This is a genomic window from Vibrio splendidus 12E03 (assembly GCF_000272105.2).
Taxonomy (GTDB): Bacteria; Pseudomonadota; Gammaproteobacteria; order Enterobacterales; family Vibrionaceae; genus Vibrio; species Vibrio splendidus_I.
On sequence record NZ_AJZD02000183.1, the window covers coordinates 1 to 57,671 of the forward strand.

Below are 57,671 nucleotides of genomic sequence, written 5' to 3' on the forward strand. Positions count from 1 at the left end.
ATGCGAGAGATGCGAGAGATGCGAGAGATGTTGGAGTGGTAAAAAATTTAGGCGATAAAAAACGGAGCATTAAGCTCCGCTTCTTATCGTAGTCGATAATTAAAAATTAACGAGCACGGAAGACGATGCGGCCTTTAGAAAGGTCGTATGGAGTCATCTCAACAGTTACTTTATCACCAGTAAGAATACGGATGTAGTTCTTACGCATTTTACCAGAGATGTGTGCTGTCACTACGTGACCGTTTTCAAGCTCAACACGGAACATTGTGTTTGGTAGAGTATCAAGGACAGTGCCTTGCATCTCGATTACGTCTTCTTTAGCCATCTAATCCTCTTTCGAAATTTGGCGGTTTTCAACGGCTTGATTGTGCCGTTAAAATCAAAATATGTAAAGTTGTCGCGTATTCTACCCTTGCCACCGCTGATTTACTAGCCTTTGATGACGTTGAAATCGTACTTTATAGTTCATCGCAGGGCATTCATCGATTTGATAACCCAAATATAACCATTGTTTTTGTTCTTTCTGGGCATGTTGGATCTGAAATAGAACGCCAAGTGTTCCCATCGAAATGTCGATATCAGGATCGAAGAAGGTATAAAATGCGCTTGTACAGTGAGTCATGATGTCGGTTACGGCGATAGCAACCAACTTGTTCTCATCATAGATATGCATGAACTTTGTAGTAAGCCACTCATTTTTAGAGAACTGTAGAAACTCTTCTTTCTTTGGTGGATACATGGTTCCCGAACGGTGACGAGCGGTGATATACCGACTGTATAAATCAAACCAGTTGTCATCCATCTCATCTTTCAGTTCCCAACGCAGTGATTTTCCCTTGTTAAGGATTCGTCGTTGGCTTTTGGAAAGCTTTACCTCAGGAATAGAAAGCCGAATCGCTTGGCATGCTGAGCAATTATCGCAATGTGGCTTATAAATGGTTGCTCCACTGCGGCGAAATCCATTCGCAAGCAGAACTTCATAGTTATCTGAGGTGTGCATGTGTTCATCAAGCGTGACCGCCACTCTCTCTTCGAGGTGAGATAAGTAGCTGCAAGCGTGATTGTCTGTTAATCCAATTCTGATTTGTTGTAAATCTGGATTCATTAAGGCATTTCCTTTAGCCATTGGGTTTTAAAGCATGCATCGTTAACGGAGAATTCTTTGAGTAATTGCAGGGAACCTAGGAATTCATCCCTATCAACCTCGATAGCGCCTAAGGATTCCAAGTGAGGGTTCATGACTTGGCAATCAATCATTTGTCCGCCGAATTGTGTAAAGTGTTCACAAAAGTACCACAGCGCAATTTTAGAGGCATTGCTCTTTAGGCTGAACATCGATTCACCGCAAAAGACTTGGCCTCTTTGTAAGCCATAAAGTCCGCCGATTAGCTCATCATCTTGCCAAACCTCAACCGAGTGGCAGAAACCTAATGAAGCGAGTTTGCGGTAGGCTGACTGCATGTCACTGTTTAGCCAGGTTTCTTCTTCGGGTCTTAGTGAAGAGCAATACCCAATTACTCTGTCCGTCGCTTGGTTGATGCTGACACGGTAATTGTGCTTTCTTTGAAACTTTTTAAGACTTTTTGACGGTTCGAATGTCTTAGGATTAAATACCGCTCGCGGTGCAGGGCTCCACCAAAGTATAGGCTCACCTGGGCCATACCATGGAAATATCCCTTGGCTATAAGCGTTTAAAATTCGCATTGGTGATAAATCACCACCGAAGGCGAGCAGACCGTTGGGTTCATCAAGCGCGTCGAAGGGCGAAGGAAACTCTATACTAGTAGTATCAAGTTCGGTTAGGTATATAGTCATAAGTACCGCATTACAGATTAATCACTGACCAAGAGGTCTTTAGGAGTTTTACCATGAAGAAGTTGCTTTGGATTTTACTTGTTTTGCCTATGTTGGCAAATGCAGCTTACAGCAGAAACGAAGTAGTTTATGGTGAGATCGATACGGTTAGATACATCACTCAACAGGAAATCGTTGAATCGAAAGCGAATGGTTGGGAAACCTTATTAGGTGCGGCGATTGGTGGCTTGATTGGTAATCAGTTTGGCGGCGGCACCGGTAAAGAAGTGGCGACAGCTGTCGGTGCAGTAGCAGGTGCGGGTATTGCTCGTAACCGAGGTAACACACAGTATAAAGTTGAGTACAAACTGGTCGAGTTACTGGTCAAAACCAAAGACGACAAGTTGGTCAACATCATCCAAGATGTCGATAACTCGATGTTGTTCAACCGAGGCGATGATGTACGAATTCTCTATTTTTCAGATGGTGTTCGAGTTGACATCGCGTACTAGTATGTAAATGCAATTGATTGGCTAATTAATCATCGGTTTGAGCGGGATTAGCTCTGGAGTTCGTTGGAAAAGTTCGTTAGTCTGCAAGTACGAAGAATTATTCATCACCCGAAAATAAATACGCGCCAGTGACTTCGGGTGGTACAAGGACTATAAGATTTAATGGAAAGCCTTACGTTACAACCAATTCAAAAAGTGAACGGGGAAGTTAACCTACCTGGTTCAAAAAGCGTTTCCAACCGTGCACTTCTTTTGGCTGCACTTTCTACGGGAACCACTCGCCTAACAAACTTGCTAGACAGCGATGATATTCGTCATATGTTGAATGCATTGACGCAGTTAGGTGTTGATTACCAGTTGTCTGCAGATAAAACCGTTTGTGAAGTGACAGGTGTTGGTGGTGCATTCTCAAGTGACAAAGCCCTAGAGCTTTTCTTAGGTAACGCGGGTACGGCGATGCGTCCACTGGCGGCTGCGCTATGTTTAGGTCGCGGTGAATTCGTTCTTACAGGTGAGCCGCGCATGAAAGAGCGCCCAATTGGCCACCTAGTCACTGCATTACGAGAAGCCGGTGCCAACGTTGAATACTTAGAAAACGAAAACTACCCACCATTGAAGATCACAGGTACTGGCCTTAAAAGCGGGACAGTTTCTATCGATGGTTCTATCTCTAGCCAATTCTTGACGGCATTTTTGATGGCTGCACCGTTAGCTGAAGGTGAAGTAACCATCAAAATTGACGGTGAATTGGTTTCAAAACCTTACATCGATATCACCCTACACATCATGAAACAATTTGGTGTGGACGTGATCAATAATGATTACCAAGAGTTTGTGATCCCGACGGGGCAATCTTACTCAGCACCGGGTGATTTCTTGGTTGAAGGTGATGCATCATCTGCGTCATATTTCCTTGCGGCAGCTGCGATTAAAGGTGGTGAGATTAAGGTCACAGGTATTGGTAAAAACAGTATCCAGGGTGATATCCAATTCGCTGATGCACTTGAGAAAATGGGTGCTGAAATCGAATGGGGTGACGACTATGTTATCTCTCGTTGTGGTGAGCTGAAAGGCATTGATATGGACTATAACCATATTCCAGATGCAGCGATGACTATCGCGACAACTGCATTGTTTGCTAAAGGCACAACGGCAATCCGTAACGTCTACAACTGGCGTGTGAAGGAGACAGACCGTTTGGCTGCGATGGCAACCGAACTACGTAAAGTCGGTGCAGAGGTTGAAGAGGGTGAAGATTACATCATTGTTAACCCTGTTGCTGAATTGACTCACGCGGCGATTGATACTTACGATGACCACCGTATGGCGATGTGTTTCTCGCTGGTTGCTTTGAGTGATACGCCTGTGACGATTAATGACCCAGGCTGTACGTCAAAGACATTCCCGGATTACTTCGACAAGCTGAAAATGCTAAGTTTATAAAGATTCAGGAACAAAAAAAGCTTGCCTAAATGGCAAGCTTTTTAATTACTGCTGAATTGTAAATTCTTTCGAAAGGTGGTGCGCTAGGTATTTAAACATGTTAAATACCGCAGTTGTATTCTCAGTCGGCATTCCATTGCTATCTAAGAAGTATTCACCTTTGAAGACGAGTACATCGTCTTTTTCTACTACGCTGTTTGCGCGCATGCCTTCAATGTAGTCATCATGTGATTGGATAATTTGGTTTGCGATAAGCAGTAAATCAAATTCTGCTATTACTTTCTTTGTCATGAGTTTATCTCTGATAACTGAATATAACGTTGAGTTTATGGTGTCGAACTAGAAATTCAATGATTTCACAACCGATTAAGAGAGTCTTTTCAAACATCCACAATTTATTTTGTGATTTACGGCAAAAATAATTGAATGGGGCTCGCGTTAGATTCGCGGACAAGCTTAGTATGAGCCCGTTTAGACGTAATGCCTGATGAATAGGCTCTTGCAAGTATTCTTAGCGAGTACTTTATAGCTTCTTTATATTGTGACCCTTTTATCTATGAGTCGTCGAATTGTCGAGCGATCAGATCCAATTTTGAAAAAAGCGGTTGATCTTCTAGTAATCTCGCACAATAGTAAAAAAAGAAGCAATGAATTTAGAATATCATGCGTAAAAGCCCACAAGCTAAATTGTTGGTGCTGAAGCATCGTGATTAAGGACGTTAGAGTCAATATGGGTAAATCGCTCGTTATAGTGGAGTCGCCAGCCAAGGCTAAAACTATCAATAAATATCTTGGCAAAGACTTTGTCGTTAAGTCGAGTGTAGGTCACGTACGTGATTTACCGACGGCAGGTCAAAGTACTGGTCAAAAGGCTGCTGCAGTTTCAACCAAAGGTATGAGCCCTGAAGAGAAAGCTCGTATCAAGAAAGAAAAAGATCGCAAAGCTCTTATCAAAAAAATGGGTATCAACCCATATAAAGAGTGGGAAGCGAACTACCAAATCCTACCAGGCAAAGAGAAAGTCGTTGCTGAATTGCAAAAACTGGCTGAGAACGCAGACCATGTTTATCTCGCAACCGATTTGGACCGCGAAGGAGAAGCTATCGCATGGCACCTTCGTGAGATCATCGGTGGCGATGAAACGCGATACAAGCGAGTGGTTTTTAACGAAATCACCAAAAATGCAATTCAACAAGCTTTCGAAACTCCTGGTGAGCTAAACATTGATGGCGTAAACGCACAACAAGCACGACGTTTTATGGACCGTGTTGTTGGCTTTATGGTGTCACCTCTACTTTGGAAAAAAGTAGCACGAGGCCTGTCCGCTGGCCGTGTTCAATCAGTAGCTGTAAAACTATTGGTAGAGCGTGAGCGCGAGATCAATGCCTTTATCCCTGAAGAATTCTGGGATGTGCACGCTGATACCAAAACAGCAGAGAAAACAGACTTTAGATTGCAAGTAGCACAGAAAGACGGTGTTGCGTTTAAACCTGAAAATGAAGCGCAAACACAAGCTGCTGTTAGCGTTTTAGAAAAAGCACAATACGAAGTATGTAAACGTGAAGACCGCCCAACTAAGAGTAAGCCTTCTGCACCTTACATCACGTCGACGCTGCAACAAGCGGCGAGTACGCGTCTTGGTTATGGCGTAAAGAAAACCATGATGCTGGCTCAACGCCTGTATGAAGCGGGTTACATCACTTATATGCGTACTGACTCAACCAACTTGAGTTCAGAAGCGGTAGAAGCGGCTCGTGAATACATTGGTTCTGAATACGGCGCTCAATATCTTCCACCTAAAGCACTTGTATACGGCAGTAAAGAGGGCGCTCAAGAGGCCCACGAAGCGATTCGTCCTTCAAGTGTAGATGTTAAGTCGGAAGACCTAAACGGCGTAGACGCAGACGCACACAAGCTTTATTCACTGATTTGGAATCAATTCGTTGCGTGTCAAATGACACCGGCACAATACGATTCAACGACAGTAAGTGTTAAAGCTGACGAGTACACGTTAAAAGCGAAAGGTCGTATTCTTAAGTTTGATGGTTGGACTCGTGTTCAGCGTCCAATGGGCAAAAACGAAGATACCATTCTTCCTGCAGTGCAGATTGGCGATAAGCTCGATCTAGTTGCGCTAGATCCTAAGCAGCATTTCACCAAGCCACCGGCTCGTTTCACTGAAGCGGCGCTAGTTAAAGAGCTCGAGAAGCGTGGTATTGGTCGTCCTTCAACATACGCATCAATCATCTCGACGATTCAAGATCGTGGTTATGTGAAAGTTGAACAGCGCCGTTTCTATGCTGAGAAGATGGGCGAAATTGTAACTGACCGTTTAGATGGCAGTTTCAATGACCTGATGAACTACGACTTCACCGCTCGTATGGAGCAGAAGTTAGACCAAATCGCAGAAGGCGAAGCAAGCTGGAAAGGCGTGCTAGATAACTTCTTCGAAGACTTTACTGGCGATTTGGAAAAAGCAGATTTAGACGAAGACGCAGGTGGCATGAAGCCAAATCATATCGTTGAAACCGATATTGAGTGTCCGACGTGTGGCCGTAAAATGGGTATTCGTACTGCTTCGACAGGCGTATTCCTAGGTTGTTCTGGTTATGCGCTTCCACCAAAAGAGCGTTGTAAGACAACAATCAACCTTGGTGATGAAGAAGGCATTATCAACGTGCTTGAAGAAGACGTTGAAACTGCAGCACTTCGAGCTAAGAAGCGTTGTCCGATTTGTGAAACGGCGATGGATGCTTATCTAATCGATGATAAGCGTAAGATGCACGTATGTGGTAACAACCCGAACTGTGAAGGTTATGTGGTTGAGTTCGGCGAATTTAAAGTGAAAGGCTACGATGGTCCACTTGTTGAGTGTGACAAGTGTGGTTCTGACATGGTTCTGAAGAACGGTCGTTTTGGTAAATACATGGACTGTACGAGTGAAGATTGTAAGAACACTCGTAAGATTCTGAAAAATGGCGAAGTAGCGCCACCGAAAGAAGACCCGGTGCATTTCCCTGAACTTCCATGTGAAAATTCAGACGCGTACTTTGTTCTTCGTGATGGTGCTTCTGGTCTGTTTATGGCGGCGAGCAATTTCCCTAAATCACGTGAAACACGTGCACCATTAGTGGAAGAGCTGGTTCGTTTTAAAGACCGTATCTCACCTAAGTTCCAATACCTAGCATCAGCGCCAGTTGCTGACCCTGATGGTAAGCCGACAGTGGTTCGTTTTAGTCGTAAGACCAAAGAAAACTACGTGCGTACTGAAGTAGATGGAAAACCGTCCGGTTGGACTGCGTTGTACATCGACGGTAAGTGGGAAGTTACGGATAAGCGTAAAAAGCCTAAAGAGAAGTAACTGAACGTTATTGATGAAAAAGCAGCCTAATGGCTGCTTTTTTTTGATCTCAATATGACTAAATATGCAACTTGTTGATTTGGTGTTTCGTCTGCGAGAATTTATTAAATTCACATCGTAAAATAAATAATGGCAATTAATTAGATCTTCTTATGCAACTTTAACGAGTATGTAACTTAATTAAAATATTGTAACTCACAGATCAGCGTTTAGTTGTATACCTGATGTGTGTTGGGTGTTAATGTAATGTTTCGTCTGGACGGTGTAATGTGAGCTGCTTTAAGTCTTAGGAAAGCAATCAGCTTACGTACCACAGAATGGCGTATTAAAAATTGAATTCGGCCGAAAAGTCGATAACGTATATAAAACCAAGTGCAAAGAATAGTGCACACATAACAACGTTTGGCTTAGGATATTGTCACTGTATGTGAATGGATATTCGCTAAATACCGAAATAAGTGTTGGTGCTCATCCCCCAGAGGAAGATACCTCTACGAGTACTAACATCGACAAGCTATAGATATATGGAGAATAAAATGGCTGGTGTATTGGGAATGATTCTTGCTGGTGGTGAAGGCTCTCGCTTAAGACCTTTAACTGAATCTCGCAGCAAACCCTCGGTTCCTTTCGGTGGTAGTTACCGCTTAATTGATTTCGCTTTGAACAACTTCGTTAATGCTGATCTAATGAAGATCTATGTATTAACACAATTTAAGTCACAGTCACTGTTCCACCATATGAAAAAAGGCTGGAATATCAGTGGTATAACCGACCGTTTTATCGACCCAATTCCTGCGCAAATGCGTAAAGGAAAGCGTTGGTATGAAGGCACAGCAGATGCTATCTACCAAAACATGGGCTTTATGGAGTTGGAAGAACCTGATCAAGTATGTATTTTTGGTTCAGACCATATCTATAAGATGGACATCAAACAGATGCTTGATTTCCATAAAGAGAAGAAAGCGGCTCTAACAGTATCAGCATTGCGCATGCCGCTTGCTGAAGCATCAGAATTCGGTGTTATTGAGGTTGATGCTGACGGCCGTATGATTGGCTTTGAAGAGAAACCTGCAAATCCGAAGTCGATTCCGGGCGATCCAGAATCAGCGCTTGTTTCAATGGGCAACTACGTGTTCGAAGCGAAAGAGCTTTTTGCTGAACTAACGGAAGATGCTGATAGAGAAGGTTCGACACACGATTTCGGCAAAGACATTATTCCAAACATGTTCCCACGTGGTGATGTGTTTGTTTATGATTTCAGCACCAACCGTATTACTGGTGAGAAAGAAGAAGTTTACTGGCGCGATGTAGGTACGATTGACGCGTACTGGCAAGCGCACATGGACCTTCTTAAGAAAGATGCGCCATTCTCGCTATACAACCGTAAATGGCCTCTACATACTTATTACCCGCCACTACCACCAGCTACGTTTACTGATTCGGCAAATGGTCGAATTCAGATCATTGATAGCCTTGTGTGTAGCGGTAGTTATGTACGTGGTTCGCGTATTGAAAAGAGTGTACTGGGCTTCCGCAGCAATATCGCATCAGCGTGTGATATCAGCGAAAGTATCTTACTCGGTGATGTAAAAGTGGGTGAGGGTTGTATCTTGCGCCGCGTTATCATTGATAAAGATGCAGATATCGCACCGGGTACACAGATTGGTGTGAATCTGACAGAAGACAAAAAGCATTACCATGTATCTGACGATGGTGTTGTAGTGATTTCTAAAGGAGCACGAGTTGGTTACTAAGACTCTCTCGGTACTTTTTGTAGCGTCTGAAGTTGAAGGCTTGATTAAAAGTGGTGGCTTGGCTGATGTAGCCAAGGCACTACCGAAAGCGTTGCAAACACTCGAACAGGACGTTCGAGTGACTATCCCCGCATATAGAAATATTCCAAACATTGATTCAGCAGAAGTTATTTTATCGACTGAACTCGATCATTGGCCTCATACGGCTTACCAAGTTAAAAAACTGAGCGTAGAAGGCGTTCCAGTTTTTGGTATTGAATGTGCCAAATATTTCGACCGTCAAGAAATGTACGCAGAAAACAATCAAGCTTATGCTGATAACGGAGAGCGCTTCTCGTTCTTCAGTGCAGCCTGTCTTGATATGCTTCCTAAGCTTGGTTTTCAACCGGATATCATTCATGCAAACGACTGGCATACTGGTTTTGTACCTTTCTTGCTTAAATCGCGTTATCAACAACACGATTTCTTTGAAAATACGCGCAGTGTTATCTCGATTCACAATGCGGTTTTCAAAGGTGTGTTTGCATACGACGAACTGCAATTCCTACCTGAGATGCACAGCTACAATGTGCCGGAAGCTTCAGTGAGTGACACTCATGTCACTATGTTAAGAGCTGGCGTGATGTGTGCGGATAAAGTGAACGCAGTAAGTCCTACCTATGCAGAAGAGTTGAAAACGGAATTAGGTAGCCACGGTATGGCTGCAGAATTCCAACACAGATCGGCTGATCTGTTCGGCATTTTGAATGGGTGTGATTACGGGGCTTGGAACCCGGAAACAGACGCTTTCCTTCCTCGTAAATACAAAGCGACCAAGCATAGTATGGCTCGCGGAAAATCAGCTTGTAAGCAAAAGCTGCAACAAGACGTGGGTTTACCCGTTGCCGATTGCGCGGTTTATGGCATGGTTTGTCGCCTGACGAATCAGAAAGGTGTTCATTACTTACTGCCTATCATCGAACAGTTTTTGAAAAATGACCTTCAGATCGTGATTGTCGGTACTGGCGATCCGGTTTTGGCGAGTCAATTGAAAGAGCTATCAGCACTTCACTCAGATAAGTTCTCGTTCGTAGAAGCGTACAATAATGAACTTGCGCATTTGGTTGAAGCGGGCTCTGATTTCTTCTTGATGCCTTCGGAATTTGAACCGTGTGGTTTAAACCAAATCTACAGCATGGCTTACGGTACTTTGCCGATTGTTCGTTCTGTGGGAGGTTTAAAAGACAGCGTGAATGATTACGATGAGGATCCTGAAGTCGCGACTGGGTTTGCTTTTGAAGAGCCAAAACCGCAAGCGCTATTAGCTGTGTTACATCGTTCATTATTGCTTTATGCACAAAACCCATCTGAAATTAAGCGTGTCCAGCTTTATGCGATGCAGCAAGATTTTAGTTGGGAAGATGCGGCTAAAGAATACCTCACTATGTACCATTCAGCACTTTAACTTGTTGACTTAGCATTAAAATTAGCTAGCGGACAACAACAGCTCGCAATAAATGAAGGCGCTCTAATCGTAGAGTGCCTTTTTTATTTCCTGGTCAGAGCACATCACGTTTACGAAGACAAAGCTTGCAAACTCATTTTAGTCAGGTAGAAAAGGTGGGGTAGGTATTCACATGACTAATGATAGGTTTGACACTATTATCACTTAAAGTTCTTAATAGCGTGATATCCTTAGTCATCGCCTCGTGATGAGGCACAGCTCCATTCCAATAATTAAAGCGATAGGTATGTCTGAGAGTTTACTATTTCATAAAACATTTACTCACCCTACGAGCGATGAGTGGGTTGTATTTGTGCATGGCGCAGGAGGCAGTTCCTCCATCTGGTTCAAGCAGATCAAAGCGTATAAACAGCACTTCAACTTACTTCTCATTGATCTGAGAGGGCATGGTAAATCAGACAATATACTTAAAGGGCTGATTTCGAATCGTTATACGTTTAAATCGGTGACGCTTGATATTCTTAAAGTGTTAGACCATCTTAAAATCCGTTCTGCACATTTCGTCGGCATGTCTTTGGGTACGATTATTGTGCGTAACGTTGCCGAATTAGCGGCCGGTCGTGTACGCTCAATGGTGCTGGGTGGTGCCGTGACTAAACTCAACACTCGTTCTCAAGTCTTAATCAAGCTGGGTAACCTCAGCAAGCACATCATTCCTTATATGTGGTTATACAGCCTTTTTGCTTACGTTGTTATGCCACAAAAAAGCCAGAAAGAGTCTCGTCACCTGTTTATCCGTGAAGCGAAAAAACTGTGTCAAAAAGAGTTTAAACGATGGTTTATATTAACTGCTGATGTAAACCCATTGATGAAATATTTCAAAGACAGAGAGTTGCCGATTCCGACTTTGTATTTGATGGGTGAGCGAGATTACATGTTCATCAAACCAGTTAAAGAAATGGTCGCAGCGCATGAGTCGAGCGAGCTAGTAGAGATTCCGAATTGTGGGCACGTATGTAACGTGGAAAACCCTGAAGAGTTTAATCAGCGTTCGATTGCGTTTATTCAAAAACAAATCCAGTGATTTTCTAAACGCGAAATCAAAGATAATGATTGAATCGAATTGAAATAAAAACGGGAAGCTAATTTTAGCTTCCCGTTTTTATTTGGAGGAGGTATCGGCCTAATTGTCTTATAAGGTCACTGAAACTCTGCTATTCGGGTGAAGCAGCACCGCACTGCCAACAAGAGCCGAATTGCGCTTCGTTGACTTCATGACACTCACCACAACGCCACTCTTCATAGATGATAGAATCTTGCTGTTTTTGGTAGTCATTGACGATTGTGCGAGCTTTACTGGCCAATTCTGGCTCATATAACCACACGTAAGGGTCAGTTTCTTCCGTAAATGGGATTTCCCCTTTCAATCCGAATAACCCTTCACCACGGACTTCACAGGCAATATTCTCGCTTTCTAACAATCCACAGATGATATGAGCTTCTGTCGGATTCGATGCACTGAAGATTTTCATTGAAATAGAACCTTATTCGGCTATCTGTGTTGTTTGGCTATTATAAATTATTCAGCTACGGGTGCTGAGCGAAACTTACCCATCAACCATTTAGCAACTATTGGGAATATCCCCAATAACGCAAATGACAATAGTACTGAAGGGGAGACGATGCCCGAAAGTGAATCAATTTCTGCGAGCTGAGTACCAGCATTCAAGAAAACCGCCGTCCCCGGTAACATCCCGATTTGACTCGTAATGTAGTAACGACTCACTGACATCGGTGTTAGACCCATCAATAGGTTAATAAGGAAAAATGGGAATACAGGGATCAGACGCAGAGAAAATAGGTAAAACGCGCCGTCTTTTTCAACCCCCTTGTTAATCGTCGCCAATTTGTCACCAAACTTGGTTTGAATCCAGTCACGCAATAGGTAACGGCTACTTAAGAAGGCTAAAGTCGCACCGATCGCACTCGCGAAAGATACCAGCAGCAAGCTATTCCAGAAGCCAAATAGCGCGGCGCCTAATAGGGTCACAACAGCGGCACCAGGAATGGAGAAAGCTGTAATCATTACATACGCGACAAAATAGATAGCGGCGGCAGCAATAAAGTTGCTGTCAATATAGTCATTTAACACAGCTTGTTGGGCCTTAGCATTTTCAAGCGTTAAGTATTGGCCGAAATTAATGCCTAACAACACGATGGTTACGACCAACACAATACCTAATATTATTTTCTTACTCATTGATACTTCCTCTAAATTTTCAATGCATACCGATAGTATAGATAGACAGGCAAAGCATAGATTAACTTTCACCAGATATAAAAAAAGCCGCAGTAAATGCGGCTTAGTTATGTATATAGATTGCACTGACAAAGTTAATTGACGCGATTGATAAGCTCTTCGCGACGCTGCTGCGGTATAACAGACCAATGTGTACCATTGATCGCGCCTTCTAGCGCCCAAAGTAATTCAATACTGACAGAAGACGCATGCGATTCTTTGATGGCGTTAAATGCGTTTACAGAGCCAGATTCATATAAACGTTCTACAGAATCGATGCCTGCCTTTTTCAACATACGCTCGGTAGCGAGTCGAAGATTAGGCAGATCTTTGAGTCGGGTCGGCTTAGCAGAAGACTGCTCAGCTTTTTCTTCTTTAGCAAAACCTAGAGACGTGGTTGCAAGCTGCAAGATTTTCTCTTGGTCTTGCCAGAGGCCTTCAGGTAAAGCGAAATATTTAGTAACGACAGGGAAACCACGTTTTTTGTAGACGTACGGTTGAAACCCTTGTTGTTCGAATTGTTTCGTTGTGCCTTTGTCTGCGCGTATGTGCAACTGGTCATTTACAACCAGAGCAAACATAGTGTCATCAGCAAAAAGACCGAAGCCACCAAACATTGAGCGTGATTTTATTTTTCCTAGGGACTCAAATAACTTCATCGAGTCCTTTAGTATCGGTTTATCCATGTTATTTATCTCGGTGTATTTGAACTACGCCACCAAATAAGCAGGTCCGAGAGATTAGCAAAATGTTGCAATTAAATTGTCAATAAGCCGTAAATTACCAAATTATTAGTAGTTACTGCATTTTGCCATCGGTAACCCCGCTACCATACCAACGAGTGGTTTAGGCCGGAAGCTTTGCGTCTCACTCTTTCGAGTGGTTTGCCCTGTGCGTGACTGATTGAATAGAATAAAGTTTTTGTTGAATGAAGCTCACAGTTGATATTTCAAAATGTGATATTGCTTCAATTAATGATCTTTCTGTTGTGCATCTGGGTTCATTATAGTTGCTGATAAAAAAAGCGCACCTAAAGGTGCGCTTGATGAAATTAAACTCGAATTATCAATTAATTTAACGTTTTAACTGTACTTCGTTCAACAATTTCAGGGTGCATTTCGAAGACGCGTTTTTCGTGGTCTTTGTCTTTGATGCGCTCTAATAGAATTTCGAATGCATTCTTACCAACACGACGTTTTGGTTGGTGAACGGTCGTTAGCGGCGGAGAGAAGTATTCAGCCAGTTCGATATTGTCGTAACCGATCACTGAGATATCTTCTGGAATGCGAATGCCTTTTTCTTGCAGGCGGCTCATTAAGCCGAGTGCCATTGTGTCGTTAAAGCAGAATACCGCTGTTGGACGATCTTCCATCTCAACGATTTGTTCTGCAGCAAGAACAGCCGTATCACACTCGAAGTTACCTTCGATGATCATATTTTCATCAGCAGAAATCTTTGCTTCATTCAGTGCGCGCTTGTAACCGGCAATACGTTCAACACATGCTGCTTTGTCTAAGTGGCCACTTAAACATGCAATCTTAGAGTGACCGCGTTCAATAAGGTATTTGGTCGCTAGGTAGCCACCTTCTTCAGAGTTATCGATGATCTTATCAGCCTGAGAGCTCTCTGGGCCCCAGTCCATGATAACTTTAGGGATGTCAGCGTGACGGTCTAACATCTCTCTTAGTTCTTCAGTTAGGTCAGAACACATAACTAAGATGCCATCTACACGTTTCTCTGCAAGCATTCGAATATAGTCACGTTGCTTCTCATAGATACCGCCCGTATTACACAGGATCAAAGTGTAACCTTGACGGTAGCAGTAGCTCTCAACACCATCGATAACTTCAGAGAAGAATAGGTTAGTTGATTGAGTCACTAGCATGCCGATGGTGCGTGTTGTATTACACTTCAAACTACGAGCGACAGCACTTGGTGCATAGTTCAGTTCATCTACGGCTTTGTTTACTTTTTCTTGAGTTGCTTCTGCAACAAAGCGAGTTTTGTTGATTACGTGAGAAACGGTTGTTGTTGATACGCCGGCTAAGCGAGCGACATCTTTTATAGTGGCCATGGTTTTATCCTATTAGAAGCTACTTTCCCAAAGTACGGAATAAAGTAGCCGTTAAGCTACCTAACTAAGAGCTTAAATTTGTAGGGCTCTTTGGGTACTAAAGTGCTAAAAAACAAAAAACCGCTATTGAGCGGCTTGTCTTAACACCGAAATGCTCTGAACTTTAATAAGCATAGCATTTCGTGAATGTTTCATATTTTATCGTTTGCGGTCACAATTTTAGACTGACTAGAAATTACTCGCAATAAAATTCACCCAGAAATCCGGGTGAATTGTCACATTCTACTGAATTTATTTACCTAGTCATCCAATAAGCTATTCACCAGCTAAATATTGAGTGTCTAATTGACAGAATGCGAGTAGCAAAGATGAGACGGAGGCGTAGAAACCGAATTCATCAACGTCATGACATTTCACGTTGAACTTTGGTACCCAAGTCAGCAGTTGTTGTTCGATAAACTGCTGTTGAACGGCAAATGAATTCTCTAGCTCTTCTTCAATATCCGTTTCGTTTGAACGAATGATCAAGTTACCAAGGAAATCGAGTTCGATAGCAATGTGGTCTGCTGGCTCTTTTAGATCTTGGTTCACCACTAAATTGTGCTTAGCCATGATCTCTTCCATATCTTTTGCAGGCTTATCATTCAAAAGGCCAGTTTCACCGATATACATAGAAGCGTAAGGAAGAGCACCGTGTTTATCTGTTTTTAAGAAAAGATCGCAAAAGTCTGCAGACAATTCTAGTTGAGCATCTTCACGTGTTTGTAGGCGGTTAAGCGCATCCACTAGCTTATCAATCGCTGGCTTTAGTGTTTCATTTTCGCCTAGACCAGTTAGGAAAGAACGAATTTCAACAGAGTGGTAGTGATCGAGTTCTTCTTGAGTCAGTTCTTTGGCGAACAAGCTTGATAGCCACCAGTATATTTCTGCTCTTTGCTCGTTGAACGCTTTCGTATCTTTCATTTAAATAATCCTAATATCATCTTTCGTCATACTTAGGGTATGAAGGCTAACTAAACAGTGATACTTATCGAACACAAAGTCACTCGTTAGTAGTAATACCTATATTGAATTGCGATGGACGATAAATAGCAAGGTTTAAGATTGTCTTGTATCAAAAAAAATCCATGTTTCTGGCTTTTATCTTCTGTACCACTAGAATTGTTACTAGTTATGAATAGAATAGTCACTGAAACTATTAAATAAGAAAAGTGGTGTAGATGAGCTATCACGTATTAGTCGTAGAAGATGATGTGGTAACCCGCAGTAAACTGGTTGGATACTTCCAGAACGAGGGTTATACAGTGAGCGAAGCAGAAAGCGGCGCTCAAATGAGAAACGTGTTAGAAGAAAACAACGTTGACCTCATTATGCTGGACATCAACTTACCAGGCGAAGATGGATTGATGCTAACTCGCGAATTACGCAGTCAATCAGACATTGGAATTATTTTAGTTACTGGACGCACGGATAGCATCGACAAGATCGTTGGCCTTGAAATGGGCGCTGACGATTACGTTACTAAACCCTTCGAACTTCGCGAGTTATTAGTTCGAGTTAAAAACCTACTTTGGCGTATCTCTGCTGCTCGTAAAACAGCAGCGGGCGCTGTAGAAGAAACATCAGATGAGTCTGTGGTTCGTTTTGGTGAGTGGACATTTGATATCCCTCGTCGTGCGTTAAGCAAAAACGGCGAACCGGTGAAACTGACCAAAGCAGAATACGAACTGCTAGTGGCGTTGTCTTCTTACCCTAACCAAGTATTAAGCCGCGAACGTATTCTGAATATGATCAGTCACCGAGTGGACGCGCCTAATGACCGTACTATCGACGTGCTGATTCGTCGTATGCGTGCAAAAATGGAGTTCGATCCTAAGAACCCACAAATTTTTGTGACGGTTCACGGTGAAGGTTACATGTTCGCTGGTGATTGATTTCCTTCGGGAGTGATTAATTAACAACGACATTTAAACGTAAAAAGCCGAGACATCATTGATGTCTCGGCTTTTTTATTACTCAGCTTTTACTGTTAACGACCAGAGAATCTACAAATACTTGGCGACTCTGTCTGCTCAGATGAGTTTAAAGATTCAATGGGCTTATTGAGGCTGAGCCGCAGAAACGTCACCGTCATCTTCAATTAAGCTGGAAGCTTCTGGAATAACAGGCTCTTCAACAATGTCATTGCTTGTATCTAGCCAATCACGCAGGCTTTGCCAAACCAATCCCATGGTTTCGTGCCAGTAACGCTCAGTCTGCTCAAGGTAAAGAGCTTTTGGCATGTACTTGTTCCAAGGCTCAACAATACCTTCTTGTGCAAGGTAGTTAGTTGGTGCCGGCAGTGGTTTCATTCCAGCAGCATTGAATTCGTTCAGTGCGCGAGTCATATGGCTCGCTGAAGTCACCAACACCATTCTTTTATTCTTAACGAACGCAGCGGCTTGGCGTGCTTCTTCCCAGGTGTCTTTTGCTGTTTCAAGCAGAATGATGTTTGGCTTTGCTACGCCAAGTGCTAATGCAACTTTAGCCATCATTCTTGCGTTACTGACTTCAGTGCCTGCGCCATAGCCAGACAAAATGAGTTTTGCACCAGGATAAAGACGTAGAATACGAATCCCTTCACTTAAACGCATCAGGCCGGTGCGGCTAAGTTCTGATGTCGGTGGAATTTGGTCGTCTACGACGTGACCACTTCCGAGAACCATCACGTAATCGACGGTTTCATCGACAGGTAAAAATGCGGTGTGTTGCCTTTCCATTGGCATTAAAAGTTGACTAGAAACTGGTTGGAAAGCGATTAGGAAAATACCACATAGGGCTGAAAGGGTGATTAGACAACCCGTCTTCCTTTTGGTAGTAAACATCACTAGGGCTAAACCCAGAAAAGCGAGAATTAACATTGCTGGCAGTGGCATCAATAGCGAAGACACTACTTTTTTCAGCTCAAACATATCCGAATAGTCCGAAAAAACATCACTTAGTAGTAAAAAGAGACATCGCCTCTTTATTCCTGAAATTCCTGTGACAGAATAGCAGGCACGATAGGACATAATAACTCAAGTAGCCGTGACTGAAGACCGTAATTTCGACGATATTGCCCACAAATTTGCAAAAAATATTTACGGCTCTGACAAAGGAGAGATCCGTCAGATCATCGTATGGGAAGATTTAGAACAAGCTTTGAGCAAATTTGAGCAATCAGCTTCGCCATTGCATGTGCTTGATGCAGGAGGTGGTCTTGCACAGATGTCGCAGAAAATCGCCGCACTTGGACATAAGGTTTCTCTGTGCGACCTCTCTTCTGAAATGCTTAAGCTTGCAGAAGAAAGTATCAACGAAGCGGGTTTGTTAGAGCAGTATCGATTTATCCATTCTCCGGTACAAAAAGTTGCAGAACATCTCGACGATAAAGTCGATTTTGTGATGTTTCATGCCGTAATGGAATGGCTAGCAAATCCTAAAGAGGCGCTTGATTTATTATTGGGGCAAGTAAACCCCGGTGGCGTTGCCTCGATAATGTTTTACAACCACCACGGATTAGTCCTGAAAAATGTGATTTGTGGCAACATTCCTCATGTATTGAATGGGATGCCACATCGAAAACGGTTTAAGCTGCAACCACAAAAAGGCTTGAAGCCGGAAGAGGTTTATCAATGGATAGAAGACGCTGGTCTAGAAATCTGTGGTAAATCAGGCATTCGTTCCTTCAGTGACTACATAGGTAATATGGAGTACATGGGCGATTACCAATTTGAAGATGTATTGGAACTGGAAAAACAGCTATGTCGCCAAGAGCCATATCTGTCACTAGGCCGTTATATTCACGTTTGGGCTCAAAAACCTGCGCAATAACAGCGCTGAATGTGGTAAAAGAAGCCACAACATGCGCTCTGCAATCGTAAGAAGCCCGCGTCATAAAGAAATAGGCGTCATATCTAATACATTCGATATGACGAAGAACAGTAACAGGAACCACAATGAGTGAAATGACTCAAACTGCCGAAGAGCAGCCAATTGATGAGTTGGTGGGCTGGGTCAAGCAGCATGATTTTTCATTAAACTTGCCACCAGAGCGCTTAGCATTTTTGATTGCTATCGCAGTACTAAGCAATGAAAGGTTCGATGAAGAGTTGGGCGAGGGGGAACTGCACGATGCATTTACCATCGTCACTCGACTGTTTGAAGATACTGGCGAAGCGTCTGCGTTTCGTGCCAACAATGCCATCAACGAGTTAGTTAAACAGAAGTTGATTAGCCGCTTTACCAGCGAAATCACCGATGGTGCGAGTATTTATCGCTTATCACCATTGGCGATTGGTATTTCAGATTATTATTTACGCCACCGTCAGTTCTCTAAGTTGAAACTGTCTATCCAGCTTTCTATGGTTGCGGACGAGATGGCAAAAGCCATTGAAGCTGCACAAAAAGGCGGAACTCCAGGGCATTGGAGAAAGAATGTTTACGGCGTGCTCAAGTATTCTGTTGGTGAAATTTTCGATCAGATTGATCTTAACCAACGTGTTATGGATGAGCAGCAGCAAACCGTTAAACAGCAAATTGCCGACCTTTTAAACAAGGATTGGCGAGAGGCGATTAACAACTGTGAAACCTTGCTTTCAGAAACCTCTTCCACGCTGAAAGAATTGCAAGACACCTTGCAAGCGGCGGGTGATGAACTGCAAACACAGATCCTCGATATTCAAGAAATTGTTTACGGTGATGATGAACTCGAGTTCGTTGGCGAAACCCTGTTCGGCTTGCAGATGAAGCTAGACCGAATCACCAGTTGGGGCCAACAAGCCATCGATTTATGGATCGGCTACGACCGCCATGTTCACAAGTTTATTCGTACCGCGATTGATATGGATAAAAACCGTGCCTTTAGCCAACGCTTGCGTCAGTCGGTTACCGACTACTTTGATGCGCCTTGGCTTTTGACCTACGCCGATGCTGAGAAGCTGACGGATCTTCGTGATGAAGCCTTAGTGCTTCGTGATGACGAAGTGATGGGACAAGCACCAATCGACGTAGAGTACGAAGAATTTGAGCAAGTGAATGACCTGCTTTCAGATCGAATTGCAGAGATGTTAAAAGCTCACAAACAGCAAGGCGCGCCAATTGATCTTGGCCTTGTGTTACGCGATTACCTCGCTGCACACCCTCGCACACACCATTTTGATTTAGCCAGAATTGTTGTCGACCAAGCCGTACGCTTAGGTTACTCAGAGTCTGACTATCAGGCTATTCAGCCAGATTGGCAGGCAATCAACGATTTCGGTGCAAAGGTACAAGCAAATGTCATTAACAAGTACTGATGATTACATGCCAGAGAAACTGGTAAAAGCGATAGCGAACCCACTGTTCCCTGCGCTAGATAGCATGCTGCGTTCAGGTAAGCATGTTTCAACAGAAGATCTAGATAACCACGCGTTGCTGTCTGATTTCGAAGTGGAACTTCAGCATTTCTATCAACGCTACAATACGGAATTGGTAAAAGCGCCGGAAGGTTTCTTTTACTTGCGTCCGCGTTCTACGTCTCTGATTGGTCGTAGTGTGTTGTCTGAGCTCGACATGTTGGTTGGTAAGGTGTTGTGTTTCTTATACCTAAGCCCAGAACGTCTGGCTCATGAAGGTATCTTCACCAACCAAGAACTGTTTGATGAATTGATGTCTTTAGCGGATGAGAAAAAACTTATGAAGCTAGCAACCAACCGTGCGTCTGGTTCTGACTTAGACAAAGAAAAGCTGTTTGAAAAAGTACGTACTTCTCTGCGTCGTTTACGCCGTATCGGCATGTTGATTGCGATTGGTGAAACTGGCAAGTTCCGTATCAGCGAAGCAGTATTCCGTTTCGGCGCTGACGTTCGTGTTGGTGACGACATGAAAGAAGCGCAATTACGTCTTATCCGTGATGGTGAAGCTGTGGTGCATACCCAAGAGCCTAACCAAGGTAGTTTGTTGAATGAAGAACAAGCGGAAGCCACATCAGAAGTAGATGCAGACGTAGACGAAAACGGTCAACAAGACATTTTTAACGATCAAGCTGACTTTGACCTTGAGTCAAACGCTGGCGAACAAACAAAAGTAGAAGGTGAAGCATGATTGAAAGAGGTAAGTATCAATCATTAACCATGGTCAACTGGAACGGCTTCTTTGCGCGTACTTTTGATATTGATGGATTGGTTACAACGCTTTCTGGCGGTAACGGTGCGGGTAAGTCGACCACAATGGCGGCATTCATCACAGCACTGATCCCTGACCAAAGCCTTCTGCATTTCCGTAACACAACGGAAGCGGGTAGCTCGCAGTCATCTCGTGATAAAGGCCTTTACGGTAAGCTTCAGCCAGGCGCATGTTATGCCGCGCTAGATGTTGTGAACTCTCGTAACCAACGCCTATTGTTTGCAGTAAAACTGCAGCAAGTCGCGGGTCGTGATAAGAAAGTCGACATCAAACCGTTCGTTATCCAAGGCCTTCCAAGCCATGTGAAACCAACGGATGTATTGATTCAGAATGTTTCAGACAGCCACGCACGTGTATGTCAGTTGAATGACGTGAAAGCGGCGGTAGCGCAATACGAAGGCGCACATTTTAAAGCGTTCTCTTCGATTGTGGATTACCACTCACAGATGTTCGAATACGGTGTGGTACCCAAGAAACTGCGTAACAGCAGCGACCGCTCTAAGTTCTACCGTCTCATTGAGGCATCACTTTACGGTGGTATCTCAAGTGCGATTACACGTTCTCTGCGTGATTACCTTCTGCCGCAAAATGGTGGTGTGAAGAAAGCATTCCAAGATATGGAATCGGCACTGCGTGAGAACCGCATGACGCTAGAAGCGATCAAGACAACTCAGTCGGATCGTGATTTGTTCAAGCATTTGATCACTGAATCGACTAACTACGTGGCAGCAGACTACATGCGCCATGCGAACGATCGTCGCAATAAGTTAGATCAAACCATGAAGTTCCGTGGTGAACTGTTTGGTTCGCGTGAAACTTTACTTGAGCAAAACAACCTGTTGAATCGAGTTCAAGAAGAACTTGAGTTGCTGGTGGATCAAGAATCGTCTCTAGAACAAGACTACCAAGCGGCTTCGGATCACCTTCAATTGGTTCAAACTGCCCTTCGTCAGCAAGAGAAAATTGCTCGCTACAGCGAAGATCTAGAAGAGCTTAATGAGCGTCTAGAAGAGCAGATGATGGTGGTTGAAGAAGCTCAAGAGCGAGTACTTCTTGCAGAAGAGCAGGCAACCATTACTGAAGAAGAAGTGGATAGCCTGAAAACTCAGCTTGCTGATTACCAACAAGCGTTAGATGTTCAGCAGACTCGCGCACTTCAATACCAGCAAGCGGTTCAAGCATTAGAGAAAACCAAGCAGTTGCTAGGTGATGAATCTATTACGGCAGAAAGCGCGTTAACCTTGGTTTCTGAGTTAAAAGCACAAGAAGAGTCAAGCACACAAAAGTTACTGTCTACTAAGCACAAGCTAGACATGTCTTCAGCAGCTTCTGCACAGTTCGATAAAGCGCTGTTTTTGGTTAAGAGCATTGTTGGTGACGTTGAGCGTAAAGAAGCGTCTCATAGCGCTAAGCAAGCTCTAGAAAAAGGCCGCAACGCTAAACATGTTGTTGAAAACGAACAGCAATGGCGTGCTCAACACCGTGACATGGCTCGTGACGTAGCGCAGCAACGTCAAGCGAAAGAGCTAGCAACTGAATACCAAAAGCAACACAACATTTCACTGATTGACGAAGCGGTTTTCGAAGAAGAACGCGAACGTCATGCCATGCAGATCGAAACGCTTGAGTATGCTCAAGAAGAGCTGCGTGAAGCCAAGAGTGAGCAACGTCGTGTTCAGCAAAATCACGACCAAGAGATTCAAAAGCTTGAATCCATTGCTCCTGCTTGGATCACAGCAAACGATGCGCTTGAATCGTTAAGAGATCAAACCGAAGCTGAGCTAGAAGATAGCCAAGCGGTGATGACGCAAATGCAACAAGTGCTTGAAGATGAAAAGTCTCAAGCGGTGGCTAAAGATCAACTGGCAACTCGCCGAGCTGAACTTGAGCAAGAGATTGAGCGTTTAGCTTCTCCAGGTGGCTCTAACGATCCTCGTTTGAAAGGTCTGGCGGATACGCTTGGTGGCGTGTTGCTTTCTGAGATCTACGATGACATCACGATTGGTGATGCGCCGTACTTCAGTGCGATGTACGGCCCAGCTCGTCACGCAATTGTGGTTTCTGATCTTGATGGTATTAAAGAGAAGCTGGTGGATCTTGATGATTGTCCAGAAGACCTTTACATCCTAGAAGGCGATGTCGACGCGTTTGATGACAGTTCATTCAATGCCGATGAGCTTGAAGGCGCAGTATGTGTTCAGCTGAACGATCGCCAAATGCGTTACTCACGTTTCCCTGAGATCCCACTGTTTGGCCGTGCGGCTCGTGAACAACGTCTAGAGAAATTGCGCGAAGAGCGTGACGTTGTTGTTGAGAACCACGCGAAAGCAGCGTTTGACTCTCAAAAGCTGAATCGCCTATATCAAGCATTCAACAGCTTTGTTGCGAAGCACCTGCACGTTGCGTTTAACGCAGACCCAGAACAAGCACTTGCTGCGATTCGTGATAAGCGTAATCAAATTGTTCGTTCTCTGGCTGAGCTTAACTCTAAAGAGCAGCAGCAACGCAGTCAGCTTCTACAAAGCAAGCAGGCACTAGGTGCGCTAGATAAATTAGCTCCAATGGTTCGTATTTTAGAAGACGAAACATTGGCTGAGCGCTTAGCTGAATTAGAAGCACAACTAGAGCGTTTAAGTGAAGCTAAGTCTTACTTGAATACGCACGGCAAAGCGCTTACTTCTCTAGAGCAAATCGTATCTGCACTAGACGCTGACCCAGAGCAGTTCGAAGCTTTGGAAGCCGAATATCGTCAAGCCGATAACGCGCTACAAACGCTAAAAGGCAAAGTGTTCGCGTTGTCTGATTTGATTGAGCGTCGTCACTACTTTGCTTACGCGGACTCTGTTGATTTGCTTAACAAGAGCAGTGAACTGAGCGAGCAATTAAAAGCGAAACTGGTTCAAGCTGAACAAGCAAGAACCAAAGGCCGCGATGGTTTGAAGCAAGCTCGCGAACAGATGAACCAATACAACCAAGTATTGGCGGCACTGAAGAGCTCACATCAAGCGAAGCAAGAGACGGTTCAAGAGTTCAAACAAGAGCTACAAGAGTTTGGCGTAAACGCTGACGAAGGCGCTGAAGAGCGTGCTGTACGTCGTCGTGACGAACTTCAAGAACGTCTGCACACATCTCGCAGCCGTAAGAGCGAATACGAGCGTACGATTACGTCAACAGAACTTGAGATGAAAGCCCTAGCTAAGCGTCTTAAGAAAGTTCAGAAAGAGTACACAGAGCTTCGTACCTTCGTTGTTGCAGCAAAAGCAGGTTGGTGTTCAGTACTTCGCTTAGCTCGTGAAAATGATGTTGAACGTCGTCTTCATAAGCGTGAGCTGGCTTACCTAACAGCGGGCGAGCTTCGCTCGATGTCGGATAAATCACTGGGTGCGCTACGTCTGGCTGTAGCTGACAATGACGACTTACGTGATTCGCTGCGTCTATCGGAAGACAACGCACATCCAGAGCGTAAAGTTCTGTTCTATATTGCAGTTTATCAACATCTTCGCGAACGTATTCGCCAAGACATCATTCATACGGATGATCCGGTTGAAGCAATCGAAGAGATGGAAGTTGAGCTCGCTCGATTAACAGAAGAACTGACGCAGCGTGAAAATCGCTTAGCGATCAGCTCTGAGTCGGTAGCAAGCATCATTAAGAAGACGATTCAGCGTGAGCAGAACCGTATTCGAATGCTAAACCAAGGTCTGTCTAACATCTACTTTGGTCAGGTTAAGGGCGTGCGTCTAAACGTTAAGATCCGTGAAAGCCACGAAATCTTGCTGTCAGGGCTAGCGACTCAGCAAGAGCAGCACAAAGACTTGTTTGAATCAACGCGCTTCACCTTCTCAGAAGCAATGGCGAAATTGTTCCAACGTGTGAACCCACATATCGATATGGGTCAACGTTCTCCGCAAGTTCTGGGTGAAGAGTTGCTGGATTACCGTAACTACTTAGAACTCAGTGTTGAAGTTAACCGTGGTTCAGATGGCTGGCTACAAGCGGAATCAGGAGCACTTTCTACGGGTGAGGCGATCGGTACCGGTCAATCTATCCTACTGATGGTGGTTCAGAGCTGGGAAGAAGAGTCACGTCGACTTCGTAGTAAAGACATCGTTCCATGTCGCTTGTTGTTCCTCGATGAAGCAGCACGTCTGGATGCGAAATCTATCTCTACGTTGTTTGAACTGTGTGACCGTCTAGGTATGCAGCTTCTGATTGCAGCCCCTGAGAACATCAGCCCAGAGAAAGGTACAACCTACAAACTGGTACGTAAGGTCTTCAAAGATCACGAACATGTACACGTTGTTGGTTTGCGAGGTTTTGCTCAAAACAAACCTGCATCTCCAGTGCAAGAGCTTATCGAAGAAACTGAGCAATAAGCTCGATAGCGATTCAACGATACTAATTCATAGCCCCTAATCATTAGGGGCTTTTTAGTACCTAAGTCTAGCGTTCTGCAATTGTTCTAACTCCCTTTGTGCAATCCACTTAATATACTTCGTGTCTAGCCCTCTTTGACTTACTGATAAGACCACTCATACATTAGGGTTAATCTCAATAGAACTTGTTTGAAGTCACACGCATAAAACCACAATTAATGTATGGTAATGATATGACAGTAGTGTCTGCACACTGCTGAACGACTTATTAGTATTTTTGAGCGTGACTATTACGCAAACTGGAAGGTAGGACTCAATATGATTCAAATCGTTATTGATGGGAAATTTCGAATCGTCGAACAAGGACAAACCGTACTTGAGGCGGCAAAAACATGTGGTTTAGAGATCCCATCTCTATGTGGTTTGAACAAAACAACTGATAAGATTCCATGCGATTTATGTGTCGTCGAGATTGATGGCGTGGGTATGAAGCGCTCGTGCGAGCTTGAAGTGTCCAATGGGTTGAATATTACGACTCAGTCAAAGCAGTTGACCAACCATCGACAAGAAGCGTTGAACCGCATCATGACAGACCACTATGCAGATTGTGAGGCACCATGCCAAACTGCGTGCCCTGCAGGAGTCGATATTCAATCTTACCTGTATCATATTGCTCAAAATGATCATACCAAAGCCATCGAAGTGATTAAGAAAACACTGCCGATGCCGCTATCGATTGGCCGTGTTTGTCCTGCCTTTTGTGAAACAGAGTGTCGAAGAAACTTAGTCGATGAATCCATCGCGATTCGCCAACTCAAACGACACGCTGCCGATGCGGATTTAGCGGCTCAAGAGAGCTACATGCCGGCTAAGAAACCGAATAAAGGCAAGAGTATTGCAATTGTCGGTAGTGGCCCTGGTGGGCTTACGGCGGGTTATTACTTATCTAACGAAGGCTATGATGTCAGTGTCTATGAGTCGATGCCGCAAGCGGGTGGTTGGTTGCGTTACGGTATCCCGGAATATCGCTTGCCTAAGTCGATTCTAGATAAAGAAATCGAGTTGATGTGTCGTAACGGGATGTCGGTAGAGTGCGACAAGAAGCTCGGTGTTGATTTTACTTTATCGGATTTAAGCAACGATTTTGATGCGGTTTGTTTAGCCGTTGGTGCATCACAAGCTGTCGAGATGAATTATCCCGGTAGCGAGCTTGGCGGCTGTTATCTAGGCGTCGATTACCTTAAAGATTACGTGACTGATCAGCAGTATGTCACAGGTAAAAAAGTTGCAGTGATCGGTGGTGGTAACACCGCGATTGATTGCGCTCGAACCGCAGTGCGTGATGGTGCGGATACCACGTTGATTTATCGTCGTACTCGAGATGAAATGCCTGCAGAAGATTACGAAATTGAAGAAGCTGAGCATGAGGGTGTGAAGTTCCACTTCTTGACTAACCCGGCCGAAAATATAGCTGATGACAATGGTCATGTATCTGAGATTCGATTAGAACGTATGGCGCTTGGTCCTGCTGACGCTTCTGGTCGTCGTAGCCCTAAACCAACGGGTGAGTTCTTTGTTGAAGCGTTCGATACGGTTATCGCTGCGGTGTCACAAAAGCCCGACCTAAGCTTCATGGATAACGAAGAGATTGATATCCCTCTAACTCGTTGGAATACCGCAGATGCTGATCCGCAAACCATGTATACCGGAACCGGAAATATTTTCAGTATTGGTGATTTCCGACGTGGTCCAGCAACAGCTGTCGAAGCCGTCGGCGATGGACGCATTGCAGCGCAGGCTATCGATCGTTTTTTCCACGGCGACATGGATAACATTCCGGCTAAACCGTTTAACTCTAGAAAGCACAAGCAGCTCAAAGGGATCGATCCTGAGCAGTACAAATCTATTCAGCGCATAGCGCGTAAGATCATGCCAGAGCTAACTCCTGAGCAGCGCGAGCAAAGTTTTGAGGAAGTAGAAACAGGCTTTGATAATGCAGATGCAATCGCTGAAGCTGCAAGATGTCTAGAGTGTGGCTGCCAAGCCAATACCGATTGCGACCTGCGAGACTACTCGACTGAATACAAGGCAACGCAAACACACCCAGAATACAAAATCGATGTGACTTCGAATGAGAGTTGGCAGGCAATTCGTGTAGAAGAAGCGAAGATCGGTTTAATTAGACAAAAATTCGCGGTTGATGATAGCTCTGAATTCATTATCTTTGATGCCAACCGCTGTATCAGTTGTGGCCAGTGTATCCAAGCCTGTCGAGAACAGAATGTTCATGGCGTTCTAAGCTTCATGAATCAATCGGATGGCAAACCTGCATCAAGACCGGAATGTCGTCCTAACTGTGGCGCAGACAAGACCTTAATGGGCGACTCAAACTGCGTTCAATGCGGATCGTGTATTCAGGCGTGTCCAACTGGTGCAATGGTTGATGCACGTGATAGAAAGCAGGGAGATACAGACGTACTCAAGAAAGTCGATACCATCTGCACCTACTGTGGTGTGGGCTGTAAACTGACCATGCATGTAGACGAAGCGAAGAACAAAATCCGTTATATCGAGGGCGGTGATTCTCCGGTCAACGAGGGCATGCTGTGTGTTAAGGGACGTTTCGGTTTCGACTTCGTCGGCAGTGATGCCCGCCTTACAACGCCGTTAATTCGTAAAGATGGCTGGTTACAACCAGCGAGTTGGGAAGAAGCCATTACGCTGATTGCCGATAAGTTCACGGCTATTAAACAAGGTTTTGGTAGCAATGCTCTAGCGGGTTTTTCATCGGCTAAAACCACCAACGAAGATAACTATGCCTTCCCAAAATTCATACGTCGCGAACTAGGCACCAATAACGTCGACCATTGTGCTCGCCTTTGTCATGCCTCGACGGTGACTGGACTTGAAGCATCGTTAGGCAGTGGAGCGATGACCAATGATATTCCAAGTATCAAGCATTCTGATGTGATCTTTATTATTGGTTCGGATACCACGTCAGCGCACCCAATTATTGGTTCGCACATTAAGCAGGCGGTGAGACATGGTGGAGCGCGATTGATCGTTGCCGATCCAAAACGAATAGATATTGCTGACCATGCTGAGCTTTACTTAGCGCACCGACCGGGTACCGATGTAATGCTGATCAATGGTGTGATGCAGCAGATCATCAAACATGGTTGGTATGACCAAGAGTATATCGAAGATCGTGTGGACGGCTTTGATACCTTGCTTCAAGAGGTGATGTCACCAAGCTATTCGCTAGAAAAAGTGGAATTGGTGACTGGCGTTAAAGCGGAAGACATCTTCGCAATGGCACGATTGATTGGTACTGCAGAACGAACAGCGGTGTATTACTCGATGGGTATTACGCAACACACTACTGGGCATGACAACGTACGTTCAATCGCTAACCTGCAACTCTTGTGTGGCAACATCGGTATTGAAGGTGGTGGTATCAACCCGCTGCGTGGCCAATCGAATGTGCAGGGTGCATGCGATATGGGCGCGTTGCCAAATAATCTTCCCGGTTATCAGAAAGTGTATAACCCAATGGTTCGTCAAAAGTTTGCGATGGAGTGGGGCGTTACTGATCTACCCGCTGAAACGGGGTTAACGCTGACCGAGATTATTGATGGCGCGTGTCATCGAGATGTTCGTGGTCTGTACGTAATGGGCGAGAATCCAGTGCTGAGTGACCCGAACCAAGCGCATGTGATTGAAGGTCTTGAAGCGTTAGATTTCTTAGTAGTTCAAGATATTTTCTTAACCGAAACTGCTCAATATGCCGATGTGGTTCTTCCGTCTTACTCGTTTGCTGAAAAGTCTGGTCACTTTACCAATACCGAGCGTCGTGTTCAGCGCATTAACCCGGCAGTATTGCCTCCAGGTGAAGCGAAAGAAGATTGGGTGATTATCCAAATGCTAGCCAACGCAATGGGCGGTGGTTGGGACTATAACACCGTTGCCGATGTCACCAATGAGATAGCACGTGTAACACCACAGTATGGTGGTTTACGTTGGGAGAACATTACGGTCAATGGCGTGCAATGGCCGAGTAATAAGAATAACCCTGATGGCACTCGTATCATGCACCAGACCCAATTTACCCGTGGGCGTGGTCAAATGGAGGCGATTCCGTTTAGATACGCTGCTGAACTACCGGATGAAGAGTATCCGTTAGTTCTAACGACAGGGCGTATCTTAGAGCAATTCCATACAGGCACTATGACGCGTAAAACCAAAGGCCTGGATAACTTAGCGGGGCCACGTGCAATGGTCAGTGTTCACGATGCTGAAGCGTTAGGAATCTCGAATGGTCAGATGCTCAAGGTGTCGACACGTCGTGGTGAAATAGAAATCGCGGCGTTTGTGACTAAGCGAATGCAAAAGGGTGTGGTGTTCATTCCATTCCATTTTGTTGAATCGCCGGTTAACCGTTTGACGACCACAGCGACCGATCCACACGCTAAGATCCCTGAGTTTAAGGTGGCGGCGGTGCGGATTGATCCAATTCGAGAGCCTGTAATTGAATCTACAGAGACTTAACCTAATCCGCTAATTTAACCGCAGATACTAAAAAGCCGCGTAACTCTCAGAGTTATGCGGCCTTTTTTATAAGCTCTATTAGGTATCAAGTGACCTAGTCAGCAAATCGCTTAGTTTGGAACAATCTCGTTACCGTGAACACCGAATTGCTTGGCAGCGTATGCAACGCGCTCTGCTGGTTTCGGGTATTCAGCCGGTGTACCAAGGTTCTCAATATGGTGCAATCGAGGCAATAAACCTGCTCCGTTCGCGATTTGGATAGCCAAACCTGGACGTGCGTTAAGCTCAAGTACCATTGGGCCTTCTTCTTGGTCTAGAACCATGTCAGTACCCATGTAACCAAGACCTGTCATTTCCCAAGCGCTTGAAGCTAGTGTTAGCAGTTTTTCCCAGTGTGGTACCTGAAGTAGCGCCAACTCTTTACCCGTATCTGGGTGGTGAGTTACTGGGTGGTCAAATTGAACCGCACGAACGGCTTTACCCGTCGCAATACAAATACCTACACCTACAGCGCCTTGGTGTAAGTTAGCCTTACCGTCGGAAGCCGAAGTAGATAAACGCATCATCGCCATCACAGGGTAGCCCTTGAATACGATGATTCGTACATCTGGCACACCTTCGTAACTGAAGCCATCAAAACACTCATCAAACTTGATGAGGTTTTCAACTACCGCAACATCGTTCTTACCACCAAGTGAGAAAAGACCGGCAAGAGCGTTACTTATGTGACGCTCTACGTCTTCTTCATTGATAGTAGAACCCGATGGCTTAGTGTAAACGCCGTCCTTGTGAGAAGTCACAACAAGGATTCCTTTACCGCCGCTGCCTTGAGCTGGCTTGATTACGAAACCCGGCCACTCTTTTACCATCTTGTGGATTGTTTTTACTTCAGCTTGATGACCAATAACGCCAATCAGTTTTGGCACAGTAGCGCCAGCCTGTTCAGCAATGATTTTAGTCTTAAGCTTGTCATCAACGAGTGGATACTTGGAACGATCATTGTAGCGACCAATATAACTATGGTTACGCTTGTTCATTCCCATTATGCCTTTGTATTTCAACCTAAACGGTGAAGTAAACTGATCAAACATAACTTAGTCCTCCGCTAGCGGTTTAAAGCGACGAAGCTCGGTTAGACGGTATCCTGTGTAGTTACCTAGTAGCAAGATGGTCGCTAGAATAACAAGTTGTAAACCAATAAAGTTAAACGTTAAGTGCTGAATGAACGGGTTAGTCATGCCTAAGTAAACAAGAACCGCAGTAAATAGAGAACCACCACCTTGCAGCATTACTTCTTTCGCGCCTTCTTCTTCCCATAGGATAGACATACGTTCGATAGTCCAAGATAGGATAATCATTGGGAAGAACGTAATGGATAGACCTTCAGTCAGACCCACTTTAAACGCGACCACAGTGAATACAGAAATAATCATGATTACCGTGATGATTACGGCGGATATCCTGGCGACCAGTAGCAAGTTGAGTTTGGACAAGTAACTTCGAATAATCAGACCCGTACCTACGATAAGTAGGAAGCCGACAATACCCGTTACCAATTGTGTTTGCACAAAGGCTACGGCAATCAGTACTGGCATGAAGGTACCAGATGTTTTCAGACCGATGATGACACGGAGGAACACAACAATCAGAGCACCGATAGGAATCAGCATGATGGTTTTAAACATCGCTTGTTCTTCTAGCGGTAGGCTGTGAATCGATAGGTTCAATAGCTGGTCTGCAGATACCTTACTGTTGGTTGCTTCCGTTGGTGAAACCTCTTGAGCAATCATAGAGAAGTGAACTTTACTGTTCTGACCGCCAACAACATCCAGTAGAGAAACGTTTGATTCGTCCCAGATGAGTAGGTTTGGTTGAACTTGTTGTTCGCTTGATTCAGGAGAGAACAGAATCCACTGGTCGTTATCCCAGATCTGAATCATGTTTTGAATCGACTGACGGCGACGGCCGTCTTCTAGTTCGATAACACCAACGACTTTGTTGTGTATTTTCGCTGCTGAAAGTAGCTTGTGTGTCGCTTCCACTTTGGTCATGTTATTCAGAATAAGCGCTGAGTTTTGGCTGTCTGGATCGTTAAGTGTTTTGATGAGCTCACGGGTAAAAGTGAGGTTGTCTGCAGAACGCTTTGTCGCTCTGTCAATCAATGCCAACGCTGCCGCTTCTTCAGGACCATCAAAGCTTGGTTGATTGATTTCACCTTCTGGTGGTATAGCATCAACTTTTGCTTGGTTATCGACTAGGAATTGAGTCTTATAGTAGATAGTTTGCGGGCCATCAGCATGGCGAATAGACCACTCTGCACGGCGGCCTGACTCGGTATTTAAGTAAGAGATGCCGTAACCTGGTGATGAAGCAGACTCACCAATAAGAGTGTAATTAGACTGAGTGTGAGGAGCCGCTAGTGAAACTTTTGCTTCCTTACCGACCGCATTGAACTCAATGCGAGCTTCAACGTCCCAAACCTGTCTGGTTTCCCCTGGAGTCCAAGGTACACCGTAGGTCGTATGTCTGAACATACTCAGTGTTATACCTGCCACGATAAGCAGGAATATAGAGATATAAAATGGAATTCTTGACGTCATAGCTTACCCTACTATTGTTATTTAACTTCCGTTTGTACGTACTTTTTACTTACATCTACTAGCGCTATGTCTTTGATAAATTCGCGCCCTAGTAGTACAGGGTGACTCATTTGAGAGCGATCCGCCAATGTAAATTGCGCTTTTTCATGGATTTTTCCAACTTTCACCCATAATTCGATCACAGCTCGACGTTCTGCCTGATCATTGGTTGATTGACGGATTTTTACATAACGTACAACAGGCGCTTCAATCCATTTCTGGTCTTCTTCCGCTTGGGCTTTATCGTCTAGGTGGAATTTAACCCAGTTCTTGCCGTTACGTTCGAATTCTTTGATATCGACAGCGTTTAAAGAAGAGGTGGTTGCGCCTGTATCCACTCGTGCATCAAAGCTTTGCTTAATAGAGTCGATAGACACTTTTTCAATGCCGCCAAGGATAGTCGGTTGTGATGTAGGAGCGATAGGGGCCGCTGCAACTGCTACGGGTTCTTCTTCCTCTAGCTGTTCAATAACCTTGTGTTCCATGCTCGTTAGATGGACATCTAATTGGCTAGAAAGGGTAGTAATTTCGTCTTCTAAGCTTTCAATATAATCACTTTGATTGCTTAGTTGCAGTTCAAGATTTTGAACCTTATTTGCGATGTTTGTCTCTGAGCGGGCAATAGCATCGAGAGTTTCTTGGTGGTAGGCGGCACCGTTAGTCAGGGTACAACCAGAGAGCAAACCAACCGCCACAATCGGCGATAATCGCTTAAACATAAAAAACCTTTGAGAATTAGAGAATAGTTCAGACTATTTAGAAGTTTAGCCCACAAAAAAGGATGCGTGAAGCATCCTATTGTAAGAGTCTGGTCATATTGAATCGCAATGTGAGCGCTACGCCAATTATTGCTATTTGAAATAGCTCACTTATTAAACATAAGTCAATTTTTGTTCAATTTGTGAGCTCAGGAAGAAAAGTTCATCGCGAAATCAACGGTGACTTTTTGACCATGGCAAGCCATTGTTTTGCTGTCTTATATAGGCTTGTGTTTTATTTACTCAATATGCCACTGCTTTGTGGGCAGAGATTCTATGGCTTTGTTGCTACCAAAATCGCACGTCTTGGCGCTGGGTGGCCTTCAACCGTTTTACTTGGATCGTTCGGATCTAGATAATCTGGAAGAGAGTTGTGCGTCATCCATTCTGTGGTGCGTTGTTCACCAATTGTCGTGACATTTTCATCAACGATACGTACGTCTTCAAAGCCAACTTGTTCCAGCCAGCGTTTCAGTGCGCGAGCTGAAGGGAAGAAGTACACGTTTCTCATCTGTGCGTAACGGTCAACAGGGACCAGTACCGCATTTTCATCGCCTTCAATTACTAAGGTTTCAAGAACCAGTTCACCGCCAGACACCAATTGGTCTTTTAGCTGAATCAAGTGGTCAAGTGGCGAACGACGGTGGTAAAGCACACCCATGCTGAATACTGTGTCGTAGGCTTCTAGCTTTGGCAGCTGCTCGATACCTAGAGGTAATAGGTGAGCACGTTGGTCATCGCCCATTAACTTACGAATTGCTTCAAACTGAACCAAGAATAGATGAGAAGGGTCGATACCAACCGTTAAGCGAGCACCTTCACCGAGCATGCGCCACATGTGGTAACCATTACCACAACCTACATCGAGAACCGAACGGTTTTTCAATGGGGAGATATGTGGAAGCACACGATCCCATTTCCAGTCACTACGCCACTCAGTATCGATATGAATATCGTGAACCGTATAAGGGCCTTTTCTCCATGGGTGGAACGTCTTTAATAGGCTTTCTAGCTTTTTAAGCTCACCTGTGTGAAATGGTGTTGAGCTGCCAATCGTCACTGAGTTCTTCAGGTCAACTTGGTCTGGTACACCTTGTGGAATCTTGTTTAGTGCACGTAACCAACGGTCGAAGTCACCGTGCTCTGCATTTTGCCAATCTGTCAGTTGCTGTGGCAGAACATTGAGCCAGGGCTGAAGGCGAGTGTCTTGGGCAATAAGTTGATAAAAATTGGCAAAATTAAACATAGTTTTTCACTGAGTTAATAGGGGCAATAAACCCTAAAATAAAAATTAAATTTGTCATTTCCTACAGTGAGGATGACGTTCTAATACGAGCTGACCAGGTTTGTAGGCTATTTAATCGCGAACATTGAACCAAAGTTGAAACATTGGAACCAAACTTCGCTGCTTGAGAAGCCAATCTTATGAAATCGTTCTCTGTGAACAGGGATCGAGTCTGGGCGCATTACGTTTTCAATTGCGCTGCGTTTCTGGCTGACTTCTAGTTCGCTGTATCCGTTAGCACGCTTGAAATCGTGGTGCAGGTCGATAAGCAGTTCGTTTGAGCTTTCGTCTTCGAATACGTATTTTTCTGACAGGATTAAGATCCCGCCAGGGCGCAGGCCTGCATGAATTTTTTCAAGTAGAGCGTATCGATCGTCTGGCGACAGGAATTGCAGCGTGAAGTTAAGTACCACAACCGAAGCGTCTTTGATCTCCACTTCACGAATGTCGGCTTCAATCACCTCTACTGGTGTGTCACTGCGGTAAGCATTAACGTGCAATTTACAGCGCTCAACCATGGCTTCTGAGTTATCGATAGCGAAAATCGTGCAGCCTTCTTGCTGAATGTGACGACGCATAGAAAGTGTTGCCGCACCAAGCGAGCAGCCAAGGTCGTAAATGTTTGAATGTGGCTTTACGAAGCGCTCAGCCAGCATGCCGATTGCAGAGATGATATTGCTATAGCCAGGCACCGAGCGTTGAATCATATCCGGAAATACTTCAGCAACCCTTGCATCAAAGGTGAAGTCTCCAATTTTATCAATAGGAGCGGAAAAGATATTGTCTGTGTTGCTCATGGCATTTTCTCTCGACAGTCAGCGTAATTGGCACAAAATTCATACCAAATAAAAGGGGACGTATTTTACGTAAAAAAAGCGCCACTGTCACGAAAACTGAGATTTAGCTCAAGGTTCGAAGTTGCTGATAGGTGATGGGTTAAAACATCGAGATTTGATTATTGCCTTGCTGAGCCGGAAACTGAGCCAGATCGGGTAATAATAATGATGTACTTTCAGACACTTGCTTTTGTAGTTGTTTATAAATTGCGATTGCAAGTTCGGGTGCGTGATTATTGTCTGGTGTGTGGATCATTAAATAGGGCTGCTTGCCTTCATTAAGCCAGTTTGGGATTTTGGCAAACCAAGGCTTAAAAAACTCAATATTAGGTTCTTGGTCTGGGTGACCAATAAATCGAATCATTGGGTTATTGGCGGTCGCAATGGCATGAACAGGAACACGGGGTTTTTTCTGGTGTGCATCGATCACCGCTTCTGTGGTTGGTGGCGCAGAAAAAACGGGGCGGCTGTCCATAATGATGCGATTGATGCCTTCCTCTACCAGCCATTGATTGAAGCGCTTTTCCGCATCGCCTTTATCAAAGAACCCCAAGTGGCGAACTTCGACGCCAAGCTGCATATCTTTTGGAAACAAGGTACAAAACTTTTGTAGGGCAGGCAGCATGCTGGGTTCAAAACTGTGTGGTAGCTGAATCGTCCATTGACCAATGCGACCATGCAGTGGCGACATAGTCATTAAGAACTCTTTGAGTTCTGCTTGGCAGTGCCTGAGTTGTTGCTGGTGGGTGATGAATTTAGGTAGCTTGAAAGTGAACTTGAAATCATCATGACTGGCGGCTTTCCAGTTATGAACTGTCGACATACTTGGCGTCGCGTAAAAGGTCGTGTTGCCCTCAACGGTATGAAAAACTTGCGCGTACTTCTCTAAGCGTTCAGCAGGCTTTGTTCCTTTTCCGTAGAACTGACTTTGCCACTCAGAATGAGACCACATAGTTAATCCAAGTCTTAGAGGTAAAGTGTCCATCGTTTTTGCACCATTGGTCATCACATTACTGCTTTTAATCGAAATGAAAATCTACTGTACGAGAGTTTTGCTGATTAAGGTACTTTCGAGATATAATTATCGCAATTTTTTCGGTTTTGATGAATCTTTGCGCACTTGATGGGCTAAAAAGCAGCAAAGCCAGATAAAACACAATAAATCCGAATGTGGAAGGTCGATTTTAAGCGAGTTTCCGCGTATAAATGTTCCTTTGCTCTGTTGTGTGGAATGACCACTGACAGCCTGGAAATTAGTAAATTATTAAGAGATTGGGAAATTCATTATGCGTACCCATTACTGTGGTAACCTGAACAAGTCCCTGGCGGGACAAACTGTAGAGTTGTGCGGCTGGGTAAACCGTCGCCGTGATTTAGGCGGTCTTATCTTTATTGATATGCGTGATCGTGAAGGCATCGTTCAGGTTGTTGTCGATCCAGATATGAAAGATATCTTCCCGATCGCTAACCAACTGCGTAATGAATTCTGTATCAAGTTTACTGGTGAAGTACGTGTTCGTCCGGACAGCCAAGTAAATAAAGACATGGCTACTGGTGAAGTAGAACTTTACGCGACGGGTCTAGAGATCATCAACCGTTCAGAAGCACTTCCACTAGACTTCAATCAAACGAACTCTGAAGAGCAGCGTCTTAAGTACCGTTATATCGACCTTCGTCGTCCAGAAATGAGTGACCGTATCAAGCTTCGTGCACGTGCTTCTAGCTTCGTTCGTCGTTTCCTTGATGAGAACCTATTCTTAGACATCGAGACTCCAGTACTAACGAAAGCGACACCAGAAGGTGCTCGTGACTACCTAGTACCAAGCCGTGTTCACAAAGGTAGCTTCTACGCACTTCCTCAATCTCCTCAGCTGTTCAAGCAACTGCTGATGATGTCTGGTTTCGACCGTTACTACCAAATCGTTAAATGTTTCCGTGATGAAGATTTACGTGCTGACCGTCAGCCTGAATTTACTCAAATCGATATCGAAACATCGTTCATGACTTCTCAAGAAGTACGTAACGTGACTGAGAAGCTTGTTCACGATATGTGGAAAGAACTTCTAGATGTTGAACTAGGTCAATTCCCAGTAATGCCTTTCTCTGAAGCAATTCGTCGTTTCGGTTCTGATAAGCCAGATCTACGTAACCCACTAGAGCTAGTTGACGTTGCTGACTTGGTTAAAGACGTTGAGTTCAAAGTATTCTCTGGCCCAGCTAACGACGAAAAAGGTCGCGTAGCGGTTATTCGTGTTCCAGGTGGTGCTAAGCTAACTCGTAAGCAAATCGACGGTTACGCTGAACATGTAAACATCTACGGCGCGAAAGGCCTAGCTTGGATGAAGGTTAACGACCGTGCTGCAGGCATGGAAGGTATTCAATCTCCAGTTGCTAAGTTCCTAAGCGAAGACGTAATTAACGGTATTCTAGATCGCACTCAGGCTGAATCTGGCGATATCATTCTGTTCGGCGCAGACAAAGCGGGCATCGTTGCTGAAGCAATGGGCGCACTTCGTCTTAAACTAGGTACTGATCTAGAGCTAACAGACACATCTGCTTGGGCTCCACTGTGGGTTGTTGACTTCCCAATGTTCGAAGAAGACGGCGAAGGTAACCTACACGCAATGCACCACCCATTCACATCACCACTAGGTGTGAACGCGGAAGAGCTTAAAGCAAACCCAGCAGCAGCAAACTCTGATGCATACGACATGGTAATCAACGGCTACGAAGTAGGCGGCGGTTCTGTACGTATTCATAACGCAGAAATGCAAACAGCGGTATTCGGTATCCTAGGTATCGAAGAACAAGAGCAACAAGAGAAGTTCGGCTTCCTACTTGAAGCGCTTAAGTACGGTACGCCACCACACGCTGGTCTAGCATTCGGTCTTGACCGTCTAGCAATGCTGCTTTGTGGTACTGAGAACATCCGTGACGTTATTGCATTCCCGAAAACAACAGCTGCAGCATGTCTACTAACAGACGCGCCAAGCCTAGCGAACCCGGCATCACTGGAAGAGCTAGCAATCGCAGTTAAATTGGCAGAGAAAAAAGAGCAAGCGTAAGCCTGTTATCTTTTCTTGTTGATGAAGAGATCCTAGTTGATAGAGAGCTCTTAATTCATTAGCCAGACCTGTCAGTAATTAGAAAGTGCCCGTTAATTTGACGGGCATTTTTTTTTGCGTTCGATATACTAAGCTCTTAAAGCATGTATAAATAATCAGTATTTGAAATTATGTCTATTATCTTAGGGATTGACCCTGGCTCTCGTATTACCGGCTATGGCGTGATTCGTCAAAATGGTCGTCATCTATATTACTTAGGTAGCGGTTGTATTCGCACCTCTGAAAAAGAACTGCCGGGTCGACTTAAACAAATCTACGCCGGTGTGAGCGAAATCATCACTCAGTTTCAGCCGGATGTGTTTGCGATAGAGCAGGTCTTCATGGCGAAGAATGCCGATTCGGCACTTAAGCTGGGACAAGCGCGTGGCAGTGCGATAGTGGCTGCGGTAAATGCTGATCTCCCCGTTCATGAATATGCGGCTCGTTTAATCAAGCAAGCGGTGACAGGTAATGGTGGTGCTGATAAGTCGATGGTTCAAAACATGGTGATGAGCATGCTTAAGTTACCTGCCAAACCACAGGCCGATGCTGCTGACGCTCTAGGCGTAGCGATCACTCACGCAAACACTAATAAAACCTTGATAGCACTGGCAGGCAAGGCGACAGGCGCGCGAAAAGGACGCTACCGTTAAGCACCATCCTCTTATCAGTTCTTAACGTATTACTTTCTCCGTTTATTCCATCGATGAGCTTTACGCCTCGTTTGGCTCATATCAAAACAATACGCTGCTAAATCATTGATGAAATGAGATCTTTCGAACAGAACCCAGATAATAACATTGCGTATCATTTAACATGTCATTAACATTGGTCGGAGGTCTTACAAGTTAATCAAGGATGATCACTGATGAACCCAATCAAGTTGTGGCGCGCGCTGTTTCTACCCAAAAGTAATGGATGGAATAGCAACGAAGTCAGACAAGCCGATATCTTATTACTTTTCACTTTTATCGCCTTCTTCGTGGGTGTCTATAGCTTAATCAAGTGGACCAAGCATGAAGAGCAACTGCTGGTGGCCACTTCCGTATTTCTTATCGCCTTTGAATTAGTCTCTGCGCTTTTATTACGCGTTACCCGCAAGCCTAGCTTGGCATTGAACTTTGGCTTTGTCGGCATGGCAGTACACGCGTTGAACATCATCTACCAAAGCGGTGGCGTGGTTGAGTCTACCCAGGCTTATTGGGTGCCGTTGTTAGTGGTTGCTTTTTTCCTGTCAGGAACTCGAATTGTCGCCCTTGTATGGAGTGGGTTAGTGATTGGCGTTTCATTGGTGATGACGTCGGCTCACCTTAACGGATTTGAATTTCCGCAGTTAGTACTTACTCCTGAAGCCGTGGTGGTTGAAACTTGGTCTGGTGTGATCATGCCTTTGGTGGTGATTTGCATCGCTCAAGCGTTTACGGCCAAACAAAAAGAGGTCGCGATTGAGATGGCGGAAGAAGCTATTTTGGAAAGTCAGCAGGTTGCCAACCAAGCGACTCAAAGTGAAGGGCGACTCTCGGTGGTACTCGACCAAGCGAATTCCAACTCTGAAAGCTTACAGGGTGTGTCTGTGCATCTAGACCAACAGTCGCGAGACTTACATTCTCAAGTTGAAGTACTGAACATCAACTGTGAATCCCAAGCGAGTGCGGCAGAACAGATGAGCCAACAATTGCATCAAATGACTCAAGGCATCGAAGAGTCCAACTCGTTTGTCGGAGAACTCAAAGAGCGCAGCGAAGCGGTCGGCGAGAAAGCTCAAAAGAGCTCTGAGTCATTAGAAGCTTCAACCAGTGCAATCACTCAGATCATTCAAAGTAATCAAGAGATCATGAAAGTCGCCGATTTGATTACTTCAGTAGCGGAACAAACCAACTTGTTAGCGTTAAATGCGGCCATAGAAGCGGCTCGCGCAGGAGAACAGGGAAGAGGATTTGCGGTCGTCGCCGACCAAGTGAGAGAGTTATCGGCGAAAAGCAGTCATTCCGCAATAGAAATTCGAACCTTGTTGGACCGCAGTAAAGACGAAGTGGAACATGGCCGAGCGATTATTGAAACCACGGCGAATGAGATGAACGGCATCATCTCGGAGGTGCAAACCATCTCGACTGACGTTAATCAGCTCACCAACATCATGGCGATGCAGATGAATTCTTTGAAAGAGCTCGATCTTGCGAGTTCAGAAGTGGCGCAAAGTGTCGCGGAAACTAAATCTGTCTCAGGCTTAGTGGCCAATTATGGTTCTGAACTCACAGGACATGTTACCTCTGTCAAAGAGCTGGTCGAAAGCTTAAATAACGTGGTTTCACAAGCCAAACAAGCGTAAATAAATCACCCGAATAAACACAAAGAACTGGATAAGCATCCAGTTCTTTTATATTCTGTCCCCCAAATTATATTCCATCAAGAGAGTGAATTGTGATCGGACGTCTACGCGGTACATTAATAGAAAAACAGCCACCAGAGTTATTAATTGAAGTGAGTGGTGTTGGCTATGAAGTTCAAATGCCAATGAGCTGTTTTTATGAATTACCAAACGTTGGCGAAGAGGCAATTATCTACACTCACTTTGTTGTTCGTGAAGATGCACAACTGCTTTACGGCTTCAATACAGTTAAAGAACGTGCGCTTTTCCGTGAAGTCATTAAGGCGAATGGTGTTGGCCCTAAGCTTGGCCTTGGTATCCTTTCTGGTATGACGGCGAGCCAGTTTGTTCAGAGTGTTGAACGTGAAGACATTTCTACGTTAGTGAAATTACCGGGTGTTGGTAAGAAAACGGCTGAGCGTCTTGTTGTTGAAATGAAAGACCGCCTGAAAGGTTGGGGCGCGGGTGACCTATTTACTCCAGCGACGGATGCAGCACCAATTGATTCTATGCCAACCGTTCACGACGCTGAAGAAGAAGCGGTAAGTGCGCTACTTGCATTAGGTTACAAGCCGACTCAAGCTTCTAAGGTGGTTTCTCAAGTGGCTAAAGATGGCATGACCAGCGAGCAGTTAATTCGCGAAGCACTGAAATCGATGGTTTAATACCTCATATACTTGTTCTATAAAACAGGCTCATTCACTTTGCCTTTACACAGAGTCAAGAAGCGCAGAGTCAACAAGCGCATAGTTAGGAATAGCAGAATTTATGATTGAAGCCGATCGCCTTATTGCACCGGACAACCCAGTATTCAAAGATGAAGATGTCATTGATCGTGCAATACGCCCTAAAGCACTTGCTGACTATCAAGGTCAGGATCATGTTCGTGGCCAAATGGAAATTTTCATCAAAGCGGCGCAATTGCGTAATGAGGCCCTCGATCATTTGTTGATATTTGGTCCTCCCGGTTTAGGGAAAACCACGTTGGCGAACATTGTTGCTAATGAAATGGATGTAAACATTCGCACCACTTCAGGCCCTGTACTGGAAAAAGCCGGCGACCTAGCGGCGCTGCTGACTAACCTTGAAGAAAATGATGTCCTATTCATTGATGAGATCCACCGCCTTAGCCCTGTGGTTGAAGAGGTGTTGTATCCAGCAATGGAAGATTACCAATTAGATATCATGATTGGCGAAGGCCCTGCGGCACGCTCTATCAAGATCGATCTTCCACCTTTCACGTTGATAGGCGCAACGACTCGTGCTGGCTCGCTTACGTCTCCGTTACGTGACCGTTTTGGTATCACTCAGCGTCTTGAGTATTACAAAGTTGAAGACTTGCAAAACATCGTGCAACGAAGCGCTGATTGCCTTGGTCTTTCTATGGAATCAGAAGGGGCGTTAGAAGTTGCTCGTCGTGCTCGCGGTACACCACGTATTGCCAACCGTTTACTGCGCCGTGTACGCGACTATGCGGAAGTGAAAGGAGATGGTCATATCTGCCCAGAGGTTGCCGATAAAGCGCTTAACATGTTGGATGTCGATGCTAAAGGTTTTGACTACATGGATAGAAAGCTTCTGCTTGCGATCATGGAAAAGTTTGGTGGTGGTCCAGTGGGTATCGACAATATGGCTGCAGCGATCGGTGAAGAAAGAGACACCATTGAAGATGTGTTAGAGCCTTACTTGATTCAGCAAGGTTACCTACAAAGAACGCCAAGAGGTCGAATCGCGACCGACAGAGCGTATTTACACTTTGGAATAGATAAACCCTCCAATCGTTAAATTATTCATTTTTAAAGATCCCAGTTGCATAAGCGCTGGGATTTTTTGCTTTTTACTGAATAACAACTCTTTGAGCGAGTCGATAAAAAGGTCGAAAAGGGCGCTTCAAAAATGGAAACTTTGATTTCAGGTTTGATTTAGATAACAGAAAATGAAATAAGTTGTCATATTTTTTGTTAATACTTTATAGGTAGTTGTAATTCGGATGTTGAGGCGGTGATGAGCATTTGTCACAGATATCATGCGCTGTTATTAAGACAAGCATAATTGGTGTGATTTTAATCATAATTGTACAAAAATAACTCTAATTTGCTCGAATAAATTTGATACAAATCAACGCAGGGTTCTCCCATAAACCTTTTGAAACATACTGATTTTACCAGTAATATTAGCGCCAGCTATATTAGCTCATGCTTAACAATAATCTAACTATAACGGTACGTTTTTGCTACAAATTTCAATTTGTAATAACAATTACATAAATTGTTTTAACATGGATTTTTGAGGTGAATAATCACACAAGTGTCATTCAGCCGACACAAAGGAGTTACCATGATTGATGTTGTTGATCTGTCGCGATTGCAGTTTGCATTTACAGCGATGTATCACTTCCTATTTGTTCCACTGACTTTAGGTATGGCATTTCTACTTGCCATTATGGAGTCAGTTTATGTAATGACTGGCAAGCAAATTTACAAGGACATGACCAAGTTCTGGGGTAAATTGTTTGGTATTAACTTTGCTCTTGGTGTAGCGACAGGCTTAACCATGGAGTTCCAGTTTGGTACTAACTGGTCTTACTATTCTCACTATGTTGGCGACATCTTTGGTGCTCCGCTAGCTATCGAAGCGCTTGTTGCATTCTTCCTAGAGTCTACTTTTGTTGGCCTATTCTTCTTCGGTTGGGACAGACTGTCAAAGCGTCAACACTTAGCGGTAACTTGGTTAGTAGCACTTGGCTCTAACTTCTCTGCGCTTTGGATCTTGGTAGCAAACGGCTGGATGCAAAACCCAGTGGGTGCGGAATTTAACTTTGAAACCATGCGTATGGAAATGGTGAGCTTCGCTGAAGTTGTACTAAACCCAGTAGCACAAGTTAAATTCGTACACACAGTAGCGTCTGGTTACACAACGGGTGCAATGTTCATCCTTGGTATCAGCTCATACTACATTCTTAAAGGTCGTGACCTTGCCTTTGCTCGTCGCTCTTTCGCGATTGCAGCATCTTTCGGTATGGCGGCGATCTTGTCAGTAATCGTACTAGGTGATGAATCTGGTTACGAGCTTGGTGAAGTTCAAAAAGTGAAGCTCGCTGCTGTAGAAGCAGAGTGGCACACTGAAGAAGCACCAGCAGCATTTACTGTTTTTGGTATTCCAAACCAAGAGACAATGAATACTGACTACGCAATTAAAATTCCTTACGTAATGGGTATCATCGCAACACGTTCTTTCGATAAAGAAGTAACGGGCCTGCGTGACCTACGTGATGACCACGTTGATCGTATCCGCACGGGTATGTACGCGTACGAATTGCTTGAAAAGCTACGTGCAGGCGACAAATCTGAAGAAAACATGGCTGCTTTCGACGAAGTGAAAGGTGACCTAGGTTACGGTCTACTTCTTAAGCGCTACACAGACGAAGTTGTTGATGCAACAGAAGACCAAATCCAAATGGCTGCGGATGATTCTATCCCAACAGTTTGGCCTCTATTCTGGTCATTCCGTCTGATGGTTGCTTGTGGCTTCATCATGTTGTTCGTATTCGGTGCTGCGTTTGTTCAAACGTGTCGTCAGAAGATCGAACAGAAACCATGGGTACTTAAAGCTGCGCTATTCTCAATCCCACTGCCTTGGATTGCGATTGAAGCAGGTTGGTTCGTTGCTGAGTTTGGTCGTCAACCATGGGCGGTTGGTGAAATCCTACCGGTTAACGTTGCTGCATCTGCACTAACTATCGAACAGCTTTGGACTTCTCTATTCGCTATCCTGGCACTGTACACAGTGTTCTTGATTGCTGAAGTTTACCTAATGCTGAAATTCGCACGTAAAGGTCCAAGTAGCTTGAAGACAGGCCGTTACCACTTCGAACAAAACGATAACTCTGTTGAAGACAAAGTTAGCCGTTCAGTTGAAGTATAAGTGAGGGAATATTATGTTTGATTACGAAAGCTTACGACTTATTTGGTGGGTATTGATCGGTGTTCTACTGGTTGGTTTCGCCGTAACTGATGGCTTTGATATGGGTGTTGCCGCTCTGTCACCTGTTATCGGTAAGAGCGACACTGAACGTCGTATTATGCTAAACACGATTGCCCCTCACTGGGATGGTAACCAAGTTTGGCTTATCACTGCGGGTGGTGCATTGTTTGCTGCATGGCCACTGGTTTACGCGACGTCTTTCTCTGGTTTCTACTTTGCAATGTACGTGACGCTAGCAGCACTTTGGCTACGTCCACTTGCTCTTGACTACCGCTCTAAGATCGAAGATCCAAAATGGCGCAAAACTTGGGACTATGCACTTTGCTTTAGTGGCGCAGTACCACCAATCATTTTCGGTGTGGCATTTGGTAACCTACTACAAGGTGTTCCATTTGAACTGAACGAATTTATGATGTCTAAGTACCATGGTACGTTCTTCGCTCTGCTTAACCCATTTGCATTGCTTTGTGGTGTGTTGGCTCTGATGTTGTTCGTGATGCAAGGTGCAACATGGCTTCAAATGAAGACAACAGAAGAGCTGCACGCTCGTGCTCGTAACGTTGCTCAGATCACTGGCCTAATTGCTATTGCTCTATTCGTTATTGGTGGTTTCTGGGTTCAATCTATCGAAGGCTATGTAATTACGAGCACTATCGATACGTTTGCTGACTCAAACCCATTAAACAAAGAAGTATCACTTCAAGTGGGTGCTTGGATGACAAACTTCGAAACATATCCAGCAATGTGGGCTGCGCCGATCCTTGGTGTAGCGATGCCACTGCTTGCTGTGATTGCATCTCGCTTTGAGCGTGGTGGTTTCGCATTCTTGTTCTCAAGCCTATCGAACGCTGGTGTTATTTTAACGGCTGGTTTTGCAATGTTCCCATTCGTAATGCCATCAAGCCTGAACCCTAACCAAAGCTTGACTATGTGGGATTCAACAGCGAGTGAGCTAACGCTTGGTCTTATGACTGTCGTTGCGGCGGTAATGGTTCCTGTGATTCTTGGCTACACAACTTGGACATACTACAAAATGTTCGGTCGTCTAGATAAGAAACACATCGAAGATAACGACGTTTCAGCTTACTAAGCTAGAAGTTAAATAACTTAGGAGAAATTTTATGTGGTATTTCGCATGGATTTTGGGTGTACTTCTAGCATGTGCATTCGGCATCATCAATGCTCTATGGCTAGAGCATTCAGAAATGATGGACAAGGACAGTGAGTAATCTCGCAGAGCAAATCGCTAAGCTGCATCAACCAATGGATAAGACTCTGCTTAGAGCCTTATCCCTAGTATTGGGTTTCATGCATGTGGGTTTAGTGATGTGGGATCCTGAAGCGTATGCGACAAGCATCGGTGGCTTTAACGCGATCATCGGGCCAATGTTCATTTGGGCAGTATGCTCAAGCATGGTTTACGGTATCGGATTTAAGCCAAGAGCTTGGATGTGGCAGCTACTGTTTAGCCCATATGTTTCACTCACAATTTTGCTCTACCTAACGACGCTGCGCCTTCTATAAAAGGCAAAGGATTTAGGTTCATAACAACGTGAGCCTTTATACTTGTTGGGTTTTTAGCCAAAAAGAGGTCATCTTATACAGATGGCCTTTTTTTTCGTCTCTCAAATCAAAAAATTCACAGCGATATACTATTAATGATAAGGAGTTAGGTTATAGTGAGATCTTTATCGTTTTGGATTGTGGTATCAAATTGCAGGGATTATCTAAGCCATATACGTGGCCAGTGACAGTGTATTACGAAGACATCGATGCGGGTGGCGTTGTATACCATTCAAACTATCTTAAGTTTTTCGAACGCGCTCGAACTGAGATGCTGCGCTCAATTGGCGTTTCTCAGCAAGTATTGTTAGAACAAAACATCGGTTTTGTAGTCCGACATATGGACATTGATTTTATTCAAGGCGCGCGTCTTGATGATTCTTTACAAGTCATTACAAATATTTACGAGTTGAAGCGAGCTACCTTGGTCTTCTGTCAAGAGATCGTAAATCCTGATGGCAAGGCATTGTGTAAAGCAATGGTTAAGGTAGCATGTATCGATAATCAAAAAATGAAACCCAAAGCAATGCCAACATTTATTCTCACGGAGCTAACGAATAGTGACTGCTGAAATCTCAATCTTAGGCCTAATTTTAGAAGCTAGTTTACTAGTTAAGATGGTCATGCTGACTCTTATGGGCATGTCTGTTGTTTCTTGGGCGATGATCATAAAAAGAAGTAAAGTGTTATCTCAAGCTTCTAAACAAACAGAAGTGTTTGAAGACAAATTTTGGTCAGGCGTTGATCTTGCAAAACTGTACCAAGAGAGCAACAAACGCAAAGACGAGCTTTCTGGTACTGAAGAAATTTTCTACGCAGGCTTTACTGAGTTCGCTCGCCTTCGTAAATCGAATGCAACATCACCTGACTTCATTATGGAAGGCACTGGCCGTGCGATGCGCGTTGCCGTTGCTCGTGAAGTTGATGAACTAGAAACTAACTTACCTTTCTTGGCGACTGTTGGCTCTATCAGCCCATACATCGGCCTATTTGGTACGGTTTGGGGCATCATGCACTCATTCATCGCATTAGGTGAAGTGAAGCAAGCGACGCTCGCAATGGTTGCTCCTGGTATTGCAGAAGCACTGATCGCAACAGCAATGGGTCTATTCGCTGCGATTCCAGCGGTAATGGCGTACAACCGCTTCAGCAGCCGAGTAGGCAAGTTAGAGCACAACTACGCGACTTTCTCTGAAGAGTTCCACAGTATTCTTCACCGTCAAGCGATGGCTGGCAGGGAATAATAGATGGCTGGATACCAACCTAAAAAACGCAAAATGACAGCAGAGATTAACGTTGTACCTTACATCGACGTTATGCTTGTTTTGCTGATCATTTTTATGGTGACTTCGCCGTTTGTTACTCAAGGCGTTGACGTTGAACTGCCTCAGGCTTCAACGGCTAAATCGGCACAAGACCTACTGGGTGACGACAACGCAAGTTTCATCATCGTTGAAGTGAACAAAGACGGTGAACTTGGTTTGAGCGTTAATGACGAAGAAGTACAGCGTGGCTTATCTATGGAAGATATTATCGTCCGTGTGAAAGCCGAGTTGTCTCTGAAGCCAAACTCTCCAGTGGCGGTTGGTGGTGATGCCGCAACGCCATACGCTGAAGTGGTTTTATTACTTGATGAATTAAGCCGTGCAGGTGTGCCAAAGGTTGGCCTTTTAACGGATATAAGGGAATAGCTCCGTAGCATTCATGAAAGCGAATAATAAAAAATCCAATAATTTCAGATCACCGCTTCTTATTTCTCTTGGGCTGCACGTCATTTTATTCGTTGCGCTCATTTGGGGAGCGGATTTCACGATGTCAGAGCCAAAACCTACAGGGCAGATGGTTCAAGCAGTGGTGATTGATCCTCAGTTGGTTCGTCAGCAAGCTCAACAGATTCGTCAACAAAGAGAAGCGGCAAGCAAGAAAGAGCAAGAGCGTCTAGACAAACTGAGACGTGAAAGCGAACGACTTGAAAAGAATCGTAAAGCTGAAGAAGAAAATATTCGCAAGCTAAAAGAACAGCAAGCGAAAGAGGCTAAAGCGACTCGTGAAGCTGAAAAGCGCCGAGTTGAGAAAGAGAAACAGCGCAAAGCTGAAGAAGCGCGTTTACAGCAAGAGCAAAAGAAAGCCGCTAAAGCCGAAGCTGACCGCAAGTTGAAAGAAGCGGCGTTAGTGAAAGCCGAGAACGAGCGTAAAGCCAAAGAAGCGGCAATCGCAAAAGCTGAACAAGAACGCGTGGCAAAAGAAAAAGCCGCGAAAGAGGCAGCAGACAAAGCTCGTAAAGAAAAAGAAGCCGCTGAACGTGCTGAAAAGCAGCGTATAGCGAAAGAGAAAGAAGCGGCAGCAGCAGCGGAGAAAGCCCGTAAGGCTAAAGAAGCTGCAGCAAAAGCAGAAAAAGAGCGTAAACAACAAGAAGCAGCATTGAACGATATCTTTGCTGGCCTTGAAACGGAAGCGACTCAAAACTCTTCAGCAAGACAGCAATTTATTACTGATGAAGCACAGCGTTACGGCGCTATTTATACCCAACTGATTCAGCAGAACCTGTTGTTAGAAGACAGCTATAGAGGACGCTCATGTCGAGTGAACCTTAAGCTGATTCCAACGGGCTCTAACGCGATATTGGGTAGCTTAAGTATCTTAGATGGCGATAGCCGTTTATGCGCAGCAACCAAGCGTGCTGTGGCACAAGTGCAATCTTACCCGTTGCCGAAAGACCCAGACATTGTGAAATCACTGAAAGACATTAACTTACTTGTATCACCAGAGTAAAAGGACGAACTTGTGTTAAAAAAACTATTACTGAGTTTTGTTTTTGTAATAGCGACAAGCAGCCAGTTTGCACACGCGGCACTGGAGCTGGTTATTACAGACGGTATTAACTCCGCAAGACCTATCGCTATTGTCCCTTTCCGTTGGGAAGGCGCAGAGCCGCTACCACACGATGTATCAGCAGTTATCGCTTCTGACTTACAACGTAGTGGTAAATTCAGCCCAGTTGCGACAAGCAAAATGCCTCAAACGCCTTACAGTGAAACTGAGGTGAACTTTGATGCTTGGACCAACCTAGGTGTTGACTCACTGCTTACAGGTAGCATCACTAAAAATGCTGAAGGGCAATATGTAGTCAACTACCAGTTGATTGACATTGTTCGTGGTCAACTGACCAAAGGACAAAGCCGTGCGTTAAGCGACGAAGGCCAATTAGTACTTTCTAAAGATCACGTTTTGTTCAACAAGAAAGCGACGGTTCCGGGCAAACGCTTGAGAGAGTACGCGCACCGTATTTCTGATTTAGTGTATGAAGAACTGACTGGTGAGAAAGGCGCGTTTTTAACTCGTATTTCTTACGTGGTAGTGAACGACAAAGACAAATACCCATACCAACTTCGTGTTGCTGATTACGATGGTTTCAATGAGCGTTTAGTACTTCGTTCTAAGCAGCCTCTCATGTCTCCCGCATGGTCACTAGACGGTAAAAAGCTAGCTTATGTGAGCTTCCAGAATGGTCAAGCTGAAATATTCATCATGAATATTTACACGGGTGAACGTGAGAAAGTGACGTCATACCCTCGTCACAATGGTGCGCCAAGATTCTCGCCAGATGGTAAAACATTGGCATTGGTATTGTCGAAAACGGGCAGCCTTCAGGTGTACACACTTGACCTTGCTAGCCGTAAGCTGACTCAAATTACCCGCGGCCGTTCGAATAATACTGAGCCATTCTGGCACCCAGATGGCAAGTCTCTAATTTTCACATCGGATCGTGGTGGTAAACCACAGATTTATAATGTAAATTTGTCAAATAATTCGACTTCTCGTATTACTTGGCAAGGTAGCCAAAACTTAGGTGGCCAGATCACACCTGATGGACGATTCCTAATCATGGTCAATCGTAGCAACTCAGGTTTTAACTTGGCTAAGCAGGATTTGGAAACAGGTGCGGTTCAGGTACTAACAAAAACATTGTTAGACGAATCTCCAAGTATTGCACCGAATGGAGGTATGGTTATCTATAGCTCTATTTACAACAAGACAAACGTACTATCGATGGTTTCTATCGATGGCCGTTTCAAAGCTAGATTACCGGCAACCAACGGACGTGTAAGAGCGCCTGCATGGTCACCGTTCCTCTAGTTTAAGTGATACATTCTATTAGCTATTGATAGTGTTAACTATTGTGGCGTTTAACTATCTATAGCACTTAGTCGCTGTAGAAACTAAGTTTGATAACGTAAGGAAAAAAAAGATGCAACTTAACAAAGTTCTTAAAGGCTTGATGATTGCACTACCAGTGATGGCAGTAACGGCATGTAGCTCAACTGATGAAGCAACATCTGCAACATCTGGTACTGAAAGCAACCAAACAACTTCAGGTTCAGAAGGCAACGTAGACACAACTGTTGTAACGCCAATTGACGCTAACGGTCAACTGTCTGAGCAAGAGCTTAAAGAGCAAGCGCTACGTGAAACTCAAACAATCTACTTCGCATTCGATAACTCTACTATCGCTGGCGATTACGAAGAAATGCTAGCAGCTCACGCAGCTTACCTAGTTAAGAACGTTGACATGAACGTTACTATTGAAGGTCACGCTGATGAGCGCGGTACTCCTGAGTACAACATCGCACTTGGCGAGCGTCGTGCACAAGCTGTAGCGAAATACCTACAAGCTCTAGGTGTTCAAGCAGACCAAATCTCTATCGTAAGCTACGGTGAAGAGAAGCCACTTCTTCTAGGTCAATCTGAAGATGTGTACGCTAAAAACCGTCGCGCAGTACTAGTTTACTAATTTTAGTAGGCTATATAATTGAGGAATTGCCTCATGTTCAGTAACACAAAGCGAGTTATTTTGCTTTCGTTACTGGCAAGTGCAGCGAACACCGCGTTCGCTGCACCAGCTCCAGTATCCGATCTCAATAGCACCGCAACTAATTCATCATCTTCCTCTCGAGCAGCGTCTGCATCTAACGAATCAGATATTGAGCGTTTAGAACGCCTGCTTCAAAATCGCAACCTTGTTCAGCTTCAAATGCAACAGCAAATCGACGACATGGCACTGGAGATCAGTGAACTTCGTGGTGAGCTGGAACGAAATAGCTACGATATGAAGCAAATGCTAGAGCGCCAACGTGAACTGTTCATTGAACTGGACCGTGTGAGAGGTGAGGTGAAAGCAGCAGGCACCGCAACGGTAGCAGTGGCGGCGAGTGAAGGCTCTAAAGACGCTTCTGGTACGTTCAGTACTGATGTGGATGAGCAAACCGCTTATCAAAATGCTGTAGATATGATTCTAAAGCAACGAGACTACACGGGTGCGATTGCCGCATTCCAAAAGTTTCAAAAAGACTTCCCAGATTCTACCTTCACACCTAACTCACATTACTGGTTAGGTCAGCTTTATTTCGCTAAGAAGCAAGATAAAGAAGCCGTGAAGAGCTTTGCCGCTGTTGTGTCGTACAAAGACTCAAACAAGCGAGCAGATGCACTGGTTAAGCTTGGTGACATAGCTGCGCGCAACAACAACGCGACGCAAGCTAAGAAATATTACCAACAAGTCGTGACCGAGTACCCAAATAGTGCTTCGGCAAAAGTGGCGAAAACCCACTTATAAAACAAAATAGGGGTGCTTAGGCGCCTCTTTTTTATACCTGATTACTTCCGTTTAGTGTTTACTTATCTTCTTTGTGATGCCAACACGTCGCCTTGTTTATGCGTTTTAAGCATTAGCTAGCCACTGCTTGCAACCAATCCTTTTTGATCCCAATCGCTGTCCTGTGTAGAATACTCGGATTCTCGGAAGAAGTTGCGTAGAGCAAGAGCAATGAGTCATATACTAGATAAAATCGATACAGTTTACCCGTTTCCGCCGAAGCCAGTTCCATTGAGCGACGCTCAGAAACAGGCCCACATCGCGAACATCAAAAAACTACTTCAGGAAAAAGATGCAGTTCTAATTGCACACTACTATACAGATCCTGAAATTCAGGCTCTGGCTGAAGAAACTGGTGGTTTCGTTGGCGATTCTTTAGAAATGGCTAAGTTCGGTAACCGTCATTCAGCAAGCACTTTGATCATCGCTGGTGTTCGTTTCATGGGTGAGTCTGCGAAGATTCTGACGCCTGAAAAACGCATTCTAATGCCAACACTTGAAGCTGAATGTTCACTTGATCTTGGTTGTCCAGCTGACAAGTTTACAGAATTTTGTGATGCTCACCCTGACCATACCGTGGTTGTATACGCGAACACCTCTGCAGCTGTTAAAGCTCGTGCAGATTGGGTAGTGACGTCGAGCATCGCTTTAGAAATCGTTGAAAGCCTAGACGCTGAAGGCAAACCCATTATTTGGGGCCCTGACCGTCACCTAGGTTCTTACATCGCAAATCAAACTGGCGCTGACATGTTGCTTTGGCAAGGTGAGTGTATCGTTCATGATGAGTTCTCAGCTGATGCTTTGAAGAAAATGAAATCGGTATACCCAGAAGCGGCTATCTTGGTTCACCCAGAATCACCAGCAAGTGTGGTTGAACTGGCTGATGCCGTAGGCTCTACAAGCCAACTGATCAAGAAAGCAAAAGAGCTGCCTCATCCACAGATGATTGTTGCGACAGACAAAGGCATCTTCTTCAAGATGCAACAATTGGTTCCTGAAAAAGAGCTGATTGAGGCGCCGACAGCGGGTGCTGGTGCAACGTGTCGTAGCTGCGCACACTGTCCTTGGATGGCAATGAACGGCCTTGAAGCGATTGAAAACGCGCTTGAGAATGGTGGTGAGCAACACGAAATCTTCGTTTCTGACGAATTACGCGTTAAGTCTCTTATTCCATTGAACCGCATGCTAGATTTTGCAGAGCAGTTAAATGTGCAGGTAAAAGGTAACGCGTAAGCCGCTCTTTTATCTAACCCAAAAAACCAGCCAATCGTGCTGGTTTTTTTGTACCTGCGTATAGGCCGCCAATATCAATCTTGTGGTCATGTATCTTTTTCTGATGATACATCTTGTTGATATCAGGTATTTTTTCTAGCATGTAAGTAAGAGGAAAAGATTAGAGGCTCGAATGATAATCTGGTTACAACTCAAACGCTGGATCAAAGCAAACATCTTTGTTTTGAACGGCAAAAATTTACTGTTCACTTTTCTTGGCTACATCGCTTTATCGTGGTCGATGCTGTATTTGGCGGGTGAAACAGATTTAACCAGTTCGGTTACCGTATTCGCTTACTATTTGGTGGTGACGGCTTCTACAGTTGGTTATGGTGATTTATCCCCAACCACGGTAGCGGGGCAGTGGATCGTTATTCTATTTGTGATTCCAGGCGGGTTGAGCCTTTTCGCCGCGTTACTCGGTAAAGTGGCGACAGAAGGTGTTGAATATTGGCGAGCGGGCTTGCTAGGAAAAAGGAGAGTTAGAGTGGACAACCACATTTTGATGTTGGGGTGGAATGAGCAAAGAACCATTCATCTCATCCGCATGCTACAACACGAAGAAACGGGTAAACGACCAATCGTGTTATGTACGCGCTCAGATATCGAAAACCCGTTACCCGGTGAAATTAACTTCGTCAAAGTAAACAGCTACACCGATGGCAAAGAGATGGAGAAAACGGGCATTGAGTCTGCAAGTTGCATCCTGATTGATAATCCAGAAGACGACATTACGTTATCTGCGGCGCTTTACTGTGCCAACCGAAACCCTAAGGCACACCTTCTTGTTTACTTTAAAGACGAAGCGTTGAGCGATTTGCTACATAAGCATTGCCCTAACTCAGAATGTATTCCAGCTGTGGGGGCTGAGATGCTAGCAAAGGCTGCAGTAGACCCAGGATCAAGTGCGCTTCATCAAGAGTTATTGAGCTCAACAAGAGGCATGACACAGTATTCAACGTACTTCCCTGAAGACGCTGAGCCTGTCACCGTCGCGCCTATTTTCTCTGTGTTTAAAGAGAAGTATCAAGCAACACTGATCGCCATTGATACGGGGAGCGGTATTGAACTCAACCCAGAGTTAGATCAAGTGGTCAGCAGTGGCACTAAGCTGTTCTATATTGCCGACGAGCGAATTGATGACTTCGATTGGAAAGGCTTCTAAAGCGACTATTTTCATCTCGTCTAGAAACGAAAAAAGGCCTCATAATGAGGCCTTTTGGTATGTATAAAGCCAACTTTTATTGAGCTTCAGCCAGCGCAATACCGCGCTGTGTTAGACCGCAAAGCATTACAGGTACAGCGTTAAAGATCTCTTCAAATTGCTCTAGGCCTTCGATGCCTTGCTCTGCAAGCGTAGCAATTGACGTTTCTGGATCGTAAAGCATGCTCAGTGACAGCAGGACACCGCCAACGAGTGCGTTATCTTCGCTCTCTTCAGGCATTAGTGTTTCCCAATCGTCGCGAGCAATCTGCCAGCCTTGAAGCAAGCCTTCACAAAAATCACGAGCGGCAGTGTTCACCACTTCTTCGTCGTCTAATTGACAAGCTTCAGGCCAAACCCAAGTCCCTTCAATCAGTTCTGGGCGGGTTTTATTCCAAAGCTCGATGATAACTTCAATGTAGCTTTCTAGCTGTTCACCATCCGTAAAAGGTGCGACTTCTTCGCCACCCCATAAGAACGGTAGCCACTCATGCGGGGTTAACACATTCGGTGCCGCTGCCATTGCAGTGACAAAGCCCATTGTTTTGTGTTCTGTGATTAGCTTTCCTTCCAACTCTGGAAGCGCAAGAATATCTTGTAAAGTCAAAGTGAGGTACCGTAAAAGGGAACATATTTGCGCTTATAGTACCAATGAACTTGTGCCAATCAAGCTTCAATCTAAAAAGGCTTGATGTCATGGATGATAAACACTAGGTTTAACAGAAAAGAAAACAATAAAAGAATTATGCAGATACGGTCGTCTTTAAAGAAAAAAAGCATGGTAGCGCTCGGATTATACCTTGCGATGTTTATTGCCATTGTCGGTAGTGTGACGTATTACGTCGTAGAATCCCCTGTGCGCGCCAAATTACAACAAAACCTCGACTTGCGTACGCAACTGTTATCCGCATTGATTACAGAGCCACTCAGTAGTTCTCGAGGCTTCGTAGACAGTCTCGTTGGGTTTGCTCAAGCGCATCGTAACGGTGATGATGTTATTCCGCTCTTTAAGTCCATGTTGGCGGCGAGCGACGATACGATTGTCAGTGCCGGTATTTGGCCCGAACCTTATGCGCTTGATTCTAAAAAGCTTCTCAACAGTTACTTTTTTAATAAAGCCGACGATGGAATAATCGACCAGATATATTCTTACAACAACCCCAAAAATGCCCCTTATCAAGAAGAGTATTGGTACACCTCTGTCGTCAACCAAAAACAAGGCACTATCTCTTGGAGTGATGTGTATATCGACCCATACACACACGTTCGAATGATTACGGCGTCTTCCCCTTATTATTACGACGGTACTTTTGCCGGTGTTGCCACGGTGGATCTCTCGCTCGAAGAGCTGCTTGGTTTTATCAAGAACCACGCCGAAGAATACAACCTTGGCATTACGCTCAGAGATAAGCTTAACCAAGAGTTGGTATCGCATAACTTTAATCTCGTTGAAGGCATTTACATCAGTAGCAATCAATTTGGTGATTTTGGCTGGCAAGTGGATGTGGTGAACTCCAAATCACGGGTAGCAGACGAAGTGTTTCGTCAAGTGATGAGCATTGAAGGCGGTATTGTTCCGCTGCTGCTACTTTGTGTCATGGCGGGGTATTACTTATTGAACCGTTATTTGATTAGTCCAATCACAAGGATTGCAGCACAGGTTGATAGCTCGAAAGCGGGCGAAATCATTGATGTGGATTACTCGAGTGATGACGAAATCGGCCATTTGATTAAAACCTTCAACGAAAAGACCATTTATCTCGAAGCGGAAAAGGTTAAAGCTCAGGCATCCACCAATGCAAAAACCGCTTTCCTTGCGACCTTGTCACATGAAATTCGCACTCCGATGAATGGAGTATTGGGTACCGCTCAAATCCTATTAAAAACGCCTCTAAATTCTGAACAAGAGAAGCATCTAAAGAGTTTGTATGAGTCCGGCGATCATATGATGACCCTGCTCAACGAGATCTTAGACTTCTCGAAGATCGAGCAGGGCAGGTTGGATCTTGATGAAACGCGTTTCCCGCTTGATTCGATCATCGGCAGTATTAACAGTGTTTACTACACATTGTCTTCCGAGAAAGGGCTTCAATTCAAAGTGTACTCTGAGGTACCTTCGGGTCGTTGGTACTTCTCAGATAAAGCTCGCCTTCGCCAAATCTTGTTTAATCTATTGAACAACGCGGTGAAGTTCACCTCCAGAGGCTTTGTTGAGGTGTACCTGAAAGAAGTGGTTGAGGGGAGTGACACCTATCTAAGCATTCGAGTTCGTGATACCGGAATTGGTATATCTAAAGAAGCTCAAAAGCGAATTTTTAAACCGTTTGAACAAGCGGAGTCTTCGACTACAAGGCGTTTTGGTGGAACAGGCCTTGGCTTAGCAATAGTGAAGAAAATTGCCCAATTGATGGATGGCAGTATTACCGTCACCAGTGAAGAAGGGATAGGCACGAGCTTTGATGTGCGCTTGAAGATTCAACCATGCCAGCCTGGCGAGATCGAGAGTCTGCCACATAAGAAGTTGGACTACTCAGGCTTAAAAGTACTGATCGTTGAGGATAACCGAACGAATACGGTGATCATAGAAACCTTCATGAGCAGTAAAGGCTTTACTTGTAAGAGCGTCGAAAACGGTGAGCTTGCGATACAAGCCGTGGTTGCTGAGCCCTTTGATTTGGTACTCATGGATAACCATATGCCAGTGATGGACGGCGTTGAATCAACTACAGCGATTCGTGCTTTGATCGGTGAAGTGTCATCAGTATTGGTATTTGGTTGTACGGCTGATGTCTTTAAAGAGACTCGCGAGCGCATGCTGGGGGCGGGTGTGGATTATATTATCGCAAAGCCAATCGATGAGCGTGAGCTAGATGATGCGTTGTTCCGCTATTCAAATAAGCTTTACCAATACCATGAAGTAAAAGAGGATGATCTCGAAAGCCAAGCAGTAAAACAACGTGATTCTAAAAGTAAAAGCGAGTCACTGCCTAAACCTGATCTGCGAAACAAAGATAACACCGAAGAGCTATTAGTGACCTTGTATGTGGCACTAGAAGACAACAACCTAGAACTGATTCAATTTGCGCTAGAGAGCCTACGTGTTCACGTTGAACCAATGAACAATGCTGAACTTACTTATCAAGTTGATAAAGCGTTAGAGCAGGTTTCATTAGGGACTCCACCTACACAAGATGTCATCAATATTATTACTGTAAAC

Annotated in this window: 48 protein-coding genes and 1 riboswitch (1 of these 49 running past the window's edge); of the genes, 31 read left to right on the plus strand and 17 right to left on the minus strand. The window is 44.6% G+C overall.

The features are described from left to right. Nucleotides 1-106: 106 nt before the first annotated feature. The 3 genes from infA to aat form a co-directional block, all read right to left on the minus strand. Nucleotides 107-325, minus strand: a complete 219-nt coding sequence (infA, locus tag A142_RS12610) for a translation initiation factor IF-1 (protein ID WP_001040192.1) — start codon at nt 323-325, stop codon at nt 107-109. Between the two features lie 81 nt (nt 326-406). After that, nucleotides 407-1,105, minus strand: coding sequence for an arginyltransferase (locus A142_RS12615; RefSeq protein ID WP_029405336.1), 699 nt, complete (start codon nt 1,103-1,105; stop codon nt 407-409). After that, entirely contained in the window at nt 1,105-1,815 is a 711-nt protein-coding gene (aat, locus tag A142_RS12620) for a leucyl/phenylalanyl-tRNA--protein transferase (RefSeq protein ID WP_019820980.1), read from the minus strand. Before aat ends, A142_RS12615 begins: the two co-directional genes overlap by 1 nt. A 53-nt stretch (nt 1,816-1,868) precedes the next feature. Between aat and A142_RS12625 the strand changes: the two genes are divergently transcribed. Next, nucleotides 1,869-2,306: a glycine zipper 2TM domain-containing protein gene (locus A142_RS12625; RefSeq protein ID WP_019820982.1), complete on the plus strand. Its 438-nt coding sequence runs from the start codon at nt 1,869-1,871 to the stop codon at nt 2,304-2,306. A 162-nt stretch (nt 2,307-2,468) separates the two neighbouring features. Continuing rightward, on the plus strand, nt 2,469-3,749 hold the full coding sequence (gene aroA, locus A142_RS12630) for a 3-phosphoshikimate 1-carboxyvinyltransferase (protein WP_019820985.1): 1,281 nt from the start codon (nt 2,469-2,471) through the stop codon (nt 3,747-3,749). 45 nt (nt 3,750-3,794) lie between these two features. Here the strand turns inward: aroA and A142_RS12635 are convergent, their stop codons facing one another. Then, entirely contained in the window at nt 3,795-4,040 is a 246-nt protein-coding gene (locus tag A142_RS12635) for a YciN family protein (RefSeq protein WP_017062104.1), read from the minus strand. A gap of 439 nt (nt 4,041-4,479) precedes the next feature. Here A142_RS12635 and topA point away from each other — a divergent pair, with 439 nt between their 5' ends. From topA to A142_RS12655, 4 genes are all read left to right on the plus strand, one after another. After that, complete coding sequence (topA, locus tag A142_RS12640) at nt 4,480-7,110, plus strand: type I DNA topoisomerase (RefSeq protein WP_019820987.1); 2,631 nt, start codon at nt 4,480-4,482, stop codon at nt 7,108-7,110. Between the two features lie 524 nt (nt 7,111-7,634). Then, nucleotides 7,635-8,864 (plus strand): glucose-1-phosphate adenylyltransferase, encoded by a 1,230-nt coding sequence (gene glgC / locus A142_RS12645; RefSeq protein WP_080582251.1) that lies wholly within the window; start codon nt 7,635-7,637, stop codon nt 8,862-8,864. After that, complete coding sequence (gene glgA / locus A142_RS12650) at nt 8,854-10,308, plus strand: glycogen synthase GlgA (protein ID WP_019820990.1); 1,455 nt, start codon at nt 8,854-8,856, stop codon at nt 10,306-10,308. The genes glgC and glgA overlap by 11 nt, the downstream gene beginning before the upstream one ends. 286 nt (nt 10,309-10,594) lie before the next feature. Beyond that, a complete protein-coding gene (locus A142_RS12655; protein WP_017062100.1) occupies nt 10,595-11,392 on the plus strand; it encodes an alpha/beta fold hydrolase in 798 nt (265 codons plus the stop codon). 130 nt (nt 11,393-11,522) lie between these two features. On the opposite strand, the gene A142_RS12660 is transcribed toward A142_RS12655, so the two are convergent. The 5 genes from A142_RS12660 to torD form a co-directional block, all read right to left on the minus strand. Continuing rightward, a complete protein-coding gene (locus A142_RS12660; protein ID WP_017111051.1) occupies nt 11,523-11,840 on the minus strand; it encodes a DUF2007 domain-containing protein in 318 nt (105 codons plus the stop codon). A 47-nt stretch (nt 11,841-11,887) separates the two neighbouring features. After that, the gene (locus A142_RS12665; RefSeq protein ID WP_029405337.1) at nt 11,888-12,568 is read right to left on the minus strand and encodes a TVP38/TMEM64 family protein; all 681 of its coding nucleotides are present in this window, start codon (nt 12,566-12,568) and stop codon (nt 11,888-11,890) included. Nucleotides 12,569-12,702: 134 nt separating this feature from the next. Further along, complete coding sequence (locus A142_RS12670) at nt 12,703-13,293, minus strand: TfoX/Sxy family DNA transformation protein (protein WP_019820997.1); 591 nt, start codon at nt 13,291-13,293, stop codon at nt 12,703-12,705. Nucleotides 13,294-13,420: 127 nt separating this feature from the next. Then, a riboswitch (cyclic di-GMP riboswitch) is annotated at nt 13,421-13,506 on the minus strand. A 170-nt stretch (nt 13,507-13,676) separates the two neighbouring features. After that, the gene (gene purR, locus A142_RS12675) at nt 13,677-14,681 is read right to left on the minus strand and encodes an HTH-type transcriptional repressor PurR (protein ID WP_017062096.1); all 1,005 of its coding nucleotides are present in this window, start codon (nt 14,679-14,681) and stop codon (nt 13,677-13,679) included. 315 nt (nt 14,682-14,996) lie between these two features. Next, nucleotides 14,997-15,644 carry a molecular chaperone TorD gene (gene torD, locus A142_RS12680; RefSeq protein WP_019820999.1) on the minus strand — a complete coding sequence of 216 codons (648 nt, stop codon included), beginning with the start codon at nt 15,642-15,644 and terminating at the stop codon, nt 14,997-14,999. 257 nt (nt 15,645-15,901) lie between these two features. On the opposite strand from torD, the gene torR reads away from it, so the two are divergent. Beyond that, the gene (gene torR, locus A142_RS12685) at nt 15,902-16,615 is read left to right on the plus strand and encodes a two-component system response regulator TorR (RefSeq protein WP_017067841.1); all 714 of its coding nucleotides are present in this window, start codon (nt 15,902-15,904) and stop codon (nt 16,613-16,615) included. Nucleotides 16,616-16,780: 165 nt separating this feature from the next. Here torR and elyC read toward each other — a convergent pair whose 3' ends face one another. Beyond that, nucleotides 16,781-17,632, minus strand: a complete 852-nt coding sequence (gene elyC, locus A142_RS12690) for an envelope biogenesis factor ElyC (RefSeq protein ID WP_029405338.1) — start codon at nt 17,630-17,632, stop codon at nt 16,781-16,783. 115 nt (nt 17,633-17,747) lie between these two features. Between elyC and cmoM the strand changes: the two genes are divergently transcribed. The 5 genes from cmoM (at nt 17,748) to fdhF (ending at nt 29,788) form a co-directional block, all read left to right on the plus strand. Then, on the plus strand, nt 17,748-18,533 hold the full coding sequence (gene cmoM / locus A142_RS12695) for a tRNA uridine 5-oxyacetic acid(34) methyltransferase CmoM (protein WP_019821007.1): 786 nt from the start codon (nt 17,748-17,750) through the stop codon (nt 18,531-18,533). A gap of 125 nt (nt 18,534-18,658) precedes the next feature. Next, nucleotides 18,659-19,996: a chromosome partition protein MukF gene (mukF, locus tag A142_RS12700; RefSeq protein WP_017055049.1), complete on the plus strand. Its 1,338-nt coding sequence runs from the start codon at nt 18,659-18,661 to the stop codon at nt 19,994-19,996. After that, the gene (mukE, locus tag A142_RS12705; protein ID WP_019821010.1) at nt 19,977-20,783 is read left to right on the plus strand and encodes a chromosome partition protein MukE; all 807 of its coding nucleotides are present in this window, start codon (nt 19,977-19,979) and stop codon (nt 20,781-20,783) included. The genes mukF and mukE overlap by 20 nt, the downstream gene beginning before the upstream one ends. Beyond that, nucleotides 20,780-25,240 (plus strand): chromosome partition protein MukB, encoded by a 4,461-nt coding sequence (mukB, locus tag A142_RS12710; RefSeq protein ID WP_019821012.1) that lies wholly within the window; start codon nt 20,780-20,782, stop codon nt 25,238-25,240. The genes mukE and mukB overlap by 4 nt, the downstream gene beginning before the upstream one ends. 318 nt (nt 25,241-25,558) lie before the next feature. Further along, on the plus strand, nt 25,559-29,788 hold the full coding sequence (gene fdhF / locus A142_RS12715; protein WP_019821015.1) for a formate dehydrogenase subunit alpha: 4,230 nt from the start codon (nt 25,559-25,561) through the stop codon (nt 29,786-29,788). A gap of 110 nt (nt 29,789-29,898) precedes the next feature. Here the strand turns inward: fdhF and A142_RS12720 are convergent, their stop codons facing one another. The 6 genes from A142_RS12720 to A142_RS12745 form a co-directional block, all read right to left on the minus strand. After that, the gene (locus A142_RS12720) at nt 29,899-30,879 is read right to left on the minus strand and encodes an alpha-L-glutamate ligase-like protein (RefSeq protein ID WP_019821017.1); all 981 of its coding nucleotides are present in this window, start codon (nt 30,877-30,879) and stop codon (nt 29,899-29,901) included. A gap of 3 nt (nt 30,880-30,882) precedes the next feature. Continuing rightward, nucleotides 30,883-32,388 carry an inactive transglutaminase family protein gene (locus A142_RS12725; RefSeq protein ID WP_019821019.1) on the minus strand — a complete coding sequence of 502 codons (1,506 nt, stop codon included), beginning with the start codon at nt 32,386-32,388 and terminating at the stop codon, nt 30,883-30,885. A 17-nt stretch (nt 32,389-32,405) separates the two neighbouring features. Next, a complete protein-coding gene (locus tag A142_RS12730; RefSeq protein WP_029405339.1) occupies nt 32,406-33,146 on the minus strand; it encodes an ATP-dependent zinc protease family protein in 741 nt (246 codons plus the stop codon). A 313-nt stretch (nt 33,147-33,459) separates the two neighbouring features. Beyond that, nucleotides 33,460-34,431 (minus strand): tRNA 5-methoxyuridine(34)/uridine 5-oxyacetic acid(34) synthase CmoB, encoded by a 972-nt coding sequence (cmoB, locus tag A142_RS12735; protein ID WP_009846365.1) that lies wholly within the window; start codon nt 34,429-34,431, stop codon nt 33,460-33,462. Nucleotides 34,432-34,538: 107 nt separating this feature from the next. Continuing rightward, nucleotides 34,539-35,267, minus strand: a complete 729-nt coding sequence (gene cmoA / locus A142_RS12740; RefSeq protein WP_019821021.1) for a carboxy-S-adenosyl-L-methionine synthase CmoA — start codon at nt 35,265-35,267, stop codon at nt 34,539-34,541. Between the two features lie 139 nt (nt 35,268-35,406). Then, nucleotides 35,407-36,312 carry a DUF72 domain-containing protein gene (locus A142_RS12745; RefSeq protein ID WP_019821023.1) on the minus strand — a complete coding sequence of 302 codons (906 nt, stop codon included), beginning with the start codon at nt 36,310-36,312 and terminating at the stop codon, nt 35,407-35,409. Between the two features lie 280 nt (nt 36,313-36,592). On the opposite strand from A142_RS12745, the gene aspS reads away from it, so the two are divergent. The 18 genes from aspS (at nt 36,593) to A142_RS12835 (ending at nt 54,415) form a co-directional block, all read left to right on the plus strand. Further along, a complete protein-coding gene (gene aspS, locus A142_RS12750; protein ID WP_019821025.1) occupies nt 36,593-38,371 on the plus strand; it encodes an aspartate--tRNA ligase in 1,779 nt (592 codons plus the stop codon). Between the two features lie 170 nt (nt 38,372-38,541). Next, nucleotides 38,542-39,063 carry a crossover junction endodeoxyribonuclease RuvC gene (gene ruvC, locus A142_RS12755; RefSeq protein WP_008219936.1) on the plus strand — a complete coding sequence of 174 codons (522 nt, stop codon included), beginning with the start codon at nt 38,542-38,544 and terminating at the stop codon, nt 39,061-39,063. Between the two features lie 215 nt (nt 39,064-39,278). Then, nucleotides 39,279-40,739, plus strand: coding sequence for a methyl-accepting chemotaxis protein (locus A142_RS12760; RefSeq protein WP_019821028.1), 1,461 nt, complete (start codon nt 39,279-39,281; stop codon nt 40,737-40,739). Nucleotides 40,740-40,831: 92 nt separating this feature from the next. After that, nucleotides 40,832-41,443: a Holliday junction branch migration protein RuvA gene (gene ruvA, locus A142_RS12765; protein ID WP_017062079.1), complete on the plus strand. Its 612-nt coding sequence runs from the start codon at nt 40,832-40,834 to the stop codon at nt 41,441-41,443. 103 nt (nt 41,444-41,546) lie between these two features. After that, nucleotides 41,547-42,563, plus strand: coding sequence for a Holliday junction branch migration DNA helicase RuvB (gene ruvB, locus A142_RS12770; RefSeq protein ID WP_017062078.1), 1,017 nt, complete (start codon nt 41,547-41,549; stop codon nt 42,561-42,563). Nucleotides 42,564-43,115: 552 nt separating this feature from the next. Further along, the gene (gene cydA / locus A142_RS12775; protein ID WP_029405340.1) at nt 43,116-44,702 is read left to right on the plus strand and encodes a cytochrome ubiquinol oxidase subunit I; all 1,587 of its coding nucleotides are present in this window, start codon (nt 43,116-43,118) and stop codon (nt 44,700-44,702) included. Between the two features lie 13 nt (nt 44,703-44,715). Further along, nucleotides 44,716-45,852 (plus strand): cytochrome d ubiquinol oxidase subunit II, encoded by a 1,137-nt coding sequence (gene cydB / locus A142_RS12780; RefSeq protein ID WP_019821033.1) that lies wholly within the window; start codon nt 44,716-44,718, stop codon nt 45,850-45,852. A 31-nt stretch (nt 45,853-45,883) separates the two neighbouring features. Further along, nucleotides 45,884-45,991 (plus strand): cytochrome bd-I oxidase subunit CydX, encoded by a 108-nt coding sequence (gene cydX, locus A142_RS12785; protein ID WP_000270284.1) that lies wholly within the window; start codon nt 45,884-45,886, stop codon nt 45,989-45,991. Beyond that, on the plus strand, nt 45,984-46,286 hold the full coding sequence (gene ybgE, locus A142_RS12790) for a cyd operon protein YbgE (RefSeq protein ID WP_017067532.1): 303 nt from the start codon (nt 45,984-45,986) through the stop codon (nt 46,284-46,286). Before cydX ends, ybgE begins: the two co-directional genes overlap by 8 nt. A 172-nt stretch (nt 46,287-46,458) precedes the next feature. After that, nucleotides 46,459-46,896: a tol-pal system-associated acyl-CoA thioesterase gene (gene ybgC, locus A142_RS12795; protein ID WP_019821040.1), complete on the plus strand. Its 438-nt coding sequence runs from the start codon at nt 46,459-46,461 to the stop codon at nt 46,894-46,896. Continuing rightward, entirely contained in the window at nt 46,886-47,569 is a 684-nt protein-coding gene (gene tolQ / locus A142_RS12800) for a protein TolQ (protein ID WP_017062073.1), read from the plus strand. The genes ybgC and tolQ overlap by 11 nt, the downstream gene beginning before the upstream one ends. A 3-nt stretch (nt 47,570-47,572) precedes the next feature. Beyond that, nucleotides 47,573-48,016: a protein TolR gene (gene tolR, locus A142_RS12805; RefSeq protein WP_017062072.1), complete on the plus strand. Its 444-nt coding sequence runs from the start codon at nt 47,573-47,575 to the stop codon at nt 48,014-48,016. Nucleotides 48,017-48,029: 13 nt separating this feature from the next. Then, the gene (gene tolA / locus A142_RS12810) at nt 48,030-49,097 is read left to right on the plus strand and encodes a cell envelope integrity protein TolA (RefSeq protein ID WP_019821043.1); all 1,068 of its coding nucleotides are present in this window, start codon (nt 48,030-48,032) and stop codon (nt 49,095-49,097) included. Between the two features lie 12 nt (nt 49,098-49,109). Continuing rightward, nucleotides 49,110-50,462 (plus strand): Tol-Pal system beta propeller repeat protein TolB, encoded by a 1,353-nt coding sequence (gene tolB, locus A142_RS12815; protein ID WP_019821045.1) that lies wholly within the window; start codon nt 49,110-49,112, stop codon nt 50,460-50,462. Nucleotides 50,463-50,574: 112 nt separating this feature from the next. Further along, entirely contained in the window at nt 50,575-51,117 is a 543-nt protein-coding gene (gene pal / locus A142_RS12820) for a peptidoglycan-associated lipoprotein Pal (RefSeq protein WP_017062069.1), read from the plus strand. Nucleotides 51,118-51,150: 33 nt separating this feature from the next. Beyond that, on the plus strand, nt 51,151-51,939 hold the full coding sequence (ybgF, locus tag A142_RS12825; protein WP_029405341.1) for a tol-pal system protein YbgF: 789 nt from the start codon (nt 51,151-51,153) through the stop codon (nt 51,937-51,939). A gap of 210 nt (nt 51,940-52,149) precedes the next feature. After that, a complete protein-coding gene (nadA, locus tag A142_RS12830) occupies nt 52,150-53,211 on the plus strand; it encodes a quinolinate synthase NadA (protein ID WP_017062067.1) in 1,062 nt (353 codons plus the stop codon). Nucleotides 53,212-53,383: 172 nt separating this feature from the next. Continuing rightward, nucleotides 53,384-54,415: a potassium channel protein gene (locus A142_RS12835; protein ID WP_019821052.1), complete on the plus strand. Its 1,032-nt coding sequence runs from the start codon at nt 53,384-53,386 to the stop codon at nt 54,413-54,415. A 76-nt stretch (nt 54,416-54,491) separates the two neighbouring features. On the opposite strand, the gene A142_RS12840 is transcribed toward A142_RS12835, so the two are convergent. Next, complete coding sequence (locus tag A142_RS12840; protein WP_017062064.1) at nt 54,492-55,061, minus strand: UPF0149 family protein; 570 nt, start codon at nt 55,059-55,061, stop codon at nt 54,492-54,494. Nucleotides 55,062-55,232: 171 nt separating this feature from the next. Here A142_RS12840 and A142_RS12845 point away from each other — a divergent pair, with 171 nt between their 5' ends. Further along, nucleotides 55,233-57,671: the 5' portion of a hybrid sensor histidine kinase/response regulator gene (locus A142_RS12845; protein WP_019821055.1), read on the plus strand. 15 nt of this gene lie beyond the right edge of the window; the window shows 2,439 of its 2,454 coding nt (coding positions 1-2,439); the start codon lies at nt 55,233-55,235; the stop codon falls past the right edge of the window.

Excerpts from the sequence above, each read along its gene's own strand:
- infA (WP_001040192.1), bottom strand. The coding sequence starts at position 325 with ATGGCTAAAGAAGACGTAATCGAGATGCAAGGCACTGTCCTTGATACT.
- A142_RS12615 (WP_029405336.1), bottom strand. The coding sequence starts at position 1,105 with ATGAATCCAGATTTACAACAAATCAGAATTGGATTAACAGACAATCAC.
- aat (WP_019820980.1), bottom strand. The coding sequence starts at position 1,815 with ATGACTATATACCTAACCGAACTTGATACTACTAGTATAGAGTTTCCT.
- A142_RS12625 (WP_019820982.1), top strand. The coding sequence starts at position 1,869 with ATGAAGAAGTTGCTTTGGATTTTACTTGTTTTGCCTATGTTGGCAAAT.
- aroA (WP_019820985.1), top strand. The coding sequence starts at position 2,469 with ATGGAAAGCCTTACGTTACAACCAATTCAAAAAGTGAACGGGGAAGTT.
- A142_RS12635 (WP_017062104.1), bottom strand. The coding sequence starts at position 4,040 with ATGACAAAGAAAGTAATAGCAGAATTTGATTTACTGCTTATCGCAAAC.
- topA (WP_019820987.1), top strand. The coding sequence starts at position 4,480 with ATGGGTAAATCGCTCGTTATAGTGGAGTCGCCAGCCAAGGCTAAAACT.
- glgC (WP_080582251.1), top strand. The coding sequence starts at position 7,635 with ATGGAGAATAAAATGGCTGGTGTATTGGGAATGATTCTTGCTGGTGGT.
- A142_RS12655 (WP_017062100.1), top strand. The coding sequence starts at position 10,595 with ATGTCTGAGAGTTTACTATTTCATAAAACATTTACTCACCCTACGAGC.
- A142_RS12660 (WP_017111051.1), bottom strand. The coding sequence starts at position 11,840 with ATGAAAATCTTCAGTGCATCGAATCCGACAGAAGCTCATATCATCTGT.
- A142_RS12665 (WP_029405337.1), bottom strand. The coding sequence starts at position 12,568 with ATGAGTAAGAAAATAATATTAGGTATTGTGTTGGTCGTAACCATCGTG.
- A142_RS12670 (WP_019820997.1), bottom strand. The coding sequence starts at position 13,293 with ATGGATAAACCGATACTAAAGGACTCGATGAAGTTATTTGAGTCCCTA.
- purR (WP_017062096.1), bottom strand. The coding sequence starts at position 14,681 with ATGGCCACTATAAAAGATGTCGCTCGCTTAGCCGGCGTATCAACAACA.
- torD (WP_019820999.1), bottom strand. The coding sequence starts at position 15,644 with ATGAAAGATACGAAAGCGTTCAACGAGCAAAGAGCAGAAATATACTGG.
- torR (WP_017067841.1), top strand. The coding sequence starts at position 15,902 with ATGAGCTATCACGTATTAGTCGTAGAAGATGATGTGGTAACCCGCAGT.
- elyC (WP_029405338.1), bottom strand. The coding sequence starts at position 17,632 with ATGTTTGAGCTGAAAAAAGTAGTGTCTTCGCTATTGATGCCACTGCCA.
- mukF (WP_017055049.1), top strand. The coding sequence starts at position 18,659 with ATGAGTGAAATGACTCAAACTGCCGAAGAGCAGCCAATTGATGAGTTG.
- mukE (WP_019821010.1), top strand. The coding sequence starts at position 19,977 with ATGTCATTAACAAGTACTGATGATTACATGCCAGAGAAACTGGTAAAA.
- mukB (WP_019821012.1), top strand. The coding sequence starts at position 20,780 with ATGATTGAAAGAGGTAAGTATCAATCATTAACCATGGTCAACTGGAAC.
- fdhF (WP_019821015.1), top strand. The coding sequence starts at position 25,559 with ATGATTCAAATCGTTATTGATGGGAAATTTCGAATCGTCGAACAAGGA.
- A142_RS12720 (WP_019821017.1), bottom strand. The coding sequence starts at position 30,879 with ATGTTTGATCAGTTTACTTCACCGTTTAGGTTGAAATACAAAGGCATA.
- A142_RS12725 (WP_019821019.1), bottom strand. The coding sequence starts at position 32,388 with ATGACGTCAAGAATTCCATTTTATATCTCTATATTCCTGCTTATCGTG.
- A142_RS12730 (WP_029405339.1), bottom strand. The coding sequence starts at position 33,146 with ATGTTTAAGCGATTATCGCCGATTGTGGCGGTTGGTTTGCTCTCTGGT.
- cmoB (WP_009846365.1), bottom strand. The coding sequence starts at position 34,431 with ATGTTTAATTTTGCCAATTTTTATCAACTTATTGCCCAAGACACTCGC.
- cmoA (WP_019821021.1), bottom strand. The coding sequence starts at position 35,267 with ATGAGCAACACAGACAATATCTTTTCCGCTCCTATTGATAAAATTGGA.
- A142_RS12745 (WP_019821023.1), bottom strand. The coding sequence starts at position 36,312 with ATGACCAATGGTGCAAAAACGATGGACACTTTACCTCTAAGACTTGGA.
- aspS (WP_019821025.1), top strand. The coding sequence starts at position 36,593 with ATGCGTACCCATTACTGTGGTAACCTGAACAAGTCCCTGGCGGGACAA.
- ruvC (WP_008219936.1), top strand. The coding sequence starts at position 38,542 with ATGTCTATTATCTTAGGGATTGACCCTGGCTCTCGTATTACCGGCTAT.
- A142_RS12760 (WP_019821028.1), top strand. The coding sequence starts at position 39,279 with ATGAACCCAATCAAGTTGTGGCGCGCGCTGTTTCTACCCAAAAGTAAT.
- ruvB (WP_017062078.1), top strand. The coding sequence starts at position 41,547 with ATGATTGAAGCCGATCGCCTTATTGCACCGGACAACCCAGTATTCAAA.
- cydA (WP_029405340.1), top strand. The coding sequence starts at position 43,116 with ATGATTGATGTTGTTGATCTGTCGCGATTGCAGTTTGCATTTACAGCG.
- cydB (WP_019821033.1), top strand. The coding sequence starts at position 44,716 with ATGTTTGATTACGAAAGCTTACGACTTATTTGGTGGGTATTGATCGGT.
- cydX (WP_000270284.1), top strand. The coding sequence starts at position 45,884 with ATGTGGTATTTCGCATGGATTTTGGGTGTACTTCTAGCATGTGCATTC.
- tolR (WP_017062072.1), top strand. The coding sequence starts at position 47,573 with ATGGCTGGATACCAACCTAAAAAACGCAAAATGACAGCAGAGATTAAC.
- tolA (WP_019821043.1), top strand. The coding sequence starts at position 48,030 with ATGAAAGCGAATAATAAAAAATCCAATAATTTCAGATCACCGCTTCTT.
- pal (WP_017062069.1), top strand. The coding sequence starts at position 50,575 with ATGCAACTTAACAAAGTTCTTAAAGGCTTGATGATTGCACTACCAGTG.
- ybgF (WP_029405341.1), top strand. The coding sequence starts at position 51,151 with ATGTTCAGTAACACAAAGCGAGTTATTTTGCTTTCGTTACTGGCAAGT.
- nadA (WP_017062067.1), top strand. The coding sequence starts at position 52,150 with ATGAGTCATATACTAGATAAAATCGATACAGTTTACCCGTTTCCGCCG.
- A142_RS12835 (WP_019821052.1), top strand. The coding sequence starts at position 53,384 with ATGATAATCTGGTTACAACTCAAACGCTGGATCAAAGCAAACATCTTT.